Source organism: Roseospira marina, from assembly GCF_014197855.1.
Lineage (GTDB): Bacteria > Pseudomonadota > Alphaproteobacteria > Rhodospirillales > Rhodospirillaceae > Rhodospira > Rhodospira marina.
Window position 1 is genome coordinate 1 of sequence record NZ_JACIGJ010000004.1, and the last position, 55,942, is coordinate 55,942.

Sequence of the window (55,942 nt, forward strand, 5' to 3'; positions counted from 1 at the left end):
CCCGCCCCGGCATCTCCATCCGCCGCAAACGCAAGCGCTGCGGATGGACCAACGAATTCGCCAGAACCATCATCGGCCAAATGCGATAGCCCTGGTGGCGCGGGCCGTCGCGCTTGACGCATCGCGCCGGTGCGGTCTAGGCAGGTGAACGCTTGTGCGTTTTCCTATGTGCGCCCGACCGCTGAAAGATCCGCCCCATGGTCGCCGATTCCGTGCCCCGTTCGTCCGCACCCGTCGCGGCCGCGTCTGAGTCCGACAGTGTTCCGAGCTCCGCTCCGGTGTCGGGTGACGTGGCCATGCCCACGCCGCCGAAGCCCGTGATCGCCTTTCAGGGGCTTCCCGGGGCCTACTCGCATGCCTGCTGTCTGTCGGCGTACCCGGACATGGATCCGTTGCCCCGCGCCGCGTTCGAGGATGTGTTCGCCGCCGTCCGTGACGGGTTGGCCCTGTATGCCATGATCCCGATCGACAATTCGGTCGCCGGCCGGGTCGCGGACATTCACCACCTGCTGCCCCGATCGGGCCTGCACATCGTGGCGGAGCATTTCCTGCGGGTGAACCACCACCTTTTGGTCGTTCCCGGCACGACCCTAAGCGACCTGCGTACGGTCGAAAGCCACGTGCATGCGCTGTCGCAGTGCCGCCGCATCATGCGGGAACTGGGCGTGCGGCCGGTCGTGACGGCGGATACCGCCGGCGCGGCGCGCGACGTGGCGGAGCGCGGCGACAAGTCGGCGGCGGCCATCGGCTCTGCCTTGTCCGCCGAGATCTACGGCCTGGACTCCCTGCGCGCCAACATCGAGGACGAGGAGCACAACACCACGCGCTTCGTCGTCATGGCGCGTGAGCCGGTCAGCCCCCGGACGGATGTTGAGGCCGTAACCTCGTTCATCTTCCGGGTGCGGAACGTGCCGGCGGCGCTGTACAAGGCCATGGGCGGCTTCGCGACCAATGGCGTCAACATGACCAAGCTGGAAAGCTATCAGGTCGGCGGCACCTTCGTCGCCGCGCAGTTCTATGCTGAGGTGGAAGGGCGCCCGGATGACCGCCCGCTTGCCTACGCGCTGGAGGAGCTGCGGTTCTTCTCCCACGAAGTTCGCATCCTGGGTGTCTATCCGGCGCATCCGTACCGGTTCGAAGCCCGGCGCCGCGCGCTGGAGGCCGAAACGCGGGTGTTGCCGTAACGGGTTCGGCCCGCCGCCTCTTCATTCAGGACTGGCGACGATCCGGTAGGTTTCGTGGCAGGCGCGGCAATACCCCGTGACCTCCTGAAGGCGCCCCAAAAGAGACCGCTGGGCGGCCGCGTCGGGCGCTTCGGTGGCATCGCTCATGGTGCGGGCCGCCACCGCGAACCGCTGACCGGCCTCGTGGAACCCCTGGCCCAGGGCGCGAAACGCCTCCGGCATGTAGCGGCCGAAGCCCATCCGGCCGCCCATCATGCCGCCCTGCGCCCCGGCGCCCCCGCCCATGGGGCCGCCCGCCGCCTCCATCGCGGCGCGCATCTCGGCCTTCCGTTGGGCGATCTCTTCGGTGCTGAGGCCCTGGGTTTCGAAGGCTTCCCACATCCGGTGCCCGAAGTCCCAGTGCACGTCCGCCACGTTGGCGGCTTCGGCATAGTCGGCGTCGGTCAGGGCGAAGAGCACATCGTCCAGGGATCGCATGTGGCCGCGCATCTCGGCGCGGAAGCGTTCGGCGACACCGGCGGGCAGAGTGACGACGATGCGGGTGTCGGTGGGTAGGGCGGGCGCCTGGGCCGGGGCGGGACCGGCGGCACTGGAGACGGCCAGCAGCACGAGAGTGGTCCGTGCGGCGCGAAGACACAGGGTCATGGTGGCTCTCCGGGATCAGGACAACAGCGGCGCGCGATCACCCGCGCACCCAGAAGCCTAGCGCGCTCCACACCGTCCGTCGTTGATCGTCGTCAGGGTTCGGGCTGGTCCCCGTTCGCGTATCAGGCGGGATCGGCGTCCTCCGCTCCGGCCCCATACAGCGCGAACACCTCCGCGCCGGTCATGGTTTCGGTCGGATTGGCGAAGGCGTAGCCCGGCGGTTTCTCGTCGATGAAGATTTGCTTCGCCATCGTGAAGCGGCTTTGGTCGTCAAACAGGCCGAGCGACAGGATGATCTCGCCGGTTGCCACCAGATGATAGAACAGGCTGCTGCCGCACCGGGCGCAGAAGCACCGCTCCGCCCAGTCCGACGAGCGATACCGCGTGATGTGCTCCGTGCCCTCCCAGGAGACCGGGCCGCGACAGTGCACGGCTAGCATGGGGCCGCCGGTCCAACGCCGGCACATGGCGCAGTGGCAGGCCGAGAACACACGGACGTCCTCGCTCAGCGTGAAGCGGACGGCGCCGCACAGGCATCCGCCCGTCCGGGCGGATGACGGGGGATGCTCGGCCATCGCTAACGCTCCCTATCCCTTGCGGTTGGTCCAGGCCACGGAATACAGATCGAACCGGCGGTCCCGGAGGTTCTGTACCGTGCCGCTCTGCCGGGCCGCCGCCAGATCCTCCATGCGCAGATCGGCGAAGGCGACCATTTCCACGTTCGGCGTGGTGTCGGCCGCGATGCCGTCGCGCGCGAACGGCATGTCGCAGGGGGTCAGGATACAACTTTGGGCGTACTGGATGTCCATATTCTCGACATTGGGCAGGTTGCCCACGTTGCCGGACATGACGACGTAGCACTGGTTCTCGACCGCGCGGGCCTGGCAGCAGTAGCGCACCCGGAGATAGCTTTGCCGTTCGTCGGTGCAGAACGGCACGAACAGGATTTGGGCCCCCTGGTCCACGAGATGGCGGGACAGCTCGGGGAACTCGCTGTCGTAGCAGATCATCACCCCGATCGGGCCGCAGTCGGTCTGGATGGTGTCGATGCGGCTACCACCCTCGATGTTCCACCAGTAGCGTTCGTTCGGAGTCGGGTGGATCTTCACCTGCTGGTGCACCGAGCCGTCGCGGAGGCAGACGTAGCAGATGTTCAGGATCTCGCCGGTCTCGCTGCGGGTCGGGTGGGAGCCGCCGATGATGTTGATGTTGTAGCTGACCGCGAGCCGGCTCAGCAGGGCCTTCAGTGGTTCCGTGTAGCGGGTCAGGGTGGCGATGGCGTCCGAGGCCGGAATGCGCTGGTTCTCGATCGACAGCAGCTGGAGCGTGAACAGCTCCGGGAACACGACGAAGTCGGAGCGGTAGTCGGCGACGACGTCCACGAAGTACTCGACGTTGTGGCCGAACTCCTCGAACGAGCGCACGCGCCGCTGCTGGTACTGCACGATCGAGACGCGGACGGTGCGCTGCGAGTAGCGCGACCGCGCGGTGCGCCCGCCGGACGGCTCGCTGTTGGCCTTCGGGTTCCGCCAGACGAGGTGGGCGGCATAGCCGAGCGATTCGCGGTCGGAGGGCAGGTAGTCCGCCAGCACCCCGATGGGCTCGAACCCGTTGCGCATCTGGAAGCTCAGCACGGGATCGCGCATCTTGCGGGTGCGCACGGCCTCCACATAGGCCTCTGCGGAGCCGACCTTCTTGATCCGGCGGTGCAGGCCCGGCAGGCGGCCGCCGAACACGATGCCCTTGAGGCCCAGGCGCTGGCACAGAGCCCTGCGGCGGGTGTAGAGGCGCTGGCCGATGCGGTAACCGCGATAGTCCGGATCGACGAAGACCTCCATGCCGTACAGCCAATCGCCGTCCGGGTCATGGCGCGCGGCCAGCCCGCCGCCGGTGATTTCCATCCAGGTGTGCGGTGCGAACGCGAGCGCCTCGGCGATGCGGAAGGTGGCACAGTAGCCGACGACGGTGCCCTCGTAGACGGCCACGAACTGGCCCTCCGCGAAGTGCTGCTGCTGCGCCTTCAGGGTCGTGGGGCTATAGGGCGGCACGTCTGTATAGACGCGGGCGCACAGGTCGCGGATGGCGTCGATGTCGTCCACCGTGGCGGTGCGGACCACCATGCGCGGCGCCTGCTCGTTGACCGGCCTGGGCGGGACCGGCGTGGAGGCGGCCGGCGTGGAGGCGGCCGGCGTGGAGGACGGGGGCGTCGGGGCGTCTTCGGCCATGGGGCGGAGTCCTTCCTTGTCGGTCCGGGGCGGTCAACGAGCCGACGCCGTCGGCAACGTCACGGTCGGGACCGGTGTGGGGGGCGATCGGCTCTCTCAGGGGTGGGCCTCAGGGGGGCGGTTCCCCGTCGCTTGCGGTCGCGTACAGTGGGTCCCGTCAGGGCGTGCGGCGGCGGACCACCGTCCAAGCGAGCGGCAGCACGGCGGCCGCCAGCGCGATTTTCAAAAGCCCCCCGAACACAAAGGGGGCCACGCCCTGCTCGAACGCCGCCGCCGGTCCGATCATGTGCGCCAGATAGGCCCAGCCCAGCCCAAGGATGAGGGCCGTGCCCAGGGTCATGCTCGCCAGGGTGCCGAGGACGGTGCGATCCCATCCGCGCTCCGCCAGCCCGCCCACCAGAAGGGCGGAGACCAGGAAGCCGGCGAGATAGCCGCCGGAGGGGCCGGTCATATAGGCCCAGGCCTCACCCGGCGGGGGGACGGAGGCCAGAACGGGCAGGCCCAGGGCACCGGCGATCAGGTACAGCGCCAGCGTCGCGCCGCCCAACCGCCAGCCGTACATGGCGCCCACCAGCAGCACGGCGAACGTTTGCATGGTCATGGGGACCGGCCACATAGGGACCTGAATCTGGGCCGACACGGCGATCAGCAGGCATCCGCCCAACGCCAGAACCAGGGCGCGCGCGGCCTGTGCTGCGCGCCGGGTCCCGAGGGGGCCGGTGGGCCAGACGGCTTGCGCAAGGGTGGCGGGCAGGGCGGCGGCGGTCATAGCGGGGTCCTTGTGCGGAGGCGTCGGGCCCGGAAGTACCCGCGTCCGGGGCCGTCGGAGAGCCTCGGGCCAGCAAGCCTTGGGGGCCGTCCAGGGTCTGGGGCGGAATCGTAGTCGCGTGGTCCCGTCCCGGCAACCCCGGCCCGGTCCGGGCGGCCGCGTTCTTCCGAGGCACACCAAAGCCGCCAACGAAAACGCCCGGCCGCAGGAACGCGACCGGGCATTTTAACGCAACAGGTTCGGGGCGTCGTGGCGGCGCTGCCGTTGGGGGCCGTTGATCGGCCTCCCCCGGGCTCAGGCGCCGACGGCGGCAACCAGGGCTTCCGCAACGGTCACGGCCTTGGCGGCGCGCGCCTTGGCCCCATCTCCTTCGGCTTCGGCCAGATCATCCCGCGCCGATTGCAGACGAGCCTGCGCCTGTTCGGCGGTCACGCCGTCCAGCGGAAAGGCTTCCTCGGCCAGCACGGTGCAGCGCTCGGCGGTCACCTCGGCGAAGCCGCCGGCGACGAACAGCCGGGTTTCGACCTTGCCGCCCTTGTGGATGTCCACCACACCGGGACGCACCGTCGAGAGCATGGGCGCGTGACGGGGCAGGGCGCCGAAGTCGCCCTCGACGCCGGGGACCACGACCATCTCCACCGGCTCTGACATCACCAGCTTCGCCGGCGAGACCAGTTCAAATTCGGTCGTCTCGGCCATGCCTTCCTCTACTCCTCACACTCATGCCGCACGACGGCCCGCCCCCCGAGGCCGGGGCGTGGGCCGTCGGGATCCAGGGTTTACGCGGCCTCGGCGGCCATCTTCTTGGCCTTTTCGATGGCCTCGTCCATGGTGCCGCACATGTAGAACGCCTGTTCCGGCATGTGGTCGTACTCGCCCTCGATCAGCCCCTTGAAGCCCTTGATCGTGTCCTCGAGCTTCACGTACTTGCCCGGCGAGCCGGTGAACACCTCGGCCACATGGAACGGCTGGGAGAGGAAGCGCTGAATCTTACGGGCGCGCGCCACGACCAGCTTATCTTCCTCGGACAGCTCATCCATGCCCAGGATGGCGATGATGTCCTGAAGCGACTTGTAGGTCTGCAGGATGCGCTGCACCTCACGGGCGACCGTGTAGTGCTCCTGGCCGACCACATTCGGGTCGAGGGCGCGCGACGTGGAGTCGAGCGGGTCGACGGCCGGGTAGATGCCCAGCTCGGCAATCGAGCGGTTCAGCACCGTGGTGGCGTCCAGGTGGGCGAACGAGGTCGCGGGCGCCGGGTCGGTCAGGTCGTCGGCCGGCACATAGATGGCCTGAACCGAGGTGATCGAGCCCTTTTTGGTGGAGGTGATGCGCTCCTGCAGGTTGCCCATGTCGGTCGCCAGGGTCGGCTGATAGCCCACCGCCGACGGGATGCGGCCGAGCAGCGCGGACACTTCCGAGCCGGCCTGCGTGAAGCGGAAGATGTTGTCCACGAAGAACAGAACGTCCTGGCCTTCCTCATCGCGGAAGTATTCCGCCTGAGTCAGACCCGACAGGGCGACACGAGCGCGGGCGCCCGGGGGCTCGTTCATTTGGCCGTAGACAAGGGCGCACTTGGAGTTGCCGCCCTCAAGGTCGATCACGCCCGATTCGATCATCTCGTGGTACAGGTCGTTCCCCTCACGGGTCCGCTCACCCACGCCGGCGAACACGGAGTAACCCCCGTGGCCCTTGGCGATATTGTTGATGAGCTCCATGATGAGCACGGTCTTGCCCACGCCGGCGCCACCGAACAGGCCGACCTTGCCGCCCTTGGTGTACGGGGCCAGCAGGTCCACGACCTTGATGCCCGTCTCCAGGATCTCGGTGTCCGTGGACTGCTCCACGAAGGACGGGGCCTCCCTGTGGATCGGGCTCGTCATCTTGGTTTCGATCGGGCCGCGTTCGTCGACCGGCTGGCCGATGACGTTCATGATGCGGCCGAGCGTCTCGGGACCGACCGGCATGCGGATCGGCTCGCCGGTGGCGCGCACATCCTGGCCGCGCACCAAGCCGTCGGTGCTGTCCATGCCGATGGCGCGGACGGTGGACTGACCCAGATGCTGGGCGACCTCGAGAACCAGCCGGTTGCCGTGGTTGTCCGCTTCCAGCGACGACAGGATGGGGGGCAGTTCGCCCTCGAACCGGACGTCGACGACGGCGCCCATCACCTGGGTGATCGTGCCGACGGCGTTAGTGTTCGCGGTCGCCATGTGACAGTTGCTCCTGCGTTACCGTGTTCAGGGCCGACGCGGCCGGTCGGTCCGGGCGCCTGGCAAGGTTGGTCGTGTCGTTGGCGGGCGACACGGAAGCCCGTTAAAAAAGCGAGTCACCCCGGTTGCGCGAACGCGGGCACGAGGCCGGGTGTGGTCTGCGGTCCCCCGGCCTACAGCGCCTCGGCGCCGGAAATGATCTCGATCAGCTCCTTGGTAATCATCGCCTGACGCGCCCGATTGTATTCGAGGGTCAGGTCGTCGATCATCTCGCCGGCGTTACGCGAGGCGTTGTCCATGGCCGTCATCCGCGCGCCCTGCTCGGAGGCGTAGTTCTCCGTCATCGCCCGGAAGATCTGGGTCTTGACGTTAAGGGGCAACAACTCGTCGAGGATCCCTTCCTCGGACGGCTCGAACTCGTACACCGCGCCGGGATTGCCGTCCTCAGCCGCGAGTTCGTTCTCGTTCGCGGTCTTGGGAACCGGGAATGGGATGAGCTGCTGACGGGTCACGATCTGGCTGATCGCGGAGCGGAACCGGTTGTAGACGACGGTGCAGACGTCGAACTCGCCGGCCTCGAACATGTCGAGAACCTTCTCCGAGACCGCCTCGGCTTCTTCATACGTGACCCCGCGACGCCCAAAGTCCTCAATCGTGTCGAGGATCAGCGCGTTGTGGTCGCGCTTGAGCTGGTCGCGGCCCTTGCGTCCGACGCAGAGGACCTTGACCTCCTTGCCATCCTCCTGCAACTCGCGGATCAGCATGCGCGTGTTGCGGGCGGTGCTGCTGTTCAAGCCACCGCACAGCCCACGGTTGGAGGTCACGACAACAATCAGGTGCACGCGGTTCTGGCCGGTTCCGGCCAGCAGGCGTGGGGCGCCGGGCAGGCCGACAACACTGCCCGCCAGCGTGCCCAGCATACGGTTCATGCGCTCGGCAAAGGGACGGCTGGCCTCCGCCGCATCCTGCGCGCGGCGCAGGCGGGAGGCGGCCACCATCTTCATGGCCGAGGTGATCTTCTTGGTCGATTTGACCGAGGAGATCCGGTTACGGAGATCCTTCAGGCTCGGCATGGGACGCGGCGCCTTTCCTCCTGGGGGGAGTGGTCAGTCACTCAGGCGAACGTCTTGGCGAAACCGTCCAGGAACGCCACGAGCTTTTCCTCGGTCGCCGACGACATGGCCTTTTCGGAGCGGATCGAATCCAGAATCTCCGGGGCCTTGGCCCGCATTTCGCTCAGCATCTCCTGCTCGAACCGGACCACATCGCCCACCTTGATGCCGTCCAGGTAGCCCTTGGTGCCAGCGTAGATGGACACGACCTGCGCTTCCATCGGGAACGGCGAGTACTGGCTCTGCTTCAGCAGCTCCGTCAGGCGCGCGCCCCGGTTCAGAAGCTTCTGCGTCGCCGGGTCGAGGTCGGAGGCGAACTGCGCGAACGATGCCATCTCGCGGTACTGCGCCAGTTCCAGCTTGATGGAGCCGGCGACCTTCTTCATCGCCTTCACCTGGGCGGCCGAACCCACGCGAGACACCGACAGGCCGACGTTCACGGCCGGGCGGATGCCCTTGAAGAACAGGTCCGTCTCCAGGAAGATCTGGCCGTCGGTGATCGAGATGACGTTGGTCGGGATGTAGGCCGAGACGTCGTTGGCCTGCGTCTCGATGACCGGCATCGCGGTGAGAGAGCCCGCACCATGCTCGTCGCTCATCTTCGCCGCGCGCTCCAGCAGGCGCGAGTGCAGATAGAACACGTCGCCCGGGAACGCCTCGCGGCCCGGCGGGCGGCGGAGCAGCAGGGACATCTGACGGTAGGCGACGGCCTGCTTCGACAGATCATCATAGAAGATGGCCGCGTGCTTGCCGTTGTCGCGGAACCATTCGCCCATTGTGCACCCGGCATAGGGGGCCAGGTATTGCAGCGGGGCGGGGTCGGACGCCGTGGCGGCAACCACGATGGTGTAGTCGAGCGCGCCGCGATCGGCGAGAGTCTTGACCACCTGGGCCACGGTCGAGCGCTTCTGACCGATGGCGACGTAGATGCAGAACAGCTTCTCGCTGTCATCCTTCGCCTTGGCGTTCACGTCCTTCTGGTTGAGGATCGTGTCCAGGATGATCGCGGTCTTGCCGGTCTGGCGGTCGCCGATGATCAATTCGCGCTGGCCGCGACCAATCGGGATCAGGGTATCGATGGCCTTGATGCCCGTCTGCACCGGCTCGTGCACGGACTTGCGCGGAATGATGCCCGGCGCCTTCACGTCGGCGCGCTTCATCTCCACGTCGGACAGCGGGCCCAGGCCGTCAATCGGGGTGCCAAGCGCATCGACCACGCGGCCCAGCAGGCCGGCGCCGACGGGCACATCCACGATTTCCTGGGTGCGCTTGACGGTGTCACCCTCGCCGATGCCGACGTCGCTGCCGAAAATCACGGCGCCGACGTTATCGTCCTCGAGGTTCAGGGCCATGCCCTTCACGCCCCCGGGGAACTCCACCATCTCGCCGGCCTGAATGTTGTCGAGGCCATGGATGCGCGCGATCCCATCGCCGACCGACAGCACGGTTCCGATTTCGGCCGCATCCGCTTCGGCGCCGAAGCTGGCGATTTGTTGCTTCAGGATCGCGGAGATTTCCGCGGCGCGGATTTCCATCATCCAACCCCTTTCATGGAGAGACTCAAGCGTTGCAGTTGGGAGCGCAGCGAGCTGTCAACCATGCGCGATCCCAGACGGACCACCATGCCCCCCAGCAGGGACGGATCTACGCGCGCGTCCACGGTCACGTCGTTGCCGACGACTTGCTTCAGGCGCGCGGCGAGGGCGGCGGCCTGCGCGTCGCTGAGCGGTCGGGCACTGACCACTTCGGCGGTCATTTCGCCGCGATGTTTTGCGAGTTGGCGCTGGAACGCCACGATCATGCCGGGCAGCGCGAACAGGCGTCCCTTTTCGGCCACCAAGCCCAAGAAGTTGCGGGTCACCGCACTCAGGCCGGCCGCTTCCGCCAGCGCCAGCATGCCCTTGCCGTGATCGTCCCGCGAAACCAGGGGACTGGCAATGAACCGGCGCAGGTCGTCGCTCTCGTCGAGCATCGACTGGAGGGTCGACAAGTCGCCGGCCACGGTGTCGATGTCCCTGGCGTCGTCGGCGAGCTCATAGAGCGCCAATGCGTAGCGCATGGCGAGCCCGGATACCCGTGTCGAATGCGATGCCACGTTCGCTGTTTCCCGATTGTCGCATGCCACTCAACGCCCACACCGCGAGTCAGCAGGGCATTGAAATCGCATAAGAAAAGTGCAACCCGGAGGGGGTGCCCCCGAAGAACGACGGTTCATTACCATACTCCTTTCGCGGTTTGCAAGTGGCGGCGGCCCATAGAAACGCTCGGTGTGACAGCGCGGGTTGACGCAGAGGCGGTGGCTGCAGCGCGGGAGTCCACGGGTCATAAACCAGCCACAAAACACCGGTAGGGTGTCTTTCGTCGACGAGGCGGGAGGGACCGTCACAGCGTGCCACGGGACCGGACCGGCCAGCCTTGAGGGTTGCACCGGGATCCAGTATAACTCCGGGCCTTCTGAGGTGACCCCTGACCGTCATGGGCGCTGGTCAAGGCGTACACGTTGGGGGACGGCCGGATGCGTGGGGACTGGATGTGACCACCTCCATGGGTCCGCTGAACGTCAGGTTTCGCGAAGAATCAAGAGGAGAACATTCCATGCTGAGGACCCTGATCGCGGCCGCCGGTGTCGCGCTGACCTTGGGTGTCACCGCCAACGCCGCTCTGGCCGAGGGCGATGCCGCCAACGGTGAAAAGTGGGCGAACCGCGTGTGCAAGGCCTGCCACACCTTCGATAAGGGCGGCAAGGACATGGTCGGCCCGAACCTGTGGGGCGTGATCGGCAGCACGCCGGGCTCCAATGAGAGCTTCGACCGCTACCAGGCCGTTCCGCTGTTCCCCGAAAACGGCATCGAGACCTGGACCGAAGAGAACGTGGCTGAGTACATCGCCGATCCGGAAGAGTTCCGCCACAAGTACGCCGACAGCCACGAGAGCGCGATGGTCGTCAGCCTGCCGCCGAAGTTCGCGCCGGACGTCGCCGCCTATCTGGCGACCCTGCACGACTAAGGCGCGTTTGCGCGTTCGGTTGATGCCTACAAGACCGCCGCCCTGGATCCTTGGGGCGGCGGTTTTGTCTTTCGGCCCGGTGAATCGGGCGCGCGGGGCGGCTCTTTGCTTTGAAGGGTTGAGTCGTCTCGCGTAAGGTTGTGCAGTGGTGCGAAAGACCGGATGCCAAGAAAGGGTGCGGGCATGGTCGCGGTTCTGTTCGTGTGCACGGGCAATATCTGTCGGTCGCCGACCGCGGAAGGCCTGTTCCGGCATAAGGTGGCGGACGCCGGTCTGGCCTCGGCCGTGACGGTCGACTCCGCTGGCACCGCAGCTTTCCATGTCGGGGAGCCGCCGGACGAGCGCGCGGCCGAGGCGGCGCGGCGCCGGGGCTATGACCTGGATGGCCAGACAGCGCGCCAGGTAAGTGCGCGGGACTTCCACCGGTTCGATCTGCTGGTGGCGATGGACCGGACCCATTTCCAGCGCCTGCGCGCGCTGGCGCCGGATGAGGCGGCGCGCGACCGCGTCGTCATGATGAGCGCCTTTTCCTCGGGCCCCGATGGGCCGAGCGATGTGCCGGATCCCTATTACGGAGGCGGGGGAGGGTTCGAGCGGGTGCTGGATATGCTTGAGGATGCCACGGATGGCCTGCTTAAGCACCTGCGCGATCACCATCTTAACGCGATATCTTAACGCGACCGCATGCCCGCCGGGCCGGCTCCGGGCCGTTCGAGGGGGGAGTGCAACGCCGCGTGCGCCAGTCAGCGAGGTTCCTCGATGCGTGAGTCCGCCCGGAAGCTTGTCGAACAGGCCACGGGGCACCGTGTTACCGCCAGCCGTCCCTTGTCCGGGGGCTGCGTCGGCGAGGTTTATCATGTCCGGACGGCGGGGGCGCCGGATCTGGTCGCGAAGATCGGTGGCGCGGGCAGCGCCCTGTCGCTTGAGGGGCGGATGCTCCGCTATCTGCGGGACCATGGGGTCCCGACGCCGGAGGTCCTGCACGCGGACGACCATGTGTTGCTGATGACCTGTTTGGAGGGGGGCGATGCGCTGGGACCGCGCGTCCAGGAGCACGCGGCCCATGTGATCGCCGCTCTGCACGATCATACCGGGCCTGCGTTTGGGTTCGAGTACGACACCGTGATCGGGGGCTTGCACCAGCCGAATCCGCAGACTGAGCGGTGGGTGCCGTTCTTCCGCGATCATCGCCTGCTGTTTATGGCGAAGGCGGCGGCCGAGGCCGGGCGTCTGCCGCCGGCGACGCTGGGGCGGGTAGAGTCCCTGGCCGCACGGCTGGACGACTACCTGGAAGAACCGGAGCAGCCGAGCCTGCTGCATGGCGATCTGTGGACCGGAAACGTGCTGGCCCACGGCGGCCGGGTCACCGGCCTGATCGACCCGGCCATCTACTGGGGGCATCCGGAGATCGAACTGGCGTTCTCCACCCTGTTCGGCACCTTCAACGACGTGTTCTTCAACCGCTACCATGACCTGCGGCCGATTCGGCCGGGCTTTTTCGAGGAGCGGCGCGATCTGTACAATCTGTACCCGCTGCTGGTGCATGTCCGGCTGTTCGGCGCCGGCTATCTGGGCGGAGTCGACCGCACCCTGCGCCGCATGGGATTCTGACCGGGCGTTATTGTAGCCAGATGGTGGCGCTGGCGGCCCGGCCGGTGTCATCCACCACCGTGATCCGCGCCTGCCCCCGTCCGGTCGGCTGCCATTGCGCGCCCCGGTGCCACGGGGCCGTGTCGAGCGGCCGCCCGTCCACCAGCCACGCATAGGGCCGGCGCCCGCCGGCGGCTTCCAAAACGAGACCCAGCGCGGCCTGCGACCAGTCGAGGGTTGCGCCGTTGGTGGGAAAGCGCAGGCGCAAGGGCGAGGCGCCCGGCGGCGCCTCCGGGGCGGTCCGTCCGGGACCGTCGGGGCCCTCCAGTCGGCGCAGCGGCGGGGGCAGGTCGGCGGTTCGGGCAACGACGGGCAGATCCGGTGGGCGGGGACCCGGCACGGGGTGGCGCGGGTTCGGCAGCAGGTTGAACAGCGCGCGCATCAGCGGGGCGGCGGTGTCCCGCCCGATGTGCCCGGGCACCGGGGTGCCATCCGCCCGGCCCACCCACACGCCGATGACATGGTCGCCGTCCATACCGATGGCCCAGGCATCCCGGAAGCCGTAGGACGTGCCGGTCTTGAATGCCACCCGCCGCCCGCCGCGCGTGGCGTCGTCGGGGGCGAAGCCGGCCGCCGGCGGGGCCTCGGCCAGGATCGCGCGCACTTGCCACGCCGCCGCTGCCGAGAGCACGCGGGCCTCGGGGGTGGGCGGGGCCTCCGGTGAGACGTGGACCGCGTGCGCCCGACCATCGGTCGCCAACGCCGCGTACAGGCCAACGAGTTCCTCCAGCGTCACGCCCAGCCCGCCCAGGGCGAGGGGCAGGCCCGGCCGTCGGAGACCGCCGCGTCGACGCGGGGTGACACCCGCCGTGGCCAGCCGGCTGGCGAAGCGCAGCGGGCCGACCCGGTCCAGCACCGCCACCGCCGGCACGTTCAGCGACTGGCGCAGCGCATCGGCCGCCGTCACCCGCCCATAGTGCGCGAACCCGAAGTTCCCCGGCGCGTAGCCGTCGCCGAAGATCGTGGGCCGGTCGTCGATCTCCGTCAGCGGGTGCAGGCGGCCGTCCTCGAACGCCATGCCGTAGATGAGAGGTTTGAGGGCGGAGCCGGGGGAGCGCACGGCCCGCACCATGTCGATGGCGCCCAGGCGTTCCGTGTCCAGCAGATCGGGCGAGCCGACCCAGGCGCGGGCGGCGCCGGTCTCGGCTTCCACCACCAGGGCGGCGACGGATAGGCGCGGCCCGAGCCCGGCGGCGTGCGCGGCGACCAGCCTCTCGACCCGGGCCTGAAGGGCGGCGTCCAGCGTCGTCGGATAGGCCGAGTCCCCCGACATGTCCGCCGCCGTCACCACATGGCGCGCCAGATGCGGCGCCAGCCGGGGCATGGGCCGGCGCACGTCGGGCAGCGGCTCTTCGCGGGCGTCGCGCGCCTGGGCGGGCGTCAGCACACCGGCCGTCACCATGCGGGCCAGCACCTTGGCGCGGGCCGCCCGCGCGGCCTCCGGATGGCGGTCCGGGCGCAGGCCGTTCGGGTTCTGGGGCAGGGCGACCAGAAGGGCGGCTTGACCGGGCGTCAGGCGGGCGGGTTCCTTGCCCCACCATGCCAGGGTGGCGGCGCGTACGCCCTCGATATTGCCGCCGAACGGGGCGAGCGTCAGATAGGCGTTCAGCACGCCCTCGCGCCCCAGGTGTGCGGTGAGTTGTAGGGCGCGCGCCATCTCGATGAGCTTCGAGGGCAGGGTGCGCGGGCGCGGCTCCAGGAGGCGGGCGGTCTGCATGGTCAGGGTGGAGGCGCCGGAGACCACCTGCCCGTTCACGACCGCCTGACCGGTGGCGCGCAGCACCGCCAGCGGGTCCACGCCGGGATGCCAGGGAAAGCGGGCGTCCTCGAACGCCATTAGCATCCGAATATACAGCGGATCGACGTCGTCCCGCGTCGTGGGCAAGCGCCAGGTTTCGTCCGGGCTGAGAAAGGCGCGCAGCACCACGCCGGTCCGGTCCGTGACCGTGATCGTGGGCGCCAGCCGCGTCAGATCCGGCGGGGCGGCACGGTCCAACGCCAACGCGCCGAGCGCCACTGCGACGCCGACAAGAAGGCCGATCCGTGCCACAGCCCTTGCGCCACGGCGCGCCCGCGCTAAAAGAGGACCACACCCCGCGATCACGAGAGGACCCCCATGGAGCCGTTCAAGACCCTGACCGGAGTGGCTGCGCCGCTGCCGATCGTCAATGTCGATACCGACATGATCATCCCCAAGCAGTTCCTGAAGACCATCAAGCGCACCGGATTGGGCAAAAGTCTGTTCTTCGAGATGCGCTACGACGACGACGGCGCCGAGGTGCCCGGGTTCGTGCTGAACCAGCCGGCCTATCGCAATGCCTCAATCCTGGTGGCCGGCGACAACTTCGGCTGCGGCTCGTCGCGCGAGCATGCGCCCTGGGCGCTGGCGGACTTCGGCATTCGCTGCGTTATTGCGACCAGTTTCGCCGACATCTTCTACAACAACTGCTTCAAGAACGGCATCCTGCCGATCCGCCTGCCCCAGGAAGACGTCGACAAGCTGATGGACGACGCCCAGCGCGGCGCCAACGCCACCGTGACCGTTGACCTGGAAGCGCAAGAGATTCGCGGGCCGGACGGCGGCGTGGTTCGCTTCGACATCGACCCGTTCCGCAAGCACTGCCTGCTCAACGGGCTCGACGACATCGGCCTGACGCTGGAAAAGCAGGACGCGATCGAGTCGTTCGAGGACCGGCGCACCCAGGAATTCCCTTGGCTGGTGCCGGCGGCGGGGTAGGGGAGAAAGACCCCCGTGGTTGGGTAAGGGGGCGGCAACCGGCCGCCTCCCCCTCCACCGTGTCCTTATGGGCCTCGGCTGAGGCCTCCGCACGGCCTCACCAGGTCGTGAACGCGCCGTCCATGGGGAAGGCCGCGCCGGTGGTCGTGTCGGCGGCCTCGCTGCTCAGGAACACGGCCAGCTCGCCCAGTTGCTCCGGTGTCACGAACCGCTCCGTCGGCTGGCGCTCGCCCAGCAGCGTGCGGGTGGCGTCCTCGACCGACAGGCCTTCCGCCTTGGCCCGGTCCTCGATCTGCTTCACCACCAGCGGGGTCTTCACCCAGCCGGGGCAGATGGCGTTGGCCGTGATGTGCGTCTTGGCGTTTTCCAGCGCCGTGACCTTCGTCAGCCCGACAAGGCCGTGTTTGGCGGCGATGTAGGCGGCCTTGAACGGGCTGCCCACCAGCCCGTGCGCCGAGGCGATGTTGATGATGCGGCCCCAGTTGCGCGCCTGCATGCCGGGTAGCGCCGCCCGCGTGGTGTGGAAGCAGGCCGACAGATTGATCGCGATGACCGCGTCCCACTTCTCGGGCGGGAAGTCCTCGATGCGGTCGGTGTGCTGGATGCCGGCGTTATTGACCAGGATATCCACCGGCGCCAGGTCCTTTTCGACCTTGCGGATCAGGGTGAACGCCTCGTCCGGATTCGATAGATCGGCGTGGACGAAGACCGCCTTTACGCCGTGATCGGCTTCCAGGCCGGCGCGGATGGCTTCGATCTCGTCCGGGTCCCCGAACCCGTTCAGGGCGACGTTGGCGCCCTTCGCGGCCATCGCCCGAGCGATGCCCAGACCGATGCCGCTGGTGGAGCCGGTGACCAGGGCGGTCTTGCCGTTCAACATGGGGTGGTTCCTCCGTGTTCGCGTTGCTTTCAGGATGGGGCCGGAGCCGGATGTTGTCGGGCCGGCGAACGGCGCCGGCCGCCCGAGGCGCGACGTCGGGTCGTTCGCTGGGCGGTATAGACTTGGCGCCAGAGGGGGCGGATCCGCAAGGGGGGTGTGGATGTTCCCGTGCGCGGCGAGCCGCGGCGGGCCCCGTGAGAGGTCGGTGTTCGCCCCGCCCCTTGCTCCTGCGGATGGCGATCAAGGCCCGCCCACGGTCACGCGGGGGACGATTAATGATGGCCGCTGAACCGGTTTGCAGGCGCGAACGTTTGCTCTAGAGTGACGAGCCTTCAGAACTGCCCCGCCGTGGCGGCGCGTTCACGCGCGGGGGCCCGCCTCGGCACCACGACAGACGAAGCCAAAACCCAATGCGGACACGCAAAAAATGCCGACCCGCAATCCGGGCAACCGACCCGGGGAACACGGAGGAACACATCCCATGTCCGAAGCACAGGTCTTTCCCGTCCCGCAAGCCACCGCTGCGGGGGCGCATGTCGACTCGGCCAAGTATCACGAAATGTACGAGCGCTCCGTCAAGGATCCGGAGGGCTTCTGGGGCGAACACGGCAAGCGCGTCGACTGGATCAAGCCCTACAGCCAGGTCAAGGATGTCTCGTTCGACCCGCATGATGTTCACATCCGCTGGTTCCATGACGGCACGCTGAACGTCGCGGCGAACTGCATCGACCGTCACCTGGAGACGCGTGGCGACCAGACCGCCATCATCTGGGAGGGGGACGACCCGTCGAAGGACGCCACGATCACGTATCGCGAGCTGTATGAGCGCGTGGGGCGCCTGGGCAACGCGATGCGCGACATGGGCGTCAAGAAGGGCGATCGCGTCTGCATCTACATGCCGATGATCCCCGAGGCCGCCGTGGCCATGCTGGCCTGCGCGCGCATCGGCGCCGTGCACTCGGTGGTCTTCGGCGGCTTCTCTCCGGACAGCTTGGCGAACCGGATTCAGGACTCCGAGTGCGTCATGGTCATCACGTCCGACGAGGGCGTGCGCGGCGGCCGCTCCGTGCCGCTCAAGGCCAACACCGACAAGGCGTTGGAATCCTGCCCCTCGGTTCAGCATGTGCTGGTCGTGAAGCGCACCGGTGGTGACGTCACCATGAAGGCGGGCCGGGACCACTGGTACGACGCCGTGACCAACGACCAGCCGGTGGACTGCCCGGCCGAGGAAATGAACGCGGAGGATCCGCTGTTCATCCTGTACACGTCGGGCTCCACGGGGAAGCCGAAGGGCGTGTTGCACACCTCGGGTGGCTATCTGGTCTATACGTCGATGACCCATGAACTGGTGTTCGACTACAAGGACGGCGAGATCTACTGGTGCACGGCGGACGTCGGCTGGGTCACGGGCCACAGCTATATCGTGTACGGACCGCTGGCCAACGGCGCCACCACCCTGATGTTCGAGGGGGTGCCGAACTACCCCACGACCTCGCGCTTCTGGGAGGTCGTCGACAAGCACAAGGTCAACATCTTCTACACCGCACCCACGGCCATCCGTGCCCTGATGCGCGACGGCGAGGCGCCGGTGACGAAGACCAGCCGCGAAAGCCTGCGCGTGCTCGGGTCGGTGGGCGAGCCGATCAATCCGGAAGCCTGGCTCTGGTACTACAATGTGGTCGGTGAGAAGCGCTGCCCCATCGTCGATACGTGGTGGCAGACCGAGACCGGTGGCATCCTCATCACCCCGCTGCCCGGCGTGACGGACCTCAAGCCGGGGTCGGCGACCCTGCCGTTCTTCGGCGTCTGCCCGGTCGTGGTGGACAACGAGGGCAAGGAGCTGGAGGGCGCGACCGAGGGCAACTTGTGTATTGCCCAGAGCTGGCCGGGTCAGATGCGCACGGTCTACGGCGACCATGAGCGCTTCGTGCAGACCTATTTCACGACCTACAAGGGCTACTACTTCAGCGGCGACGGCTGCCGTCGTGATGAGGACGGGTACTACTGGATCACCGGCCGCGTCGACGACGTCATCAACGTGTCCGGCCACCGCATGGGCACCGCCGAGGTCGAAAGCGCCCTGGTCGCCCATCCGAAGGTGTCCGAGGCGGCCGTCGTCGGCTTCCCGCACGACATCAAGGGCCAGGGGATCTACGCCTACGTCACCCTGGTGGCGGGCGAGCAGGAGACCGAGGAGCTGCGCAAGGAGCTGGTGAAGTGGGTCCGTCAGGAGATCGGCCCGATCGCCAGCCCGGACATCATCCAGTGGGCGCCGGGCCTGCCCAAGACGCGCTCCGGCAAGATCATGCGCCGCATCCTGCGCAAGATTGCTGAGAACGATTTCGGCAGTCTGGGGGATACCTCCACCCTGGCCGATCCGTCGGTGGTCGATGACCTGATCGAGAACCGGCCGAACTGATCCGGATCGCGGGCCGCCACGTCACCGGGATGGGCGGCGCGGCGCGTGTCTCAAGGCGGCGGGTGCCTCTGGGCATCCGCCGTTCTTGTGTGCGCGGGTCGGGGGACCGGCACCGTTACGCCGTGAGGCGGGCCAGAACGCCGTTCAGCCGTGTCCGACCCTCGGCGGTGGCGCGCAGCCAGGGGCCGTTCCAGCGGACGAAGTCCAGCGCCTCCATCTCCGCCAGCCCGTCGGCGTCGAGGGCGGCCCGCAGCGGCACCCCGCACAGCCGCTCGAACCGGCCGGCGTGAACCCCCTCGGTCAGGCGCAGACCCATCAGCAACTGTTCGACTGCGCGGTCGGCGGGCGCCAGCGGGTCGCGGGCCTGCACACCGTGCCCCAGGCGGTCCACCTGCGCCCGCCAGCCGGCGGGGCTGGCGATGCAGCGGGTGGCGGTGCCGGTTACGCGCCCATGGGCGCCCGGTCCTATGCCCACATAATCGCCGCCGCGCCAGTACACGAGATTGTGCCGGCATTCTGCGCCCGGGCGGGCGTGGTTGGAGATTTCATAGGCCGGCAGGCCGGCGGCCGCCGTGTGGCTTTGGGTCAGGTCGAACAGGTCGGCGGCCGTGTCCTCGTCCGGCAGCGTGAAGGCGCCGTCCCGATGCGCGGCGAAGAACGCCGTGCCCTTTTCGATGGTGAGTTGGTACAGGGACAGGTGATCGGGGCCGAACGACAGCGCGCGGTCGAGTTCGGCGGCCCAGGTCTCGGGCGTCTGGCCGGGCCGGGCGTAGATCAGGTCGTACGACACGCGGGGGAAGGTGGTGCGGGCCAGATCCAGGGCGGCCAGGGCCTCCGTCGCGTCATGCCGCCGGCCGAGAAAGCGCAGCGCGGCGTCGTCGAGCGCCTGCACCCCCAGCGACAGGCGGTTCACACCGGCGGTTCGCAGGTCGCGGAAGCGGTCGCGGTCTACGGCGCCGGGGTTGGCCTCGAGTGTGATCTCAACATCCTCGGCCAGCGGCCACAGCCGGGCGGCGGCCGACAGCACGCGCTCGACCGTCACCGGGCTCATCAGCGATGGCGTGCCGCCGCCGAAAAAGACGCTCGTCAGCGGACGGCGCGGCGCCGTGTCGGCCTGCGTTTCCATCTCGCGCACATAGGCGGCGGCCCAGGCTTCCGGGTCCGGCGCGTCGATCACATGGCTGTTGAAATCGCAGTAGGGGCACTTCGACAGGCACCACGGCCAGTGCACATACAGACCGAAGCCTTCGTCGTGGGGATCCGCGTTGCCACCGGCGCCGACGTGGTCGTCCGGGGTGGCCCGGGGCGCCTGGATCATGCCGGCACCGGAACATGTGGCGGCGCGGCATAGCAACGCTTTCCTTGCGCGGTCCCTTTGCTTACGATGCGGCCCCGGTTATCCAACGAGGGGCGTTCCATGGATCTCAAGGACCACATTCGCGAAATTCCCGATTTTCCGAAGCCGGGCATTCTGTTCTACGACATTTCCACGCTGCTGGCTCACGCCGACGCTTGGCAGGTGACCATGGGGCGGATGGCCAAGGCGGCGCGCGTCTACCAGCCGGACGTGATCGCCGGCGTGGAATCCCGAGGCTTTCTGGTGGCGGCGCCGCTGGCGCTGAAGCTGGGGTGCGGGTTCATCATGGTGCGCAAGCCGGGCAAGCTGCCGGGCGGAACGGTCACGCACACCTATCAGAACGAATACCGCGAGGATACGGTCGAGATCCAGGACAACGCCGTGGAGCCGGGCCAGCGCGTCATCGTGGTCGACGATCTGCTGGCGACGGGGGGTACGATGAGCGCGTCGATCTCGCTGCTGCGCAAGGTGGGCGCCGATGTGTGCGCCGCCGCCTGCATCATCGAACTCGGCTTCCTGAAAGGCCGCGATGCCATTGATGTGCCCGTGCACGCCCTGATGACGTACGACAGCTAGGACCCAGGCGGCGAGACACCAGACTTATCGTCGCCATCGTTTTGGCCGCCGAAAGGCGTCCGTGTCCCGTCGGCGCCGCGCAAACGGGAGGCGAACCGCTCAGGCGGCGCGGATGTCCGCCAGGAACCGGTGGACCATCGTCTGCAAGTCTCCGGCCTGCTGACTCAGCGAGGCGGCGGCGTTGAGCACGCTGTCGGCCGCCGAGCGGGCCGCCTGCGCGGTCTGCGACACGCTTCCGATGGTCTGCGAGACCTCGCTGGTGCCCCGGCTCGCCTGCTGAATGTTGCGGGCGATCTCCTGTGTGGCGGCGTTCTGCTGCTCGACCGCCGAGGCGATGCCGCTTGTGGTCTCGTTGATCTGCTGGATGATGTCCGCGATGGCGCCGATGGCCGCGACGGCGGTCTGGGTCTCGCTCTGCACCGTGCCGACCTGGCGGCCGATGTCCTCGGTGGCGCGGGCGGTCTGACTGGCAAGGCTCTTCACCTCGTTGGCGACGACGGCGAAGCCCTTGCCGGCGTCTCCGGCGCGCGCCGCCTCGATGGTCGCGTTCAGGGCGAGTAGGTTGGTCTGATTGGCGATCCCGGTGATGAGTTCGATGACCTCGCCGATCTTGTGCGAGGCGTCGGCCAGTCCGGCCACGACCTGGGTGGTGCGCTCCGCCTCCGCGGCGGCCTGGTTGGCGATGGCGTTCGACCGCTCCACCTGTCGGCCGATCTCGTGGATCGAGGACGACAGCTCTTCGGCGGCCGTCGCGACCGTCTGGACGCTGGTCGACGCCAGCTCCGAGGCCGTGGCGACGGTGGACGCCTGGCCGCTGGTGTCCTCGGCGATCGAGGCCATGTTCCGCGCCGTGTTCTGTAGGGCCTCGGTCGCCGTGCCGAAGACGGTGAGGATGCTGCCGACACCGGCCTCGAAGGTCGCGTTGAGGGAATCGAGTCGCGCCGCGCGGGCTTCGCGGGCCTGAACGGCCTTGGCCTGTTCCGCCGCCAACGTGGCCGCGCGGTGCATGTGCTCCTTGAACACCTGCACGGCCGTGGCCATGTCGCCGATTTCGTCCCGATCCTTGGTGTGCGGCACCGTCACCGACAGGTCGTTTCCGGCAAGGGCGCGCATGGCCTCCGACAGCCGCGTGGACCGCCCGCTGATGCTGCGTCCCATCCAGAGGGCCAGCCCGATGGCGACGACGAACACCAGGGCGGTCATGGCGATCTGGGACCAGCGCGCCAGCGTGGCGTCGGTCCGGGCCCCCACCAGTGCGCTCGCGATGTCCTCGCGAATGCGCGCCTCGGCCTGCGAGGCGAGGGATCGGAAGGCGTCGAGGGCGGCTTGAAACCGCCGCTCCGCCAAGGCGCTGCTCGTGGCGTTGTCGCGCATCGTCTGAACACGTTGTGCCGCCAGGGCACTGAACGTCTCGATATCCGCGGCCAGCGCCCGAGCCGGGTCGCCCACGGGGGTGTCTGCGAGCGTCAGCAGATCCATCCGCGCGCTGTCGAAGGTGGCCTGGACATCTTCGATGTCTACGGAGTCGTCGCCGGACAGCAGTTCTTCGAGGAACAGATGGCCGTCCGCCAGCCGGTAGCGGGCGCTCCAGGCAATGACGGCGGCGGCGCGGCCGGCATTGTTCACGGTGGCCACGCCGGCCGTGGCCAGATCGCCGAGGCCGCTCTGCAGGGTCTCGTACGTCGCGTCGAAGGCCTGATCCGCATCCCCTCCGGCCGAAGCCGACGACTGACTGATGGTGTAGAGCTGTTCCATCGCCGCGCGATAGTCCGTGAGCTTGGCCTTGACCTCGGTGACCATCGACCGCACGGCCGGGTCGTCGGTTGGCAGGAACGTGCCTTCCTCGTTCGTCCCGCCCTGGGCTATGGCGGTCGCGTACCATTCGGCGTCATCGAGGAACGCCCAGACCTCATCCATCGGCGTTTCGACGCGGCCATGGGTGATGTCCCGGAACAGCGCCCGCGCTCGCGTGGTCGCCAGCCGGATTTCCAGCACGGCGTCACCGAGCGGCGCGAGCCGGGTACCGACCCGCTCCCCATGACCGGCGATAGTGTTCACAAGGAGGACGCCGCCCCACCCCATCAGCAGGGTCAGCCCCGCGAGGGCGAGGAAAGAGCCGAGGAGCTTGGTCCGAATCCGCAACGCTGTTCCCATGTTAACGCCTCCGCGCTTCCGGCTGTCGCTGGTCCGCTGGGACCTGGGCGTCCGGCATCCTTCTTTGGGTTTCGTGATCAGGGGGACTCCTGTCGGCATGCGGGCACGACAGCCCTCCGCGCGGTCGGCGTAGGGGGGCGCGGCGGCGATGGAGCGTCCGACCGGGGTCAGGGAGCGTGGCGGGTTGGCGGACACGCCGTCCTCTGGATTGCGGGCCGGCCGCACGCCGATCGTCTCTCCAGGCATCCAGCATCACAGGGTGTGGTCTCCGACCACCCCTCCCTCGGACCGGGGTGGATCGTGCGTCGGGATGTCCGCCCGTCTTTAGGCGTTACAACGAGGCGGCGACTCTTTCAAGTGATCGTGCGCAGCACTTGCCTGTATTGGTAGATAGTGTGTTTGGGGAGAGGGGGCTGGGCCGAACGCACCGCGCCCCATGTCGCAAGGCCGGAGGGAGCGGGACACCGGCCCCTGGTGGCCGCGTTCGGCGATGCTGTAGGATGCGCTGCCGATGCGGACCGGTACCCAACAAAAAACGAGAGGGAGCGCGCATGACAATGACCTGGATGACCCCGATCTGGATGACCCGGATCTGGAAGACCACCTGGGCCGCCTTGGGATTCATGACCGCCAGCGGCTTGCTCGGAGGTGACGGGTCGGCGCGCGCCCAAGAGGTCACGCTGACGGTGCATCACTTCCTTAGCGCCAAGGCGGTCAATCAAGCCAAGATGATCGAGCCGTGGGCGGAGAGCATCACGGAGGCGTCGGGGGGACGCATCGCCTTTGAGATCTTTCCGTCCATGACCATGGGCGGCTCCCCACCGGAGCTGTACCAGCAGGTGCGCGACGGTGTTGCCGATATCGTCTGGACCGTTCTGGGTTACACGCCGGGTGTGTTCCCGCACGCCGAGGTGTTCAACCTGCCCAGCGTCCACAGTGGCAGCGCCTTGGTGACCAATCTGGCCATTCAGGATCTGATGGACGGCCCGCTCGCCGTGGACTTCGAGCAGGTGCACCCGCTTCTGGTCCATGTCCATTCGGGGCAGGCGCTGCACACGGTGGGCACCTCTGTCCGGTCCATCGAGGACGCACGCGGCCTGAAGCTGCGCGTGCCCTCCCGCTCCGGCACCTGGATGATCGAGGCCATGGGGGCGGAGCCGGTCGGCATGCCGGTGCCCGACGTGCCGCAGGCCATGTCGCAGGGCGTTCTGGATGGTGCGTTCCTTCCGTTCGAGGTTGCGCTGCCCCTGCGTTTGATCGATATCGCCAAGTACCACACGGAACTGGCGGGGGGGCACCGGTTCGGCACCACGACCTTCCTGCTCGCGATGAATCAAGAGCGGTATGAAAGCCTTCCGGACGACCTGCGCGCCATCATCGACGACCACTCCGGCGAGGCGCTGGCCCGCATGGCTGGCGAGGCCTGGGATGCCGTCGAGCCGCGCGTGATGGCCCTGGCCGAGGCGCGGGGGAACGAGATCATGCACCTTGATGCCGAGCAGTCGGCGCCGTTCCTGGACGCCTTCCGGGTGACGGAGGAGCGCTGGCTGGCCGAGATGGCCGAGAAAGGCATCGACGGGGCCGCCCTGCTGGCCGCCGCCAAGGAGGCCGTGGCGCGTCATGCGCCCGAGGCGCCCGGCGGGGTGATCGGAGCGTCGGAGTGAGGGCATCGGTGGTCCTCCGCGACCGCGTGCTGACGCCGCTGGCGGTCGGGTTCGCGCTGTACGGCGGCGTGGTGCTGTTGGTGATCACCGCCGTGACGATGCTCAACGTCGCCGGCTTCGCGCTGGATGCGGTGGCGCGGCCGTTCGGTGGCCGGGTGCCGGGCGTGTCGGGCTACGAGGAGGTGGTGGCCCTGCTGGTCGGCGGGGCGACGTTGAGCTTCCTGCCGTGGTGCCAACTGCGCTGGGGGCATGTGACCGTGGACCTGTTCACGCGCCGCGCGCCGCGTCGTCTGGTGGCGGCGGTCGATCGGCTGGCCCTGGTCCTGACGGCTGCGCTGGCGTTCGGGTTGGCGCTGTCCATGGCGGTGGGCATGGCCCAGATGCGAACGGACGGGGTGGTCACGGGGGTCCGGGCGTGGCCGGAGTGGCCGTTCTGGGGCCCCGGGGTGGCCGGGCTTGCGCTGTGGGGGGCGGTGGCCGCCGTCATGGCGCTGGCGCCGCCCGCGTCCCCGACCACGGCCGGCGGGGGCGAGGGCCGACCGCATGGATGAACGCGCGCTGATCGGTGCCCTCGGCCTCGTCGTGCTGTTCGGGCTGATTGCGATCCGTCTGCCGGTGGCGCTGGCCATGGTTCTGGTGGGCGTGGGCGGGAACTACGCTCTGTCCATCGTGGCGCCCTTCCTGCGCTTCGAGCCCTATTTGGCCCAGTTCAAGACGCTGACGTGGTCGGTGGTGTCGAATTACGCGCTGTCCGTGGTGCCCCTGTTCATTTTCATGGGGTTCCTGGCGGCGCACGCGAACCTGAGCCGCGACCTGTTCCAGGGCCTCAACGTGCTCGTTGGGCGCTGGCGCGGCGGGGTCGCGATGGCGGCTGTGCTGGCCTGCGCCGGGTTCGGGGCGGTGTGCGGCTCGTCGCTGGCCACGGCGAGCACCATGGGCCGGGTTGCGCTGCCGGAGCTGAAGCGTCTGAACTACGCCGACGGGCTGGCGACCGGGGCCCTGGCGGCGGGGGGCACGCTGGGGATTTTGATTCCGCCGTCGGTGGCTCTGGTGGTCTATGCGATCGTGGTCGAGGCCTCGGTGGTGGCGATGTTCCAGGCCGCCATTCTGCCTGGGGTGATCGCCGTGGCCCTGTTCGTCGCCGTCATTGCGGTGCGGGTGCGGTTGAATCCCGCGCTGGCGGCGTCGGCGCCTCCGCTGGATGCGTCGGCGCGGCGCGCGGCGTTGCGGCGCCTGATCCCGGTGGTGACGATCTTCAGCGCCGTGATCGTTGGGCTGGGGTTGGGCCTGTTCACGCCCACACCGGCCGGCGCCGTGGGCGTGTTCGCCGTTCTGGTCTATGGGGTGATCCTGAAGCGCTGCACCGGCACCGGACTCGGCCTGTCGGAACTGGTCGACGCGGTCCGCGACACCGCCGTGACCGCCGGCATGATCGGCTTCATCCTGTTCGGCGCCGAGGTGCTGAAGGGCTTCTTCGCGCGCAGCGGCCTGCCGGCGGTGATGGCCGACTGGGCGGCGAGCGGCGCGGTCGAGCCTTGGACCGTTCTGGTTCTGATGCTGCTGGGGCTGATCGTGCTGGGCTGCTTCATGGACTCGCTGTCCATGATCCTGGTCGTGGTGCCGTTCCTGTTTCCGGTTCTGATGGAGCTGAACGGCGGCGACTGGGCGCTGGCGGCCGACGCGGCCTACGGCATGGGAGCCGAGGACCTCAAGATCTGGTTCGGGATCCTGGCCCTGGTCGTGGTCGAACTGGGCCTGATCACGCCGCCGGTCGGCCTGAATGTGTTCATCATTCGCGCCGTCAGCCCGGGCGTGTCGATGGGCACGATCTTCCGCGGTGTGCTGCCGTTTTTCGGGGTGGAACTGGGCCGGGTCGCGCTCATTCTCGCGGTGCCCGGCCTCGCCCTGTGGCTGCCTCGCCTGCTGCTGTAGGCCCCCCGATAGGCCAAGCCGCGCGACGCTGGGCCGGACCCAGGGCCGCGCGGAATCGCTCAGTGCACGCTCAACGGTTCCATGTCGTGCTGGCGCGTGGCCGCCAATGCCAGATCGTGCGACGGCGCCAAGCCGATGCGCTGGCCGTTGGCGGCGTGAATGGCCCACCCGGTATCGTCCTCGTCGTCGCCGTGCACCGCGCGGATGTAGGCGATGTGGTTCAGGCCGAGCTGGGCGAAGTCGCGCGGGCTCATGTCGCCGATGGTGGTGGTGGCCTGGACGTCGTGATGGGTTTCGTCGTCCGTGGGCGGGGTGGGGATGTCACTCCGAGTCATGACCGGTCTCCTTCAACGTCAAACGCGAACGGGAGGGTGCCGTGGTCCGGCACGCGGGGGAACGAGCGTGTGCGGGCTCGTCCGTCGCATCCTCGGCCACGTCGATGGTGCGCGGCGTGCGTCCGGTCTCTGCCCCGGCTCGTGCCGACTCGGCCCGGATCGGAACGCGGCGGACCTTGGGTTCCGGCATTGGCCGGTCGAGGTCGACGTGCAGCAGTCCCGTTTCCAGGCTTGCGCCCAAAATTTCCATGCCTTCCGCGAGAACGAACGCCCGCTGGAACTGGCGCGCCGCGATCCCCCGATGGAGGAAGGCGCGGGACCCGTCGTCCGTGGCCTGTCTGCCCCGGATGACAAGCTGGTTGTCCTCAACCGAGACCGCCAGATCGTCCTCGGTAAAGCCGGCCACCGCGAGTGTGATTCTCAGGCGTGTCTCGCCGATCTGCTCGATGTTGTAGGGCGGGTAGCCTTCGGGCTGGGATTTCTGCACCCGGTCCAGAAGCCGCTCAAAATGATCGAAGCCCACCAACAGGGGGCTGTTGAACCCGGTCACGCGGGTCATGGGTGCTCCTCCTCCCCGGATTCGAGCGAGTGGATCGACGGACCCGTCCGGTGGGCGTCCGTCCCGTTCCCGATCCGAGGTCGCTGGCCCATGGCGGCGCCGGCGCGCGGATCGACCCCTATTATCTCGGGTCCGGGGCGGGGCACGTCAAGCGTCGACCGCGTCCGTGCGCCGACGGCATGGTGCACCGCCGTTCGGCAGTCGCCCCGTCGCGTGCGGCGGGGGCGGCCGTCGGCGTTGACGATCCGGGGGGCATGTGGTGTCGTACACTCCACATTAACGGCGCCGGGCTTTCTTACACAGGTTGTGGACCCGTCGGACTATCCGACGTTCCGGCAGGGTTTCTACCGCGCTTGGTGTGCGGCCGTCCGGTTCGGCGTGAACCCGCCTGGGGCCGCCGCTGCCGCAGGAAACCGAGGCCTTGGGTCGCCAAGGTTTGGAGACGACGCGCTGACGGACGATGCGCCATCCGGTTCGGTTGTTTCTGCCTCGCATCAACCATGCGTTTTACGCATGTCGGGCATGACGGCTTGACTTGACCGGAGGCGTTGACTACACCACTGCGGTTTTCCGGGACGGGCACCATGGTGTGCCGCCCTCCCTTCGGGTTCGTGGAGCCACGCGGCATGGACGAACTGCTCCGAGACTATCTTCCCATCCTGGTGTTCCTCGGCATCGCCGTGGTGGTCGCTGTCGGGGCCGTCGCCGGCTCCCTCTTCGTGGCGCCGCAGCGGCCGGACCCGGAAAAGGATTCGGCCTACGAATGTGGGTTCGAGGCGTTCGACGACGCCCGGGCGAAGTTCCAGGTGCGGTTCTATCTGGTCGCCATCCTGTTCATCATCTTTGACCTTGAGGTCGCCTTCCTGTTCCCCTGGGCGCTGTCCCTGGGCACGATCGGGGTGTTCGGGTTCTGGTCCATGATGGTGTTCCTTGCGGTCCTGACCATCGGGTTCGTTTACGAATGGAAGAAAGGGGCTCTGGAATGGGAATGAGCGAAGGCACCTCGCGCGCACCGCTGCCGTCCGCCGGGCAGAGCCAACCGTTGCCTCCTGGGCAGGAGCAGGACGCGCTGCTCAAGGCGCTCGGTCAGGAGATCGACGACAAGGGCTTCGTCTTGGCCAGCGTCGACAAGCTGGTGAATTGGGCCCGCACCGGCTCGCTGTGGCCGATGACGTTCGGTCTGGCCTGCTGTGCGCTGGAGATGATCCACGCCTACAACGCGCGCTATGACCTGGACCGCTTCGGCGTGGTGCCGCGCCCGTCGCCGCGCCAGTCCGACCTGATGATTGTGGCCGGCACGCTGTGCAACAAGATGGCGCCCGCGTTGCGTAAGGTGTACGACCAGATGGCGGAGCCGCGTTGGGTGATCTCGATGGGGTCCTGCGCCAACGGGGGCGGTTACTACCACTACTCCTATTCGGTGGTGCGCGGCTGTGACCGGATCATTCCGGTCGACGTCTATGTGCCGGGGTGTCCGCCCACGGCGGAGGCGCTGCTGTACGGTGTGCTCCAGCTCCAGAAGAAGATCAACCGGACCGGATCGCTGTTGCGGTGACGGGGCGGGGGACGGTCGGAGCGGCGTGATCGCGGGCCTCCGGCTCGCTCCGCCGGTCGGCTCTGCGAAGACCGCACGGCGGCGACCCCGGGGCTGTACCAGGGGCCGTCGCCGCGTCGAGACGGGATGACGAGCATGTCTTTTTTGTCCACGGAACAGATCGAGGCGCTGGAAGACCTGGGCCAGCACATCGCGTCGGCCCTGGCCGACGAGGTGCGTGAGACGCGCGTGGCGTTCGAGGAGTTGATGGTCACGGTCAACCGCCACGACATCGTGCGCGTGCTGACCTTCCTGCGCGACGATCCGAACTGCATGTTCGTGCAGCTCGTCGATGTCTGCGGCGTGGATTGGCCGGAGCGCGACGACCGCTTCGAGGTCGTCTACAACCTCCTCAGCCTGAAGCACAATCAGCGCGTTCGCGTGAAGCTGTTCGCCAGCGAGGACACGCCGGTGCCCTCCGTGGTCGAGGTGTTCAAGGCCGCGAACTGGTTCGAGCGCGAGGTCTGGGACATGTACGGGGTGTTCTTTTCCGGCCATCCCGATCTGCGGCGCATCCTCACCGACTACGGGTTCGAGGGGCATCCGCTGCGCAAGGACTTCCCGCTGACGGGGACGATGGAGCTGCGCTACGACGACGCGCAGGCCCGCTGCGTGTACGAGCCGGTGCGGCTGACGCAGGACTTCCGGAACTTCGATTTCATGAGCCCGTGGGAGGGCGCGCTCGACCCCGGGGTCGCGGCGGCGTCCCAGGCCTTGCCGGGCGACGAGAAGGCAACCGGTTGATGGGCGGTTGACGGGCGGCTGACGGGATATTCGGCGGAACGGCACCGCGACGGCATAGGGCAGGCAGGCAGCACGATGGCGCAGACCGAGATCAAGAGCTACAACCTCAATTTCGGACCCCAGCACCCGGCGGCGCATGGCGTTCTCCGTCTGATTCTGGAGCTGTCCGGCGAGGTGGTGGACCGCGCCGATCCGCATATCGGCCTGCTGCATCGCGGTACCGAAAAGCTGATCGAGTATAAGACCTATGTGCAGGCGCTGCCGTACTTCGACCGCCTGGATTACGCCTGCCCGCTGAACATGGAGCACGCCTATGTGCTCGCGGTCGAGAAGCTGCTGGGCATCGAGGTGCCCCGGCGCGGCAAGTACATCCGCACGCTCTATTCCGAGATCACGCGCATCATCAACCACATCATGAACACGACGTCGTTCGCGCTCGATGTGGGCGCCATGACGCCGATGCTGTGGGGGTGGGAAGAGCGCGAGCATCTGCTGGAGTTCTGCGAGCGGGTCTCCGGCGCGCGCATGCACATGGCCTACTACCGGCCGGGCGGCGTGGCCAAGGACATGCCGGTCGGTCTGGCCGAGGACATCTATGCGTGGTGTGACCGGTTCGAAAAGTTCCTGGTCGACATGGAAACCCTGCTCGACGAGAACCGCATTTTCCGTCAGCGCACCGTCGATATCGGCATCGTCACCCAGGAAGACGCGCTGAACTGGGGCTTCACCGGCCCGGTGCTGCGGGCCTCCGGCCTGGCGTGGGACCTGCGCAAGAGCCAGCCCTACGATGCGTTCGAGGAGATGGACTTCGACATCCCCATCGGCAAAACCTGCGATGTCTATGCCCGCTACCTCGTGCGCATGGAGGAGATGCGGCAGTCCATGCGCATCATGCGCCAGTGCATTGAGAAGATGCCGGACGGCCCGGTGAAGGTGGAGGACAATAAGGTCGTGCCGCCGTCCCGGCCGGAGATGAAGCGCTCCATGGAGGCGCTGATCCATCACTTCAAGCTCTACACCGAGGGCTTCAAGGTGCCGCCGGGCGAGACCTACACGGCTGTCGAAGCGGCGACGGGCGAATTCGGCGTGTATCTGGTGTCCGACGGCACCAACCGGCCGTACCGGTGCAAGATCCGCTCGCCCGGCTTTGCCCATCTGCAGGGCCTGGATCTGCTGTCCAAGGGGCATATGCTCGCCGACATTCCCGCGAATATCGGCTCCATCGATGTTGTTTTTGGTGAGATTGACCGATGAGCGCCGAGACGACCCCGACCGCGCCCGCCCGCGACGAGACCCCGTTCGCATTCAGTGAGGCTTCGCTTGAGGAGGCGCGCCGCATCCTGGCGAAGTATCCGGAGGGCCGGGCGCGCAGCGGTATCCTGCCGTTGCTCGATCTGGCGCAGCGCCAGCACGGCTGGGTCTCCCAGAGCGTGGTGGAGGCCGTGGCCGAGATGACCGGGGCGCCGCCGATCCGCGTGTGGGAGGTCGCGACCTTCTACACGATGTACAACAAGGCGCCGATCGGCCGCGCCCATGTCGAAATCTGCACCAACCTGCCGTGTTGGCTGCGCGGATCCGACGAGATCATGCGCGCCGCCCGGGATGTGTTCGGCGTCGGCTTCGGCGAGACCAGCGCGGACGGGGCGGCGACCGTGTCGTCGGCGGAGTGCCTGGGCGCCTGCGTGAACGCGCCGATGGTGCAGATCGGCGATGACTACTACGAGGATCTCGACTACGACAGCGCGGTCGCGCTGTTCACGGCGATCAAGGAAGGCCGGCCGGTCAAGGCGGGCTCGCAGATCGATCGGCAGTGCTCGGCCCCGCAGGGCACGCCGACCAGTCTGACCACGGATCCCACGACGGACGAGGGCGGGCGCTGGATCGCCCCGGAAAGCCCGGCCGCGTCCTCCGGGACGGCCTAGGAAAGAGCGCGCCATGCTGCTGAGCGACAAGGACCGCATCTTCACCAACCTGTACGGCCAGCACGACTGGACCCTGAAAGGGGCGCAGGCGCGTGGGGACTGGGATGGGACCAAGGCCATCCTGGCGCAGGGTCAGGACTGGATCATCGAGCAGGTCAAGGCGTCCGGGCTGCGCGGGCGCGGCGGCGCCGGCTTCCCGACCGGCCTGAAATGGTCGTTCATGCCCAAGACGGTGGGCGAGCGCCCGCATTACCTCGTCGTCAACGCCGACGAGGGCGAGCCCGGGACCTGCAAGGACCGGGACATGATGCGCAACGATCCGCACAAGCTGATCGAGGGCTGCTTGATCGCCGGTTTCGCCATGCGCGCGCATGTGGCCTACATCTACATTCGCGGTGAGTTCTACCGCGAGGCCGAGCGCCTGGAGGCGGCGATCGCCCAGGCCGAGGAGGCCGGGCTGCTGGGCGACGACGCCTGTGGCTCGGGCTGGCCGTTCCGGGTGTACGTGCACCGGGGCGCCGGGGCCTACATCTGCGGCGAGGAAACCGCGCTCATCCAGTCGCTGGAGGGCAAGAAGGGCCAGCCGCGCCTGAAGCCGCCGTTCCCGGCCGGCGTTGGCCTGTACGGCTGCCCGACCACGGTGAACAACGTGGAGAGCATCGCGGTCGTGCCGACCATCCTGCGGCGCGGCGCCTCCTGGTTCACCGGCATCGGGCGCGAGAACAACACCGGCACCAAGGTGTTCTGCATCTCCGGCCACGTGAACACCCCGTGCAACGTGGAAGAGGCCATGAGCATTCCGCTGCGCACGCTGATCGAGAAGCACGCCGGCGGTGTGCGCGGCGGCTGGGACAATCTGCTCGCGGTCATCCCGGGCGGGGCCTCGGTGCCGTTGCTGCCGAAGGACATTTGCGACGACGTGCTGATGGACTTCGACAGCCTGAAGGCGGCCAAGTCCGGCCTCGGCACGGCCGCCGTGATGGTCATGGACAAGTCGGCGGATGTCGTGGCGGCCATCGCCCGCCTGTCGCAGTTCTACAAGCACGAAAGCTGTGGCCAGTGCACGCCGTGCCGCGAGGGCGCGGGCTGGATGTCGCGGGTCATGGACCGTATGGTCGCCGGCGACGCCAAGCTGGAGGAGATCGACATCCTCGAGCAGGTGACACGACAGGTCGAGGGCCATACGATCTGCGCGCTTGGCGATGCGGCCGCATGGCCGATCCAGGGGTTGATCCGCCATTTCCGGCCCGAGATGGAGCGCCGCATCACGGCGCGCCGGGGCGCCGTGGCGGCGGAATAGCGCGAACCGGCGGGTTGAGAGGACAGAAAGGGTGCAAGCATGCCCAAGTTGACCATTGACGGCATCGAGGTCGACGCCGAGCCGGGGATGACCATCCTCCAGGCGGCCGATCTGGTGGGCATCGAGATTCCCCGCTTCTGTTATCACGAGCGGCTGTCCATCGCGGGCAATTGCCGGATGTGCCTCGTCGAGGTCAAGCCCGGCCCGCCGAAGCCGGCCGCCTCCTGCGCCATGCCGGTGGCCGAGGGCATGCAGGTCTGGACCCAGTCCGACCTTGCCGTGAAGGCCCGCAAGGGTGTGATGGAATTTCTGCTCATCAACCACCCGCTGGACTGCCCGATCTGCGACCAGGGCGGCGAGTGCGACCTTCAGGACCAGGCGATGGCCTTCGGTGGCGACCGCTCGCGCTTCCTGGAGCACAAGCGGGCGGTGACCGAGAAGTACCTGGGCCCGCTGGTCAAGACCGCGATGACCCGGTGCATCCACTGCACCCGCTGCGTCCGCTTCATCACCGAGATTGCCGGTATTCCGGAACTCGGCATGGTCGGGCGCGGCGAACACGCGGAGATCACGTCGTACGTCGAGAAGGCGCTGAGCAGTGAGCTGTCCGGCAACATCGTCGACCTCTGCCCTGTGGGCGCTTTGACGAGCGCGCCCTACGCCTTCCACGCCCGGCCGTGGGAGCTGCGCAAGGTCGAATCCGTCGATGTGTTCGATGCCGTCGGCTCCAACATCCGGATCGACGTGCGCGGCAACGCGGTCATGCGTGTGCTGCCGCGCCTGAACGAGGACATCAACGAGGAGTGGCTGGCCGACAAGTCCCGCCACGCCATCGACGGCCTGCGCTATCAGCGGCTCGACCAGCCCTATGTGCGCGAGGACGGCACGCTGCGCCCGGCCTCGTGGGAGGAGGCGCTGCGCGCCGTCGCGGGCCGCCTGCTGGCGGCAGACGCGGACAAGGTTGCGGCCCTGGCCGGCGACATGGTCGACGCCGAGGCCATGATGGTTCTGAAGGACCTGATGGGTGTCATCGGCAGCCCGCACATGGATTGCCGCCAGGACGGGGCGGCGCTCGATCCCGAGGATCGCGGCAGCTATCTGTTCAACCCGACCATCGCCGGAATCGAGAGCGCGGACGCGCTGCTGATCGTGGGCTCGGACCCGCGCTGGGAGGCGCCGATCCTGAACGCCCGCATCCGCAAGCGGCACCTGATGGGCGGCTTCCCCATCGCGGTGATCGGTCCGCGCACCGACCTGACCTATCCGGTCGAGGATCTGGGTAACGATCCCGACGTGCTCGACGACATGGCGCGCGGCCGGCATCCGTTCTGGCGCGTGCTGGACGACGCCGAGCGGCCCATGATCCTGGTGGGCATGGGGGCGCTGACCCGTCCGGACGGTGCGAACATCCTGGCCAGCGCCCGCCATCTGGCGGACCGGGTCGGCGCGTTCAAGGACGATTGGAACGGCCTGGCCATTTTGCACACGGCGGCGGCCCGGGTCGGTGGCCTGGAGCTGGGCTTCGTGCCCGGTCCGCGCGGGCGCGACACGGCGGAGATCGTGGCGGGCGCCGGGCGCGGCGAGATCGACGTGGTCTACCTGCTGGGCGCGGACGAGATCGATACGGCGGCGCTGGGTGAGGCCTTCGTCATCTATCAGGGTCACCACGGCGACGCCGGCGCCAACCGCGCCGACGCGATCCTGCCGGGGGCGGCCTACACCGAGAAGAACGCGACCTACGTCAACACCGAGGGCCGGATGCAGCGCACCTGGCTGGCCGTGCATCCCCCGGGCGAGGCGCGCGAGGACTGGAAGATTCTGCGTGCCCTGTCCTCGGCGATGGGCAAGCCCCTGTCGCTGAACACCCTGGAGGACGTGCGCGCGCGCCTGGCCGAGGTCTCGCCGACGTTCGCGGCTGGGAATGAGGGCGGCATCGTGGCAGCCCCGCCGGTGCGCGGCGCCCTGGGCGGCTCCGGCGGCCGGCTGGAGCGCACGCCGTTCACCACGCCGATCGGGAACTACTACAGGACCGATCCCATCAGCCGGGCCTCGCGCACCATGGCCGAGTGCACGGACGTCTACATCAACGCCACCGGTGACGGTGACAGCAAGCGGACGGGGACCGATGGCTGAGTTCTGGAGCGGCACGCTGTGGCCGCTGATCATCATCGTCGCGCAGATCCTGCTGATCGTGCTGCCCCTTCTGGGCGCCGTGGCCTATCTGACCTTTGCCGAGCGCAAGGTCATTGGCGCGATCCAGTTGCGCAAGGGGCCGAATGTGGTCGGTCCCTTCGGGCTGCTGCAGCCGATCGCCGACGGGGCCAAGCTGTTCCTGAAGGAAACCATCATCCCGACCGGCGCCGACCGCGCGGTGTTCGTGCTGGCGCCGATGCTGACGTTCATCCTGGCGCTGATCGGTTGGGCGGTGATCCCGTTCGACGAGGGCTGGGTGCTGGCGGACATCAACGTCGGTGTGCTGTACCTGCTCGCCATCTCCGGGCTGGGCGTGTACGGCATCATCATGGCCGGCTGGGCGTCGAACTCGCGCTACGCGCTGTTGGGCGGGCTGCGCTCGGCGGCACAGATGGTCTCCTACGAGATCAGCATGGGCCTCATCATCATCTCGGTGCTGGTGACGGCCGGAACGCTGAACCTGTCGGAGATCGTGCAGGCCCAGGGCGAGGGGATGTGGTACTTCATTCCCCACTTCCCGATGTTCGTGATCTTCGTGGTGTCGATCCTGGCCGAGACCAACCGCGCGCCGTTCGACCTGCCTGAGGCCGAGGCGGAGCTGGTGTCGGGGTACAACGTCGAGTACTCGGCGATGACCTTCGCCCTGTTCTTCCTGGGCGAGTACGCGAACATGATCCTGATGTCGGCCATCTGCGTCGTGCTGTTCCTGGGCGGCTGGCTGCCGCCGGTGGACATAGCGCCCTTCACCTGGGTGCCGGGGATCATCTGGTTCGCGCTGAAGATCTGTCTGATTCTGTTTGTCTTCCTGTGGGCGCGGGCGACTTTCCCGCGGTATCGCTATGACCAGCTCATGCGCCTGGGGTGGAAGGTGTTCCTGCCGGTATCGCTGGTGTGGGTCGTCGCGACCGCCGGCGTTCTGCTGGCCTTCGATGCCCTGCCGGCGTAAGGGGGAGCCCGGGATGCGACCGATGAGTTCGAGACAGGAGCGAGACCATGTCGTTCATTGACCGCACCGCCCGCAGTTTTTTGTTGGCCGAATTGGTGCAGGGTCTTGTGCTGACCTTGAAGTACATGCTCAAGCCCAAGTACACGATCAACTACCCGTACGAGAAGGGCTATCTCAGTCCGCGCTTCCGCGGGGAGCACGCGCTGCGCCGCTACCCCAACGGGGAAGAACGCTGCATCGCCTGCAAGCTGTGCGAGGCGATCTGCCCGGCGCAGGCCATCACGATCGAGGCCGAGGAGCGCACGGACGGCAGTCGCCGCACCACGCGCTACGACATCGATATGACCAAGTGTATCTACTGCGGCTTCTGCGAGGAGGCCTGTCCGGTCGATGCCATCGTCGAGGGGCCGAACTATGAGTTCGCGGCCGAGACGCGCGAGGAGCTGCTGTACGATAAGGACAAGCTCTTGGCGAACGGCGACCGCTGGGAGCCGGAGTTGGGCAAGCGGCTGGAGCTGGATGCGCCGTATCGATGAAGGCGGCGCGGTTTGCGCGGGTTCAGTGCTGGACCCGTCGGACGGTACGGATTAGACAGGAACGCTCCCCGAAGGGGGCGGAGTTGCGAACCGCCGGGCGCGCCCGGCGCGCGATGCCCGGGATCGGGTGAGGGACGGGGACGGCGGAATGACGACGCCACAGGCGAACGCACAATCGGCGAACGCAAGACGGGCGAACGCACACCAGGGCCATGACCGGCCCCAAACCTGGGGGCACGCATGATCCACGCCCTGACGTTCTATCTTTTCGCGGCGATCGCGGTGCTTTCGGCGCTGATGGTCGTCACCAGCCGTAATCCCGTGCACAGCGTGCTGTGGCTGATCCTGGCCTTCTTCAACGGGGCCGGCCTGTTCGTGCTGATGGGTGCCGAGTTCGTCGCCATGCTGGTCGTGGTGGTCTATGTCGGCGCGGTCGCGGTGCTGTTCCTGTTCGTCGTCATGATGCTGGACATCAACTTCCTGAGCCTGCGCGAGGGCCTGCTGCGCTATCTGCCGATCGGCGCGGCCATCGCGATCGTGCTGACCGCCGAGGTGGTGGCGCTGTTCCTGGACTGGAGCATCGCGCCCGACGCCATGACGCTGCGCGCCGCGCCGACGCCGGACATTGCCCAGGTGACCAACACGAAGGCGTTGGGGGACCTGATCTACACCCATTACGTCTTCCTCTTCCAGGTGGCCGGCCTGATCCTGTTCGTCGCCATGATCGGGGCCATCGTCCTGACCCTGCGCGTCAATCCGAACGTCCGCCGCCAGACCATCGGCGCCCAGGTGTCCCGCCCGAAGAGCGAGATCCTGGCGGTCGAGAAGGTGCGCAGCCGGGGGGGTATCTGACATGTGGGAGATCGGACTGGCGCATTACCTCACGGTGGCGGCGATCCTGTTCGCCACGGGGGTGTTCGGCATCTTCGCCAACAAGAAGAATGTCGTCGTCATCATGATGTCGATCGAACTGATGCTGCTCGCGGTGACCATCAACATGGTCGCGTTTTCCACCGCCCTGCAGGACCTCGTCGGGCAGATCTTCACCCTGTTCATCCTGACCGTCGCCGCCGCCGAGGCCGGCATCGGTCTGGCCATCGTGGTGGTGTTCTTCCGAAATCGCGGCTCGATCGAGGTCGAGGACATCAACAGCCTGAAGGGGTAAGGGCGGACCATGTACGTTGCAGCCATCTTCCTGCCGCTTCTGGCCGCGATTGGCGTCGGCCTGTTCGGACGCCGTCTGGGCGACCGCCTGTCGCAGGCGCTGACCTGCCTGGGCATCGGCCTCAGCGCCGTGCTGGCGGTGCCGATCTTCATTGAGGTCGCCCTGAACGGGAACGCCGTGACGGTGCCGTTGCTCAGCTTCATCGCCTCCGGCGATCTGGTGGTGGACTGGGCGCTGAAGTTCGACACGCTGTCGGCCGTGATGGTGCTGACAGTGTCCTGGGTGTCGTTTCTGGTGCATGTCTATTCCATCGGGTACATGCACCATGACAGCTCGATCCCGCGCTTCATGGCGTACCTGTCGCTGTTCACCTTCTTCATGTTCATGCTGGTGACGGCCGACAATCTGGTGCAGATGTTCTTCGGCTGGGAGGGCGTGGGCCTCGCGTCCTACCTCCTGATTGGGTTCTGGTACGACCGGCCGAGCGCCAGCGCCGCCGCCATCAAGGCCTTCGTGGTTAACCGGGTGGGTGACTTCGGCTTCTCCCTCGGCATCTTCGCCTGCTTCCTGCTGTTCGGCACCATCAACCTGGACCAGATCTTCGCGGCCGCCCCGGGCATGGCGGACGCCACGCTGCATCTGTTCGGGGTGGACTGGCACGCGCTGACCATCATCAGCCTGCTGCTGTTCGTGGGCGCCATGGGCAAGTCGGCGCAGCTTGGCCTGCACACGTGGCTGCCGGACGCCATGGAGGGCCCGACCCCGGTGTCCGCCCTGATCCACGCGGCGACCATGGTCACGGCCGGTGTGTTCATGGTGGCGCGCATGTCGCCGGTGTTCGAATACGCGCCGATCGCCCTGGGCGTCGTCGTGGTGATCGGCGCGTCGACCGCCTTCTTCGCTGCGACCGTGGGCTGCACGCAGACCGATATCAAGCGGGTGATCGCCTATTCGACGTGCTCGCAGCTCGGCTACATGTTCTTTGCGCTGGGGGTTGGGGCCTATCAGGCGGCCATCTTCCACCTGATGACCCATGCCTTCTTCAAGGCGCTGCTGTTCCTCTCCGCCGGCTCCGTCATCCACGCCATGTCCGACGAGCAGGACATGCGCAACATGGGCGGCCTGTGGAAGCACATTCCGTTTACCTACGCGATGATGTGGATCGGCTCGCTGGCCCTGGCCGGGGTGCCGGTGTTCGCCGGCTACTACTCCAAGGACATGATTCTGGAGTCCGCGTACGCCGCAGGAACCGGGTTGGGCACGTTTGCCTTTGTTCTGGGGATCCTGGCCGCCGCGATGACCGCGTTCTACTCCTGGCGTTTGCTATTCCTGACGTTCCATGGTCAGCCGCGCGCCAATGAGACCGTGATGGCGCACGTGCACGAAAGCCCGGCGTCAATGACGGTGCCGCTGGCGGCGCTGGCTGTCGGCGCGGTGTTCGCCGGCATGGTGGCCTACAATCACTTCGTGGGCGAGGAGCACCCGGCGTTCTGGGGTGATTCGATTGCCTACAACGTCCAGGGCTCCGCCGTCGCCGGGGAGGCCCAGGGGGCGGCCGCGCCGGCCGCCGAGCCCGAGCATGCCGCCCCGGCGGTGGAGCACGAGGCCGAGGCGTCCGATGACGGTCACGGAGCGGCGGCCGAGGGGCATGACGCGGCCGGGCAGGGCGTTCTGGAGCGCGCGCACCATGTGCCGTTCCTGGTCAAGATTCTGCCACTGCTGGTGACGGCGGGCGGGATCGCGCTGGCCTGGGTGTTCTACATCCGCAGCCCCGCCTATCCGGTGGCGCTGGCCGAGAAGTATCCGGGCCTGTACCGGTTCGTGCTCAACAAGTGGTACTTCGATGAGCTGTATGACCGTATCTTCGTGCGGCCCATGTTCCGGGTTGGGCGGGTGCTGTGGCGCGGCGGCGACATGGCCGTGATCGACGGCCTGGGGCCGGACGGCATCGCGGCCGTGGCGCGCGACATCGCGGCGCGGCTGCGGCGGTTCCAGAGCGGCTATGTCTACCACTACGCCTTCCTGATGATCATCGGGGTGGTGGTGTTCGTGTCCTGGCGGCTGGTGGAAGCCTGACGCCCCGGCGTCCCCGGGGTCCGGGCGGCGCTGTTCTGTTGTTCTCCTCCGCGGGGCGGGCCGGCGTTGGCTCCCCCGCCCAGCACAAGGGTCCGGTCGGACCGGGAAAGGTCTAGGCGGCGATGATCGAAGACATCTCCCTGCTCAGCATCATCACCTTCCTGCCGCTGTTCGGCGCCGGCTGCATCCTGCTGCTGGTGCGTGGAACAGAGACGGAGGTGGCCGCCAACAGCCGCTGGGTGGCTCTGTGGACGTCGGGCGTCACGTTCGTGCTGTCCCTGGGCGTCTGGATCGGCTTCGACCCGACGCGGGCGGACTTCCAGTTCGTCGAGATGGTGGAGTGGCTGCCGGGCCAGGGCATCGGCTACCACATGGGCGTGGACGGCATTTCGCTGTTCTTCGTCCTGCTCGCCACCTTCCTGACGCCGCTGTGCGTGCTGGCGAGCTGGGAGTCGATCAAGACCCGCGTGCGCGAGTATATGGTCGCCTTCCTGGTCCTTGAGACCATGATGGTCGGTATGTTCTGCGCCCTCGACTACGTGCTGTTCTACGTGTTCTTCGAGGGCGTGCTGATCCCGATGTTCCTGATCATCGGGATCTGGGGCGGACCGCGCCGGATCTATGCCGCCTTCAAGTTCTTCCTCTACACTCTGCTCGGGTCCGTGCTGATGCTGGTGGCGCTGCTGGCGATGTACCTGCACGCCGGTACCACCGATATCCCGACGCTGATGACCACCCACTTCCCGGCCGCCATGCAGACGTGGCTGTTCCTGGCGCTGCTGGCGAGTTTCGCGGTCAAGGTGCCGATGTGGCCGGTGCACACCTGGCTGCCCGACGCGCATGTGGAGGCGCCCACCGCCGGCTCCGTCATTCTGGCCGGCGTGCTGTTGAAGATGGGCGCGTACGGCTTCCTGCGCTTCTCCGTGCCGATGCTGCCGGAGGCGACGGCGGAGTTCGCCGGGCTGATCTTCGGGCTGTCGATCATCGCGGTGATCTACACGTCGTTGGTCGCGCTGGCGCAGGAGGACATGAAGAAGCTGATCGCCTACTCTTCGGTCGCGCACATGGGCTTCGTCACCGCCGGCATCTTCGCGATGACCCAGCAGTCCGTCGAGGGCGCCATTTATCAGATGCTGAGCCACGGCATCGTATCGGGGGCGCTATTCCTCTGCGTCGGCGTGATCTATGACCGCCTGCACACGCGCGAGATCGCGCGCTACGGCGGGTTGGCCCACAACATGCCGAAGTACGCTCTGGTGTTCATGCTGTTCATGATGGCCTCGGTGGGCCTGCCGGGCACCAGCGGGTTTGTCGGCGAGTTCCTCGTCATGCTGGGTGTGTTCCAGGTCAGCAGCGTGGTGGCGTTGTTCGTGGCCACGGGCGTGATCCTGGGCGCCGTGTACATGCTGTATCTGTACCGCCGGGTGGTCTTCGGCAAGCTGGAGAAGGCCGACGTCAAGGCCATGCTGGACCTGAGCCCGCGCGAGATGGCGATTTTCGCCCCGCTGGTGGTGCTGGTGCTGTGGATGGGCATCTATCCCTCGTCCTTCCTCGGCCCGATGCACGTCAGTGTCGAGAACCTGATTTCGACCTATGAGGCCGCTCTTCAGGCGGCGGGCGGGGTCTCGGTCGCGGTGCAATGACGCCCGCCTCGACCGAAACCCGACGCCTCCTCACCGAGTGCCCCACACGGCCGGACGACGTTCCGGCGGGAGACCCGACGCGATGACCGACCTGCCCTCGATGCTGCCGGCCCTGCCGGAAATCGTCCTGGCCCTGGTGGCCATGGGGCTGCTGATGTACGGCGTGTTCTCCAAGACGGACCGCGCCGACCTGTGCACCCACGGGGCCGTGGCGGCCATGGTTGCCGCCGCCGTGCTGGAGGTGCTGGGGATCGGCACGGCCGCCGAAGGCTTCTTCGGGCAGTTCGTGGTCAACGACTTCACCCGGTTTGCCAAGCTGCTGATCCTGGTGGCGGCGGCGGTGACGCTGGTGATGGGCCGGCGCTGGCTGGCGACGGAGGGCGTGCAGCGGTTCGAGTTTCCGGTGCTGATGACCCTGTCCGTCGTCGGCATGATGCTGATGGTGTCCGCCAACGACCTGATCGGCATGTACCTGGGTCTCGAATTGCAGTCGCTGGCGCTGTACGTGCTGGCGACCATCCAGCGCGACAACGTGCGCGCGACGGAGGCGGGCCTGAAGTATTTCGTGCTGGGCGCGTTGGCGTCCGGCCTGTTGCTGTACGGCGCGTCGCTGGTGTACGGCTTCGCGGGCACGACCAGCTTTCCCGGCATTCAGGAGGCCATCGCCTCGGGCAACGCGCATCTCGGCGTTGTGGTCGGACTGGTGTTCGTGATGGCCGGTTTGTCGTTCAAGGTCTCCGCCGCGCCGTTCCACATGTGGACCCCGGACGTGTACGAGGGCGCGCCGACGCCCGTGACCGCGCTGTTCGCGGTCGCGCCGAAGGTGGCGGCCCTATGCCTGTTCCTGCGCCTGTTGATGGACCCGTTCGTGGGCCTGGTGGCGGACTGGCAGCAGGTGGTTTCGGTGATCGCGCTGCTGTCGATGATCGTGGGCTCGTTCGGCGCCATCGCACAGGACAATATCAAGCGCCTGATGGCCTACAGCTCCATCGGCCACATGGGCTTCGCGCTGGTCGGGCTCGCGGCGGGAACCGCCGACGGCGTGCGCGGCGTGCTGGTCTATCTGGTGATCTACTTGTTCATGAACGTCGGCACCTTCGCCATCATTCTGGCGATGCGCCAGCAAGGCCGCCCGGTCGAGGGCATCAAGGATCTGGCCGGCCTGGGGCGCACGCGGCCGCTGGTGGCGGTGGCCATGGGGATCTTCATGTTCTCGATGGCCGGCATTCCCCCGCTGGCCGGGTTTTTCGCCAAGTTCTACGTCTTCATGGCGGCGGTGGAGGTTGGCTTGATCTGGCTGGCCATCCTGGGCGTGCTGGCGAGCGTGGTGTCTGCGTTCTATTACTTGCGCATCGTCAAGGTTATGTACTTCGACGAGCCTTTGGAGGGGTTGGATCCGGTGTGCTCACCGGCTCTGCGCATCACCATGGGCGTGGCCGCGGCCGTGGTGTTGTTCTTCTGTGTGGCGCCCGGTTGGGTGGTCGGTACCGCTGAGACCGCCGCTGCCGCCCTGGTGGCCGGATGACCGCTGGTCCGGCCCCGGCGACCGTCGCCGCGCCGGCGGACACGGTCCCGGAGGGCTGGCGCCGGATCGCCCGGGAGTGGGTCGACAGCACGCAGATCGAGGCCCGGGAAGCCCTGGCGGCACCCGACGGCGGGACCGGGGTTCCGGTCGCGGATGTGCTGTGGCCGGCCGGGGCGCTGGCCGTGCAGGCGGGCGAACAGACCGGCGGCCGGGGCCGGCATGGCCGGGTCTGGTTGAGCCCACCCGGCAATCTCTACCTGACCGTTGCGATTCCCTGCCCGGGCGGCCCGCGTCGCGGGGTGGAGATCGGATTCGTCGGGGGTGTGGCGGTGGTCCGGGCTCTGGCCGATCTGGGCTGCGACCGGGCGCGTCTGAAGTGGCCGAACGACGTGCTGGTCGACGGCGCCAAGATCGCCGGGCTGTTGCCCGAGTCCCATACGGACTTCCGTGGCCGGACCTGGATCGTGCTGGGGATGGGGGCCAACGTCGCGCATGCGCCGGACGTCGGCACGACCCTATATCCCACGACTACGCTGAGCCGCGTGGGCGGCGCGGCCGGTCCCGGCGTGGTGGCGGCGCTGGGGGGGGCCGTGCTGACGTATGTGGCGGCGGGCCTTGTCCGTTGGCGGGCCGAGGGCTTCGCGCCCGTGCGCGCGGCGTGGCTGCGCGTTGGCCACGGTCTGGGTGAGCCGGTGCGGGTCCGGCTTGGCGACGACACCGTGCGTGGGATCTTTCTCGGTCTCACGCCGGAGGGGGCGCTGCGCATGCGGGAGGATGGGACCGGACGGGACCGGACCATCCTGGCCGGCGACGTCTTTTTCCCCGCCGGTGGGGAGAGGGAGGAGTAGGCCATGCTGCTGGCCATTGATTGCGGCAACACCAACACGGTGTTCGCGGTCTACGACGGTGATGACAAGCGCTGTGAATGGCGCGCCGCTAGCAAGTCCGGGCGCACCGCCGACGAAATGGGTGTGTGGCTGACCCAACTCATGCAGATGAAGGGGTTCGGTCCGGAGGCGATTACCGACGCGATCATCGCCTCGGTGGTGCCGGCGGCGGTGTTCGAACTGCGCCTGCTCTGCCACCGGTATTTTTCCGCGCCGCCGCTGGTCGTGGGGGAGCCGGACGTCGATCTCGGCCTGGACGTGCTGATGGATCGGCCCGAGGAGGTCGGCGCGGACCGGCTCGTCAACGCCGTGGCGGCGTATAAGTCGTACGGGGGCCCCCTCATCGTCCTGGACTTCGGCACGGCCACGACCTTCGACGTGGTGGACGCGGCCGGAAACTACTGCGGTGGTGTCATCGCCCCCGGCGTGAATCTGTCGTTGGAGGCGCTGCACATGGCGGCGGCACAGCTTCCCCGGGTCGCCATCGGGCGGCCCAAGTCGGTGATCGGCAAGGCCACGGTGCCGGCCATGCGCTCGGGCATCTATTTGGGATACGTCGCGATGATCGAGGGGTTGAGCGCCCGCATATGCGAAGAGTTCGGGTCCCCTATGACCGTGGTGGCGACCGGCGGGCTTGCATCCCTCTTTACCGAGGCCACCGATGTCATCCATCATCTGGACAACGATCTGACCCTGAGGGGTCTTCTGGAGATTCATCGCCGCAACGCGGCCGCGCACGCACACACCTGAGGATCGAAACACGAGAGGAGACAACATGACACATACGCCCGGCACTGGCGTGCCGGACGGGCTGGTTTTCGTGCCCCTTGGCGGGACCGGAGAAATCGGCATGAACCTGAACCTGTACGGGTTTCAGGGCCGATGGCTCATGGTTGATCTGGGGATTACGTTCGGCAACGAGACCACGCCTGGAATTGATGTGATGATGCCGGATCCGGCGTTCATCGAAGACCGGCTGGACGCTCTGGACGGTATCGTCATCACGCACGCCCACGAGGATCACCTGGGGGCCGTCACGTATCTGTGGCCCTGGATCCGCAAACCCGTTTACGCCTCGCCGTTCGCGGCCGCGTTCCTGCGCGTGAAGCTGGAAGAGGAAGGGCTCCAAAACGAGGTGCCGCTGCACGAGATCCCCTTGGGCTCGCGCTTTTCCGTCGGCCCCTTCGACATCGAGATGATCGGGACCACGCATTCGATCCCTGAGCCGAACGCGCTGGCGATCCGGACCGCGGCGGGCAATGTCCTGCACACGGCGGACTGGAAGTTCGATCCCGCGCCGCAGATCGGCGCGGCGGCGGATAAGGAGGCGCTGCGCCGTCTGGGTGACGAGGGCGTGCTGGCCATGGTCGGCGACAGCACGAACATCTTCGCCCAGGAGCATTCCGGGTCGGAGGGGGACGTGCGCGCCGCCTTGATCGAGGTGGTGGGGCGCAACACGACCGGACAGGTCGCCGTCGCCTGCTTCGCGTCCAACGTCGCACGAATGGAAAGCGTGGCGGTGGCCGCGCGCGAGAACGGCCGGCATGCGGTGCTGGTCGGGCGCTCGCTGTATCGCATGAACGACACCGCGCGCCGCTGCGGCTATCTGGGCGATCTTCCGGCGTTCCTGTCGGAGGAGGAGGCGGCCGAACTGCCCGCCGACAAGGTCCTGTACGTCTGCACCGGCAGCCAGGGTGAGCCGCGCGCCGCTTTGCCGCGCATCGCGGGCGGCAGCCATCGCTCGGTCCGCCTGGGTGAGGGCGACACCGTGATCTTCTCGTCCCGGATCATACCGGGCAACGAGCGGTCCATCTTCACCATGCAGAACCGCTTGGCGGAGGCCGGAGTCGAGATCATCACGGCGCGCGATGCCCCCATCCATGTCTCGGGCCACCCGTCGCGGCCGGAGGTGGAGGAAATGTACCGGCTGGTGCGGCCCCGCGTGGCCGTTCCGGTCCACGGTGAATCTCTTCATCTGCGCGAGCACGCCCGCGTGGCGCAAGGCTGCGGCGTGGAGCATACGATCCTGATCGGGGATGGCGACGTGCTGCGCCTGGATGCCGATCCGCCGCGCGTGGTGGATCAGGCCCAGACCGGCCTGCTGGGTCTGGACGGCGAGCGTCTGGTGCCCATGTCGAGTCAGATCCTTCGCGACCGCCGCCGTATGATGAACAACGGCGCGGCCACGGTGACGCTGGTTCTGAATGGCAAGGGCGGTCTGGTGTCCGAGCCCATCGTGACCGCGCGCGGCCTGCTGGACCCGGACGAGGACCGCGAGGACCTGGATACGCTCATCCGTCAGATTCGGACGGCGGTGAACCAGTTGGACCGGCGCGCGCTGGACGACGACGACACCGTGGTGGACCGCACCCGGCGCGCTGTCGGGCGGTTTTTCCGGGGCAGCCAGAACCGGCGGCCCGTCACCGACATTCATGTGGTGCGCGTCGCGTGATGCGCATGGCGTCTCACCGGACCTCATCGTCCGGTGAGACGCAAAAAGGAAAGGACCAAGGGACATGATTGGACAGTTGAATCACGTGGCCATCGCCGTTCCCGACCTGGAGGCCGCCGCCGCGGACTACCGCGAGACGCTCGGGGCCAAGGTGTCCGACCCAGTGCCGCAGCCGGATCACGGGGTGACGGTCGTGTTCGTCGAACTGCCGAACACCAAGATCGAACTGCTTCACCCGCTGGGGGAAAAGTCGCCGATCCAGGCGTTCCTCGACAAGAACCCGTCCGGCGGCATCCACCACGTTTGCTATGAGGTGGAGGATATCCTGAGCGCTCGCGATGTGCTGAAGGGGCAGGGCAAGCGGGTGCTCGGTGACGGCAACCCGAAGATCGGGGCGCACGGCAAGCCGGTGCTGTTCCTGCATCCGAAGGACTTTACCGGCACGTTGGTGGAGCTGGAGCAGGCGTAAGATCGGCGCGGCGCCTCCCCCGCGGTTTCCGGTCCCCCGCGATGCACGGCGGGGCGCGGTGATCGCGGGGGAGGGCGGCTGCGTGCGGCGTGTATGGACCAGGGAGCCGCGGGGATGAGCTGGTATTGCGACGTGGCGCCCGGCCATCCGTTCCATGGACCGTACCACGACACCGAGTATGGCGTGCCGGCGTCGGACGAGACGGTGCTGTTCGAACGCTTGTGTCTGGAGATTTTCCAGGCCGGGTTGTCGTGGCTGTTGGTGCTGAAGAAGCGCGAGGCCCTCAACGCGGCGTTCGCCGGGTTCAATGTGGACCGCGTGGCGGCGTTTGACGCCGAGGACCGGGCCCGTCTGCTGGCCGACTCGGGAATCATCCGGAATCGCCTAAAGATTGACGCTGTGATCGAGAACGCACGCCGGGTTCAGGCGTTGCGGGAGTCACACGGGGGCTTCGCGGCCTGGATCGACGCCCACCATCCCCGCGATTTGGATGCCTGGATCAAACTATTCCGGAAGAGTTTTAAATTTACGGGACCAGAAGTGGTCAACGAGTTCCTGATGAGTTTGGGATACCTGCCGGGCGCTCATCGGGAGGATTGCCCCGCGTATTCCCGCATTCTGGCGATGAATCCGGCCTGGGCTCGGCGGCTGTAATCCAGACCGACGCCGTGAGATATTGCGAAGGTTACGGAAATTAAGGTTCACCCGTTTGCAATCGTGTATTTTATTTAAGATTGCGGAAATTGCAGCGGGTTCTGGTTTTGCAAGCCGGTCGCATGATATCGTCTGGGCAATGATCACCTGACCGCCCTGCTGGCCCGAAGCATGCCGCTACGTCGTATCGGGCCGCCTTCGGGACATATCTATGGATACACAGAGGTCCGGCGCGGCCGTTTTGGATCCATCGGAGCCGATCGAGATCGCCGATCGGGTCTGGTGGGTCGGGCATTATCTGGAGGGGGATCCGTTCCAGTGCCATGTCTACCTGATCGAGCGGGGCGACCAGTCGGTGCTGTTCGATCCGGGCTCGGTGCTCACGTTTCGGCACACCCTGCGCAAGATCGAGGCCGTCACCCGGTTCTCGAACATCCGGTACTTCGTGTGCCATCACCAGGATCCCGACATCACCGGGGCCCTGCCGCTGATCGATCAGCTCGTCAGCCGGCCCGATGCCGTGCTGGTCTGTCATTGGCGCGCCCGAACGTTGGTGCGGCACTATGGTCTGACCCTGCCGTTTTGGCTGATCGAGGACAACGCGTGGCAGCTGGATCTGGGGGGGCGGCTCCTGCGCTTTATTTTTACGCCCTACGCGCACTTCCCCGGGGCATTCGTCACATTCGACACGCACACGCGGGTGCTGTTTTCCAGTGACCTGTTCGGCGGATTTACCGAGGGCTTCCAGCTCTTCGCCCAGGACCGCGGCTATTTCGAGAACCTCCGTCCCTTCCACGAGCACTATATCCCCAGCCGGGATGTCCTTCAGTTCGCCCTGAACAACATCGAGGCGGAGCCGATCGGCATGATCGCGCCGCAGCACGGCTCGATCATTCCAGAGCCGCTGGTTCCGTACATGATCGAGCGGCTGCGGCAGTTGGACTGTGGGCTGTTCCTGCTGTCGAAGGACAACGCCGACATAAAGCGTCTGATGACCCTGAATCAGGCGATGAAGAGCATCCGGGAGACGATGATCCTACACCGGGACTTTCAGGACATTGCCCACAATCTGCTGGGGATCGCTCAAGAGCTGTTGCCCGCGCTCAGTCTGGAGTTCTTCGCGCGGACGGGGGAGGGGGCGATCCTGCACCTGTCGCCGGACAATCGGTTTCGCGGGCGCCTGATCGAGGACCTGCCGGCACCGCTGGCCCACATCGTGCGTGCGGCGGAACGCGGCGCGGTGTGCACGTACTGTGCGCTGGAGGACCCGCACCGGGGCCGCCCGGCGATCGCCGTTCCGCTGGTCACGCCGGGGGCTGGCTGCATCGAGGCCGTGGCCGTGATCGATCTGGCGGTTCCGGTGCAGGCGAGCGAGGAGACGGAAAGCATCATCATGCAGATGGTGCCGCCGCTGCAGGTCGCGGTCGAGCGCGAGACGGTCTACCGCATGCTCGATATGGAACGGCAGCGGTTCTACGAAACCTCCATCCGGGATCCCCTGACGAACCTGTTTACGCGATTCTACATGCAGGAGACGGTCACCCGCCTGATGGGCATTCATGACCGCGATGGCCACGCGGCCATCGCCCTGATGATGATCGACGTCGACCACTTCAAGGACGTCAACGACACCTTTGGTCACAGCCAGGGCGATAGTGTGCTCCAGGCGGTGGCAGAGTGCCTGCAATACGCGGTGCGGCCGGGCGATCTGCCCGTGCGTCTGGGCGGCGAGGAGTTCGCGGTGTTCCTCGTCGGCGCGACCCTGGAACGGGCTACGGAAGTCGCGGAGCGGCTGCGCCGGCGTATGGCCGCCATGGTCTTCACGGGGCCCATGGAGGGCCACACCATCACCGCAAGCTTCGGCGTGGCGCTAAGGTGCCAGGGGGAAACGCTCGATCAGTTCTTGGACCGGTGCGACGCCGCCTTGTACGCCGCGAAGAAGGCGGGACGGGATCGGGTGCGCGTCGCGCCGTGATTCGGCGGGCGGCCGCCGCAGGCCGCCTGGCCTCGACCAACAGACGGCGACGATCAGACGGCGACGATACGGGGTTCGGTGTCCCGCCGGGCCTTGACAAGGTGTTCCAGCCACGCCGTCAGGTCGTCCGTGATGTGGTGGCAGTGCGAGACGTCGGCGGTGGCGTCGAAGCCCCAATGCGTCGGATCGCGCACGAAAATCGTGGTCATGCCGAGCGCATGGGCCGGCACGAGGTTCTTCAGGCTGTCCTCGACCATGGCGGCGCCGCGTGGGTCCAGATTGCAGCGCGTCAGCATCGCGTCGTAGGTCTCGGGGTTCGGCTTGGGCACGAACAGCCCGGCCTCGATATCGAACACCGCCTCGAAATGTCGCGTGATGCCCAGCCGGTCCAGCACCTGCATGGCATGCGTCAGTGATCCATTGGTGAAGACGATCTTGCGTCCCTCCAGCGCCGAAAGGGCCGCGTCCAGTCGGGGCGCGGGTGGGATGACCGAGTGGTCCAGGTCATGGACGTAGTCCATGAAGGCATGCGGGTCCATGCCGTGCTCAAGCATCAGGCCCCGCATCGAGGTGCCGTACTTATGGAAGTACTGCTTCTGGACCACGAAGGCCTGATCTTCCGGCAGGTCCAGGAAGTCGGCAATGAACCGTTTCATGCGCCGGTCCATCTGGGCAAAGATATCCGTACTGGCCGGGTAGAGGGTGTTGTCCAGATCAAACACCCAGTGGTCCACATGACGCAGGCCGCAGGTGGGAAGCTGGGTTTCGAGCGGGGTCATCAGGCGTGGGCTCTCTTGATATCCGGGCGGGTCCTTGGGGCGGCGGACATGGTAGCACCGTCGGACCCGAACCGGGACCGCCGTGGGTCCTGCCTCGTCATATGGGGGCGGATCGCGCGGCTGCCATCCGTCGCAGGGGCTTGCCACAGGGAGGGCCGCAACGGAAAGGCCCCCCGGCGATGGGCGCGCCGAGGGGCCGGACCGTTGCGTCTGAACGTCAATCAAGAGGACGGGGGGTGGCTCAACTCGTCTTGCAGGTCTTGATGCCGAAGGGCAGGTACGCCGGGCACCAGCCGATCAGCGCCGTGGCGATCGGAACGATGCCGATGAAGCCCCAGGGATTGAGGACATCAGTCAGAAAGGCGCCGGCAATGAGCGCCACGCCCACGATCAGGCGTAAGGCGCGGTCAACGCTCCCCATGTTCTTGGTCATGATCCAAATCTCCCGTGTCAAAACAGTCCGTTGTCACGTGGAATCGCGACACCGGTCCCGCTGAAGCGACGGGGCGCCGGACATCCGGCACCACCGTTGCCGTCGGGGGTACTCCCAAAACGGGATCGAGATCCGTAACTAAGTCACACTTGGGCGCATTGGATGTGCGGTGCGGGCATTTTATGCCAAACAGAGAATGAACGGACGTCAAGCGCCGAGCGGTACTACAGGGCGGGATTGACCAGCGCCTCGGTCGAGGGCGCGCCGTCGCGGATGTGGCAGGCCTCGCCCGACACCCGGACCCGCTCCTCCGCCATCAGCCGCAGCGCCAGCGGATAGATGCGGTGTTCCTGCGCCAGTACGCGGGCCGCCAGCGACTCCGCGCTGTCGTCCGGCAGCACGGGCACGGCGGCCTGCACCAAGATGGGGCCCGAGTCCATCTCGGGCCGCACCAGGTGGACGGTGCAGCCGTGCAGTTTCATCCCGGCGTCCAGCACGCGCTCGTGGGTGTGCAGGCCCTTGAACGCGGGCAGCAGCGACGGGTGGATGTTCAGCAGGCGGTCGGTCCAGCGTTCGACGAAGCCGGCCGTCAGCAGCCGCATGAACCCGGCCAGACAGATCAGCCGCACCCCGGCGTCGCGCAGGTGGGCGTGTACGGCGTTCTCGAACGCCTCCCGGTCCTCGTAGTCCCGGTGTGGCACCACGGCGGTGGGCAGGCCCCTCTCGGCGGCCCAGGTGAGGCCGGCGGCGGCGGGGTCGTTGCTGAGCACAAGGGCGATGCGCGCGGGAAAGGCGGGGTCCGCGCAGGCCTCCGCCAGCGCCATCATATTGCTGCCGCGTCCCGAGATCAGGATTCCGACCGGAACCCGGGTGTCCGGCCGCTCCGGCGTGACGGTCATGCCCAGGCCTCGTCCAGGCCGTCCAGGCGGACCGCCGGCCCGTCCTCGCGCGCGGTGATCGCGCCGATGATCCGGGCGGTCTCCCCGTGGGTGGCGAGCCGGGCCACCGTTTCGTCGACCCGGTCGGCGGCCACGGCGGCCACCATGCCGGTGCCACAGTTGAAGGTGCGCGCCATTTCCAGCGGCGCGATCCCGCCGGCCGTCTGGAGCCAGCGGAACACCGGCGGCAAGGGCAGGGCGGCGGCGTCCAGGCGGGCGGCCAGGCCATCGGGCAGGACGCGCGGAATGTTCTCGATGAACCCGCCGCCGGTGATGTGCGCCAAGGCGTGCACGGCGCCGGAGCGCACCGCCTCTAGGCACGAGCGGACATAAATGCGCGTCGGCGTCAGCAGCGCAGCGCCCAGGCTTTGCTCCGGCGCGAACGGGGCCGGGGCATCCCACGCCAGACCCTGGTCGGCCACGACGCGCCGGACGAGCGAGTAGCCGTTGGAGTGCAGCCCGGTGGAGGCGAGGCCGAGCAGCACGTCGCCCTCGGCCACGGCGCCCCCGGTCAAAAGCTGGTCGCGCTCCACGGCGCCGACCGCGAAGCCGGCGAGGTCATAGTCGCCGCCGCCGTACAGGCCCGGCATTTCGGCGGTCTCGCCGCCCACAAGGGCGCAGCCGGCCTGCCGGCATCCCTCGGCGATCCCCGATACCACGGCGCGCGCGGTCTCGACATCCAACCGCCCCGTGGCGTAGTAATCCAGGAAGAACAAGGGCTCGGCGCCTTGGACGACCAGATCGTTGACGCACATGGCGACGAGGTCGATGCCAACGCCATCATGATGCCCGGAGTCGATCGCAATCTTCAGCTTGGTGCCGACCCCATCGGTCGCGGCGACCAGCAGGGGATCGCGAAACCCGGCACCGGCCAGATCGAAGATCGCGCCGAAGCCGCCGAGCGCGGCGTCCGCGCCGGGGCGCACGGTGCTGCGGGCCAACGGTTTGATGGCCTGCACGAGCGCATCGCCGGCCGCGATATCGACGCCGGCGGCCTTATACGTCAGGCCCCCCTCACGGGGGCCGTCGCTGGGGAAGGGAGTGGAAATGGCGGCCTCGCGAACGCTCAGGGGGTGGCTGGGAAGGCTGCCGGGAACCATAGCCAAACCGGAGGCCGATGCAACAGCGGCGCCGGGTGTCGTGGGCACCGTTGTGCGCCTGTGGCTGGCGGTGGCCCTGGTTACGGTGCTTGGTGTGGTGCCGGGTGCGGTCTCGGCTTTGGCGCAATCGGCTGGGGAGGACGGGGCCTACACCGCCCGTGATGTTCCGATCGAGGCCACCGCCGGCGATCCGGCGCAGGCCCGTCAGCAGGCGGTGGCCGCTGGTCAGGTGACGGCGTTTCAGGCCATGCTCCGCCGCATCACCGATCCCGCCGACCAGGGCCGCCTGCCGCAGCCGTCGGCGGATGACGTCCGGCGCATGGTGGAGACCTACAGTCTCGCCGACGAGCGCACCACCAACACCAGCTATCGGGCGCGCATCACCGTCCGCTACGACGGCGATGCCGTGCGGGATCTCCTGCAACGGAACGGTATCGGCTATGCCGCCAGCGCATCCCAGCCGGTGGTGGTCCTGCCCGTGTATCAGGCCGGCCCGGACCGCGCGCCGGTGCTGTGGGAGGACACCAACCCGTGGCTCTCGGCATGGCGGGCGCGGGACAGCGAAAACGTGCTGATGCCGATCGATGTGCCGACCGGGGACCTGCGCGACGTCACCAGCGTGACCGCCGAGGAGGCGCTGGAGCCGGACAGCGAGGCGCTGGCCCGCGTTCTGGACCGCTACGGGCGCGCCCAGGCGCTGATCGCGCAGGCGGTGCGGACCGGTCCCGACACGCTGGCGCTGTCGATCAACTATGGCTCGCCCCGCGCGATGGCGCGCACGGCCACCACCACGCTCGACCGGGCGGCTGGCGAGTCCGACGCGGCATTCCTGATTCGGGCCGCCGATGCCATCGCCAGCCGGATGGAGTCGGACTGGCGCGGCGCCACCATGATTTCGACCGGCACCGCGCGCGAGGTGACCGCGCTGGCGACTCTGGAGGGCTTTGGCGACTGGGTGGCGATTCGACAGGCCCTGGAGCGCTCGCCCATGATCCGCGACCATGCGGTGCGGGCAATGACTCGAGATCGGGCGCAGTTGTCCCTGACCGTGCTGGGCGATGCCGCGCGGGTGAACGCTGCCCTAGAGGCGGAAGGTCTGACGGTGCGGGAGCACGGCGCCTACTGGATCATCAGCCGGATCGGCGGGCCGTCGGTGCCCGCTGATCCCGCCGCCCAACCGTATCCGTCGTCGGGTCCGGCGCCGTCGGGTGTGTTCGGGGGAGGCCCGGTTTCGCAGTGAAGCGCGCCTGGATTCCGAACCTTTTGACGCTGAGCCGGCTGGTCATGGTGGCGCCGATGCTCTGGTGCGTGGCGCACGGGGTGTACGGGCCGGCCGTGGCGCTGTTCGTCCTGGCCGGGGTGACCGACGCGCTCGATGGGGCGCTCGCGCGGCGCCTGAACGCGCGCAGTGCTCTGGGGGCCGCCCTGGATCCGGTGGCGGACAAAGCGCTGGTGTCCGGGGCGTTCATCGTCCTCGGGTCGCAGGCGGTTCTGCCCCTTGCCTTGGCGATTCTGGTGGTGGGCCGCGATCTCGCGATCCTGGCTGGCGCGGTGATCGTGCGCCTGCGGTGGGGCGCCTTCGCCCCGCGGCCCTCGCGCCTGTCCAAGCTCAACACGGCCGCGCAAATCCTGCTGGTCGCCGTGGCCATGCTGGAGGCGTGGCGTCTGCCCTGGCTCGGCGATGCCATCACGCCGGCCCTGGCCCTGGTCGTGGCGATCACCACGACGGGATCGGGTCTCGGTTACGCCTGGACCGCATGGCATCGGCTGCGGGAGCGTCGGAACCGGCGTCCCGGCGGGGTCGCGCCGCCGGACGGGGGGCGGGCATGACGGGGGACGACGAGGCGGCGCCGGTGACCCGCGCCACGCCGGACGGTGAGGGGGCGTGGGATCCCGAGGCTGGGCCGCAAATGGTGTTCGATTTCCCGACCCGGCCGGCGCTCGGGCGGGAGGACTTCCTGGTGGCGCCTTGCAATGCCGAGGCGGTGGCCTGGATCGACCGTTGGCCCGACTGGTCGGGGCCGGCCCTGGCGCTGGTCGGGCCTGTGGGCGGGGGCAAGACGCATCTCGCTCATGTCCTGGCGGCGCGTACGGGGGCCTTGATCCTGGAGCCGAGCGCGGTGGAGGCGGTCGACGCCGCCCTGATCGCCGGTCTGTTCACCGACGAGGGGCAGCGTGTGGCGGTGGTCGAACTTCCGGTCGGTGCCCTGCGGTTCGATCCGGCGTTGGAGAAAGCCCTGTTCCACCTGCTGAACATGGCGCGGGAGAACGGCGGCCATGTCCTGCTGACGGCCGAGGTGGCGCCGGCCCGCTGGCCCGTGTCGCTGCCCGATCTGCGGTCCCGTCTGGCCGCGATTCCGGTGGCGCAGATCACGCCGCCCGACCAGACGTTGCTGGAAATGGTGCTCGTGAAGCTGTTCGCGGACCGTCAGGTGGTGGTGGCGCCCGAGGTGGTGCGCTATCTGGCGCGCCGCATGGAGCGGTCGTTCGCCGCCGCGCGGGCCGTGGTGGCGCGTCTCGACACGCTGGCCTGGACGCGCGGGCGACCGATTACCCTGCCGCTGGCACGGGCCATGCTGCAACGGGACTCCACCGTTCTCTCCGGGGGGCGGTCAGGGGACCGGTGACGCGGACGGGCCCTGGGGGCCGTCCGCCGGTTCGGCGACGCCCGCGAGCGAAAAACTGAACACCGACCCCGAACGTCCGTCCGAGCGAAGTGTCACCCGGCTGCCGTGGTTTTCAGCGATCCGTTTGACCAGCGCGAGCCCGATTCCCGTGCCTTCGAAGGTGTCCGGGCCATGCAGCCTTTGAAACACGCCGAAGACGCGGTCGTGGAATTCCTGCGGGATGCCGATCCCGTTGTCGGCGACGTCGATCCGCCACCGTGTTCCTTCCGGTACCGCGTTGATGCGGATGTCCGGTGATCGATCGGGATGGTGATACTTGATGGCGTTGCCGATCAGATTCTGCATCAGAAGGGCAAGCTGGCCCCGGTCGACCAGCACCGTCGGTCCCGGATCCGGAAGCAGGATGTGCGCGCCTGTTTCCTCGATCGTCCCGCGTAGATTGGCCATCGCGTCGGCCAGGATGTCGGCCAGGGCCACCGGCCTCTGCGCTTGTCGTTTGGTCGATGTCCGGGAATAATCCAGCAAGCCGCTGATCTGGCGGCTGAGGCGCTTGGCGCCGTCTTCTGA

At 67.7% G+C, this 55,942-nt stretch carries 53 protein-coding genes (1 of these 53 cut by a window edge); 33 read left to right on the forward strand and 20 right to left on the reverse strand.

Annotated elements, in window-relative coordinates; genetic code table 11:
* Positions 1–296 precede the first annotated feature (296 nt).
* Positions 297–1,184 (forward strand): prephenate dehydratase, encoded by an 888-nt coding sequence (locus GGD82_RS06370; protein ID WP_150063152.1) that lies wholly within the window; start codon positions 297–299, stop codon positions 1,182–1,184.
* Positions 1,185–1,205: 21 nt separating this feature from the next.
* Here the strand turns inward: GGD82_RS06370 and GGD82_RS06375 are convergent, their stop codons facing one another.
* From GGD82_RS06375 to GGD82_RS06415, 9 genes are all read right to left on the reverse strand, one after another.
* On the reverse strand, positions 1,206–1,829 hold the full coding sequence (locus tag GGD82_RS06375) for a cytochrome c (protein WP_150063070.1): 624 nt from the start codon (positions 1,827–1,829) through the stop codon (positions 1,206–1,208).
* A gap of 122 nt (positions 1,830–1,951) precedes the next feature.
* Positions 1,952–2,404 carry a GFA family protein gene (locus GGD82_RS06380; protein ID WP_150063071.1) on the reverse strand — a complete coding sequence of 151 codons (453 nt, stop codon included), beginning with the start codon at positions 2,402–2,404 and terminating at the stop codon, positions 1,952–1,954.
* A gap of 12 nt (positions 2,405–2,416) precedes the next feature.
* Positions 2,417–4,054 carry a bifunctional GNAT family N-acetyltransferase/carbon-nitrogen hydrolase family protein gene (locus GGD82_RS06385; RefSeq protein WP_170284356.1) on the reverse strand — a complete coding sequence of 546 codons (1,638 nt, stop codon included), beginning with the start codon at positions 4,052–4,054 and terminating at the stop codon, positions 2,417–2,419.
* Between the two features lie 157 nt (positions 4,055–4,211).
* On the reverse strand, positions 4,212–4,823 hold the full coding sequence (locus GGD82_RS06390; RefSeq protein ID WP_150063072.1) for a biotin transporter BioY: 612 nt from the start codon (positions 4,821–4,823) through the stop codon (positions 4,212–4,214).
* A 294-nt stretch (positions 4,824–5,117) separates the two neighbouring features.
* A complete protein-coding gene (locus tag GGD82_RS06395) occupies positions 5,118–5,522 on the reverse strand; it encodes a F0F1 ATP synthase subunit epsilon (protein ID WP_150063073.1) in 405 nt (134 codons plus the stop codon).
* Positions 5,523–5,602: 80 nt separating this feature from the next.
* Positions 5,603–7,036 (reverse strand): F0F1 ATP synthase subunit beta, encoded by a 1,434-nt coding sequence (gene atpD, locus GGD82_RS06400; protein WP_150063074.1) that lies wholly within the window; start codon positions 7,034–7,036, stop codon positions 5,603–5,605.
* 173 nt (positions 7,037–7,209) lie between these two features.
* Positions 7,210–8,109 (reverse strand): F0F1 ATP synthase subunit gamma, encoded by a 900-nt coding sequence (locus tag GGD82_RS06405; protein ID WP_150063075.1) that lies wholly within the window; start codon positions 8,107–8,109, stop codon positions 7,210–7,212.
* Positions 8,110–8,150: 41 nt separating this feature from the next.
* Positions 8,151–9,683 carry a F0F1 ATP synthase subunit alpha gene (gene atpA, locus GGD82_RS06410; protein WP_150063154.1) on the reverse strand — a complete coding sequence of 511 codons (1,533 nt, stop codon included), beginning with the start codon at positions 9,681–9,683 and terminating at the stop codon, positions 8,151–8,153.
* Complete coding sequence (locus GGD82_RS06415; protein WP_150063076.1) at positions 9,683–10,243, reverse strand: F0F1 ATP synthase subunit delta; 561 nt, start codon at positions 10,241–10,243, stop codon at positions 9,683–9,685. Before GGD82_RS06415 ends, atpA begins: the two co-directional genes overlap by 1 nt.
* 500 nt (positions 10,244–10,743) lie before the next feature.
* On the opposite strand from GGD82_RS06415, the gene GGD82_RS06420 reads away from it, so the two are divergent.
* From GGD82_RS06420 to GGD82_RS06430, 3 genes are all read left to right on the forward strand, one after another.
* The gene (locus GGD82_RS06420; RefSeq protein WP_150063077.1) at positions 10,744–11,154 is read left to right on the forward strand and encodes a c-type cytochrome; all 411 of its coding nucleotides are present in this window, start codon (positions 10,744–10,746) and stop codon (positions 11,152–11,154) included.
* 183 nt (positions 11,155–11,337) lie between these two features.
* Entirely contained in the window at positions 11,338–11,829 is a 492-nt protein-coding gene (locus GGD82_RS06425; protein WP_150063078.1) for a low molecular weight protein-tyrosine-phosphatase, read from the forward strand.
* Between the two features lie 84 nt (positions 11,830–11,913).
* Complete coding sequence (locus GGD82_RS06430; protein ID WP_150063079.1) at positions 11,914–12,765, forward strand: fructosamine kinase family protein; 852 nt, start codon at positions 11,914–11,916, stop codon at positions 12,763–12,765.
* Positions 12,766–12,772: 7 nt separating this feature from the next.
* Here the strand turns inward: GGD82_RS06430 and pbpC are convergent, their stop codons facing one another.
* Positions 12,773–14,854, reverse strand: a complete 2,082-nt coding sequence (pbpC, locus tag GGD82_RS06435) for a penicillin-binding protein 1C (RefSeq protein ID WP_246163945.1) — start codon at positions 14,852–14,854, stop codon at positions 12,773–12,775.
* A 66-nt stretch (positions 14,855–14,920) separates the two neighbouring features.
* Here pbpC and leuD point away from each other — a divergent pair, with 66 nt between their 5' ends.
* Entirely contained in the window at positions 14,921–15,541 is a 621-nt protein-coding gene (leuD, locus tag GGD82_RS06440; protein WP_150063080.1) for a 3-isopropylmalate dehydratase small subunit, read from the forward strand.
* Positions 15,542–15,638: 97 nt separating this feature from the next.
* Here leuD and GGD82_RS06445 read toward each other — a convergent pair whose 3' ends face one another.
* Positions 15,639–16,421 carry a 3-hydroxybutyrate dehydrogenase gene (locus tag GGD82_RS06445; RefSeq protein WP_150063081.1) on the reverse strand — a complete coding sequence of 261 codons (783 nt, stop codon included), beginning with the start codon at positions 16,419–16,421 and terminating at the stop codon, positions 15,639–15,641.
* Between the two features lie 481 nt (positions 16,422–16,902).
* Between GGD82_RS06445 and acs the strand changes: the two genes are divergently transcribed.
* Positions 16,903–18,840, forward strand: a complete 1,938-nt coding sequence (acs, locus tag GGD82_RS06450; protein WP_150063082.1) for an acetate--CoA ligase — start codon at positions 16,903–16,905, stop codon at positions 18,838–18,840.
* A gap of 115 nt (positions 18,841–18,955) precedes the next feature.
* Here acs and hemW read toward each other — a convergent pair whose 3' ends face one another.
* Positions 18,956–20,158 (reverse strand): radical SAM family heme chaperone HemW, encoded by a 1,203-nt coding sequence (gene hemW, locus GGD82_RS06455; protein WP_150063083.1) that lies wholly within the window; start codon positions 20,156–20,158, stop codon positions 18,956–18,958.
* A 99-nt stretch (positions 20,159–20,257) separates the two neighbouring features.
* Between hemW and GGD82_RS06460 the strand changes: the two genes are divergently transcribed.
* Positions 20,258–20,773 carry an adenine phosphoribosyltransferase gene (locus tag GGD82_RS06460; RefSeq protein ID WP_150063084.1) on the forward strand — a complete coding sequence of 172 codons (516 nt, stop codon included), beginning with the start codon at positions 20,258–20,260 and terminating at the stop codon, positions 20,771–20,773.
* A gap of 99 nt (positions 20,774–20,872) precedes the next feature.
* Here the strand turns inward: GGD82_RS06460 and GGD82_RS06465 are convergent, their stop codons facing one another.
* Positions 20,873–22,927, reverse strand: a complete 2,055-nt coding sequence (locus GGD82_RS06465; RefSeq protein WP_170284357.1) for a HAMP domain-containing methyl-accepting chemotaxis protein — start codon at positions 22,925–22,927, stop codon at positions 20,873–20,875.
* A 551-nt stretch (positions 22,928–23,478) separates the two neighbouring features.
* On the opposite strand from GGD82_RS06465, the gene GGD82_RS06470 reads away from it, so the two are divergent.
* Genes GGD82_RS06470 through GGD82_RS06480 form a run of 3 tightly spaced genes read left to right on the forward strand, consistent with a single transcriptional unit; the run spans position 23,479 to position 26,523 of the window.
* The gene (locus GGD82_RS06470; RefSeq protein ID WP_246163946.1) at positions 23,479–24,591 is read left to right on the forward strand and encodes a TRAP transporter substrate-binding protein; all 1,113 of its coding nucleotides are present in this window, start codon (positions 23,479–23,481) and stop codon (positions 24,589–24,591) included.
* Complete coding sequence (locus GGD82_RS06475; protein WP_150063086.1) at positions 24,588–25,142, forward strand: TRAP transporter small permease; 555 nt, start codon at positions 24,588–24,590, stop codon at positions 25,140–25,142. The genes GGD82_RS06470 and GGD82_RS06475 overlap by 4 nt, the downstream gene beginning before the upstream one ends.
* Positions 25,135–26,523 carry a TRAP transporter large permease gene (locus tag GGD82_RS06480; protein WP_150063087.1) on the forward strand — a complete coding sequence of 463 codons (1,389 nt, stop codon included), beginning with the start codon at positions 25,135–25,137 and terminating at the stop codon, positions 26,521–26,523. The genes GGD82_RS06475 and GGD82_RS06480 overlap by 8 nt, the downstream gene beginning before the upstream one ends.
* 59 nt (positions 26,524–26,582) lie before the next feature.
* Here the strand turns inward: GGD82_RS06480 and GGD82_RS06485 are convergent, their stop codons facing one another.
* Complete coding sequence (locus GGD82_RS06485; RefSeq protein WP_246163947.1) at positions 26,583–26,858, reverse strand: DUF1150 family protein; 276 nt, start codon at positions 26,856–26,858, stop codon at positions 26,583–26,585.
* A complete protein-coding gene (locus GGD82_RS06490) occupies positions 26,845–27,417 on the reverse strand; it encodes an Hsp20 family protein (RefSeq protein WP_150063088.1) in 573 nt (190 codons plus the stop codon). Before GGD82_RS06490 ends, GGD82_RS06485 begins: the two co-directional genes overlap by 14 nt.
* A gap of 626 nt (positions 27,418–28,043) precedes the next feature.
* On the opposite strand from GGD82_RS06490, the gene GGD82_RS06495 reads away from it, so the two are divergent.
* From GGD82_RS06495 to GGD82_RS06590, 20 genes are all read left to right on the forward strand, one after another.
* Complete coding sequence (locus GGD82_RS06495) at positions 28,044–28,409, forward strand: NADH-quinone oxidoreductase subunit A (RefSeq protein WP_150063158.1); 366 nt, start codon at positions 28,044–28,046, stop codon at positions 28,407–28,409.
* Positions 28,406–28,972, forward strand: a complete 567-nt coding sequence (locus GGD82_RS06500) for a NuoB/complex I 20 kDa subunit family protein (protein WP_150063089.1) — start codon at positions 28,406–28,408, stop codon at positions 28,970–28,972. Before GGD82_RS06495 ends, GGD82_RS06500 begins: the two co-directional genes overlap by 4 nt.
* A 135-nt stretch (positions 28,973–29,107) precedes the next feature.
* Complete coding sequence (locus GGD82_RS06505) at positions 29,108–29,755, forward strand: NADH-quinone oxidoreductase subunit C (protein ID WP_150063090.1); 648 nt, start codon at positions 29,108–29,110, stop codon at positions 29,753–29,755.
* Positions 29,756–29,830: 75 nt separating this feature from the next.
* The gene (locus GGD82_RS06510; protein WP_150063091.1) at positions 29,831–31,009 is read left to right on the forward strand and encodes an NADH-quinone oxidoreductase subunit D; all 1,179 of its coding nucleotides are present in this window, start codon (positions 29,831–29,833) and stop codon (positions 31,007–31,009) included.
* On the forward strand, positions 31,006–31,677 hold the full coding sequence (locus GGD82_RS06515) for a complex I 24 kDa subunit family protein (protein ID WP_150063092.1): 672 nt from the start codon (positions 31,006–31,008) through the stop codon (positions 31,675–31,677). Before GGD82_RS06510 ends, GGD82_RS06515 begins: the two co-directional genes overlap by 4 nt.
* A 16-nt stretch (positions 31,678–31,693) precedes the next feature.
* The gene (gene nuoF / locus GGD82_RS06520; protein ID WP_150063159.1) at positions 31,694–32,977 is read left to right on the forward strand and encodes an NADH-quinone oxidoreductase subunit NuoF; all 1,284 of its coding nucleotides are present in this window, start codon (positions 31,694–31,696) and stop codon (positions 32,975–32,977) included.
* Between the two features lie 39 nt (positions 32,978–33,016).
* The gene (gene nuoG / locus GGD82_RS06525; protein WP_150063093.1) at positions 33,017–35,110 is read left to right on the forward strand and encodes an NADH-quinone oxidoreductase subunit NuoG; all 2,094 of its coding nucleotides are present in this window, start codon (positions 33,017–33,019) and stop codon (positions 35,108–35,110) included.
* Positions 35,103–36,116: an NADH-quinone oxidoreductase subunit NuoH gene (nuoH, locus tag GGD82_RS06530; RefSeq protein ID WP_150063094.1), complete on the forward strand. Its 1,014-nt coding sequence runs from the start codon at positions 35,103–35,105 to the stop codon at positions 36,114–36,116. The genes nuoG and nuoH overlap by 8 nt, the downstream gene beginning before the upstream one ends.
* Before the next feature lie 47 nt (positions 36,117–36,163).
* Positions 36,164–36,652, forward strand: coding sequence for an NADH-quinone oxidoreductase subunit NuoI (gene nuoI, locus GGD82_RS06535; protein ID WP_150063095.1), 489 nt, complete (start codon positions 36,164–36,166; stop codon positions 36,650–36,652).
* Between the two features lie 240 nt (positions 36,653–36,892).
* Entirely contained in the window at positions 36,893–37,504 is a 612-nt protein-coding gene (locus tag GGD82_RS06540; protein ID WP_150063096.1) for an NADH-quinone oxidoreductase subunit J, read from the forward strand.
* Position 37,505: 1 nt separating this feature from the next.
* Entirely contained in the window at positions 37,506–37,817 is a 312-nt protein-coding gene (gene nuoK / locus GGD82_RS06545; protein ID WP_150063097.1) for an NADH-quinone oxidoreductase subunit NuoK, read from the forward strand.
* A gap of 9 nt (positions 37,818–37,826) precedes the next feature.
* Entirely contained in the window at positions 37,827–39,893 is a 2,067-nt protein-coding gene (nuoL, locus tag GGD82_RS06550; RefSeq protein ID WP_150063098.1) for an NADH-quinone oxidoreductase subunit L, read from the forward strand.
* A 122-nt stretch (positions 39,894–40,015) separates the two neighbouring features.
* Complete coding sequence (locus tag GGD82_RS06555; RefSeq protein WP_221240726.1) at positions 40,016–41,536, forward strand: NADH-quinone oxidoreductase subunit M; 1,521 nt, start codon at positions 40,016–40,018, stop codon at positions 41,534–41,536.
* 82 nt (positions 41,537–41,618) lie between these two features.
* Complete coding sequence (gene nuoN / locus GGD82_RS06560; RefSeq protein ID WP_150063099.1) at positions 41,619–43,061, forward strand: NADH-quinone oxidoreductase subunit NuoN; 1,443 nt, start codon at positions 41,619–41,621, stop codon at positions 43,059–43,061.
* A complete protein-coding gene (locus GGD82_RS06565; RefSeq protein WP_150063100.1) occupies positions 43,058–43,909 on the forward strand; it encodes a biotin--[acetyl-CoA-carboxylase] ligase in 852 nt (283 codons plus the stop codon). The genes nuoN and GGD82_RS06565 overlap by 4 nt, the downstream gene beginning before the upstream one ends.
* A 3-nt stretch (positions 43,910–43,912) precedes the next feature.
* Positions 43,913–44,698 (forward strand): type III pantothenate kinase, encoded by a 786-nt coding sequence (locus tag GGD82_RS06570; RefSeq protein WP_150063101.1) that lies wholly within the window; start codon positions 43,913–43,915, stop codon positions 44,696–44,698.
* 25 nt (positions 44,699–44,723) lie between these two features.
* Positions 44,724–46,400: a ribonuclease J gene (locus GGD82_RS06575; protein ID WP_150063102.1), complete on the forward strand. Its 1,677-nt coding sequence runs from the start codon at positions 44,724–44,726 to the stop codon at positions 46,398–46,400.
* A gap of 64 nt (positions 46,401–46,464) precedes the next feature.
* Entirely contained in the window at positions 46,465–46,869 is a 405-nt protein-coding gene (gene mce / locus GGD82_RS06580; protein ID WP_150063103.1) for a methylmalonyl-CoA epimerase, read from the forward strand.
* Between the two features lie 114 nt (positions 46,870–46,983).
* The gene (locus tag GGD82_RS06585; RefSeq protein WP_150063104.1) at positions 46,984–47,523 is read left to right on the forward strand and encodes a DNA-3-methyladenine glycosylase I; all 540 of its coding nucleotides are present in this window, start codon (positions 46,984–46,986) and stop codon (positions 47,521–47,523) included.
* 211 nt (positions 47,524–47,734) lie between these two features.
* Positions 47,735–49,498 (forward strand): oxygen-binding di-iron domain-containing protein, encoded by a 1,764-nt coding sequence (locus tag GGD82_RS06590; RefSeq protein WP_150063105.1) that lies wholly within the window; start codon positions 47,735–47,737, stop codon positions 49,496–49,498.
* 53 nt (positions 49,499–49,551) lie between these two features.
* Here GGD82_RS06590 and GGD82_RS06595 read toward each other — a convergent pair whose 3' ends face one another.
* From GGD82_RS06595 to purM, 4 genes are all read right to left on the reverse strand, one after another.
* Entirely contained in the window at positions 49,552–50,277 is a 726-nt protein-coding gene (locus GGD82_RS06595; protein WP_150063106.1) for a pyrimidine 5'-nucleotidase, read from the reverse strand.
* A 241-nt stretch (positions 50,278–50,518) separates the two neighbouring features.
* Positions 50,519–50,710 (reverse strand): YgaP family membrane protein, encoded by a 192-nt coding sequence (locus GGD82_RS06600; protein ID WP_150063107.1) that lies wholly within the window; start codon positions 50,708–50,710, stop codon positions 50,519–50,521.
* A gap of 224 nt (positions 50,711–50,934) precedes the next feature.
* The gene (gene purN, locus GGD82_RS06605) at positions 50,935–51,609 is read right to left on the reverse strand and encodes a phosphoribosylglycinamide formyltransferase (protein ID WP_150063108.1); all 675 of its coding nucleotides are present in this window, start codon (positions 51,607–51,609) and stop codon (positions 50,935–50,937) included.
* On the reverse strand, positions 51,606–52,748 hold the full coding sequence (gene purM, locus GGD82_RS06610; protein WP_150063109.1) for a phosphoribosylformylglycinamidine cyclo-ligase: 1,143 nt from the start codon (positions 52,746–52,748) through the stop codon (positions 51,606–51,608). Before purM ends, purN begins: the two co-directional genes overlap by 4 nt.
* Before the next feature lie 40 nt (positions 52,749–52,788).
* Here purM and GGD82_RS06615 point away from each other — a divergent pair, with 40 nt between their 5' ends.
* Genes GGD82_RS06615 through GGD82_RS06625 form a run of 3 tightly spaced genes read left to right on the forward strand, consistent with a single transcriptional unit; the run spans position 52,789 to position 55,375 of the window.
* Positions 52,789–53,988: a DUF2066 domain-containing protein gene (locus GGD82_RS06615; protein ID WP_170284358.1), complete on the forward strand. Its 1,200-nt coding sequence runs from the start codon at positions 52,789–52,791 to the stop codon at positions 53,986–53,988.
* Positions 53,985–54,578, forward strand: coding sequence for a CDP-alcohol phosphatidyltransferase family protein (locus tag GGD82_RS06620; protein ID WP_246163949.1), 594 nt, complete (start codon positions 53,985–53,987; stop codon positions 54,576–54,578). The genes GGD82_RS06615 and GGD82_RS06620 overlap by 4 nt, the downstream gene beginning before the upstream one ends.
* Positions 54,575–55,375: an HdaA/DnaA family protein gene (locus GGD82_RS06625; protein WP_246163950.1), complete on the forward strand. Its 801-nt coding sequence runs from the start codon at positions 54,575–54,577 to the stop codon at positions 55,373–55,375. Before GGD82_RS06620 ends, GGD82_RS06625 begins: the two co-directional genes overlap by 4 nt.
* Here GGD82_RS06625 and GGD82_RS06630 read toward each other — a convergent pair.
* Positions 55,361–55,942, reverse strand: partial view of a sensor histidine kinase gene (locus GGD82_RS06630; protein WP_150063111.1) — the final stretch only. The gene runs 954 nt beyond the window's last position; only the last 582 of its 1,536 coding nucleotides appear in the window; the start codon falls outside the window, past its right edge; the stop codon is at positions 55,361–55,363. The genes GGD82_RS06625 and GGD82_RS06630 overlap by 15 nt on opposite strands.

What these genes read in the sequence shown, in the direction of transcription:
- GGD82_RS06370 (WP_150063152.1), top strand. Translation starts at nt 297, where the DNA reads ATGCCCACGCCGCCGAAGCCCGTGATCGCCTTTCAGGGGCTTCCCGGG.
- GGD82_RS06375 (WP_150063070.1), bottom strand. Translation starts at nt 1,829, where the DNA reads ATGACCCTGTGTCTTCGCGCCGCACGGACCACTCTCGTGCTGCTGGCC.
- GGD82_RS06380 (WP_150063071.1), bottom strand. Translation starts at nt 2,404, where the DNA reads ATGGCCGAGCATCCCCCGTCATCCGCCCGGACGGGCGGATGCCTGTGC.
- GGD82_RS06385 (WP_170284356.1), bottom strand. Translation starts at nt 4,054, where the DNA reads ATGGCCGAAGACGCCCCGACGCCCCCGTCCTCCACGCCGGCCGCCTCC.
- GGD82_RS06390 (WP_150063072.1), bottom strand. Translation starts at nt 4,823, where the DNA reads ATGACCGCCGCCGCCCTGCCCGCCACCCTTGCGCAAGCCGTCTGGCCC.
- GGD82_RS06395 (WP_150063073.1), bottom strand. Translation starts at nt 5,522, where the DNA reads ATGGCCGAGACGACCGAATTTGAACTGGTCTCGCCGGCGAAGCTGGTG.
- atpD (WP_150063074.1), bottom strand. Translation starts at nt 7,036, where the DNA reads ATGGCGACCGCGAACACTAACGCCGTCGGCACGATCACCCAGGTGATG.
- GGD82_RS06405 (WP_150063075.1), bottom strand. Translation starts at nt 8,109, where the DNA reads ATGCCGAGCCTGAAGGATCTCCGTAACCGGATCTCCTCGGTCAAATCG.
- atpA (WP_150063154.1), bottom strand. Translation starts at nt 9,683, where the DNA reads ATGGAAATCCGCGCCGCGGAAATCTCCGCGATCCTGAAGCAACAAATC.
- GGD82_RS06420 (WP_150063077.1), top strand. Translation starts at nt 10,744, where the DNA reads ATGCTGAGGACCCTGATCGCGGCCGCCGGTGTCGCGCTGACCTTGGGT.
- GGD82_RS06425 (WP_150063078.1), top strand. Translation starts at nt 11,338, where the DNA reads ATGGTCGCGGTTCTGTTCGTGTGCACGGGCAATATCTGTCGGTCGCCG.
- GGD82_RS06430 (WP_150063079.1), top strand. Translation starts at nt 11,914, where the DNA reads ATGCGTGAGTCCGCCCGGAAGCTTGTCGAACAGGCCACGGGGCACCGT.
- leuD (WP_150063080.1), top strand. Translation starts at nt 14,921, where the DNA reads ATGGAGCCGTTCAAGACCCTGACCGGAGTGGCTGCGCCGCTGCCGATC.
- GGD82_RS06445 (WP_150063081.1), bottom strand. Translation starts at nt 16,421, where the DNA reads ATGTTGAACGGCAAGACCGCCCTGGTCACCGGCTCCACCAGCGGCATC.
- acs (WP_150063082.1), top strand. Translation starts at nt 16,903, where the DNA reads ATGTCCGAAGCACAGGTCTTTCCCGTCCCGCAAGCCACCGCTGCGGGG.
- hemW (WP_150063083.1), bottom strand. Translation starts at nt 20,158, where the DNA reads ATGATCCAGGCGCCCCGGGCCACCCCGGACGACCACGTCGGCGCCGGT.
- GGD82_RS06460 (WP_150063084.1), top strand. Translation starts at nt 20,258, where the DNA reads ATGGATCTCAAGGACCACATTCGCGAAATTCCCGATTTTCCGAAGCCG.
- GGD82_RS06465 (WP_170284357.1), bottom strand. Translation starts at nt 22,927, where the DNA reads ATGGGAACAGCGTTGCGGATTCGGACCAAGCTCCTCGGCTCTTTCCTC.
- GGD82_RS06470 (WP_246163946.1), top strand. Translation starts at nt 23,479, where the DNA reads ATGACAATGACCTGGATGACCCCGATCTGGATGACCCGGATCTGGAAG.
- GGD82_RS06480 (WP_150063087.1), top strand. Translation starts at nt 25,135, where the DNA reads ATGGATGAACGCGCGCTGATCGGTGCCCTCGGCCTCGTCGTGCTGTTC.
- GGD82_RS06485 (WP_246163947.1), bottom strand. Translation starts at nt 26,858, where the DNA reads ATGACTCGGAGTGACATCCCCACCCCGCCCACGGACGACGAAACCCAT.
- GGD82_RS06490 (WP_150063088.1), bottom strand. Translation starts at nt 27,417, where the DNA reads ATGACCCGCGTGACCGGGTTCAACAGCCCCCTGTTGGTGGGCTTCGAT.
- GGD82_RS06495 (WP_150063158.1), top strand. Translation starts at nt 28,044, where the DNA reads ATGGACGAACTGCTCCGAGACTATCTTCCCATCCTGGTGTTCCTCGGC.
- GGD82_RS06500 (WP_150063089.1), top strand. Translation starts at nt 28,406, where the DNA reads ATGAGCGAAGGCACCTCGCGCGCACCGCTGCCGTCCGCCGGGCAGAGC.
- GGD82_RS06505 (WP_150063090.1), top strand. Translation starts at nt 29,108, where the DNA reads ATGTCTTTTTTGTCCACGGAACAGATCGAGGCGCTGGAAGACCTGGGC.
- GGD82_RS06510 (WP_150063091.1), top strand. Translation starts at nt 29,831, where the DNA reads ATGGCGCAGACCGAGATCAAGAGCTACAACCTCAATTTCGGACCCCAG.
- GGD82_RS06515 (WP_150063092.1), top strand. Translation starts at nt 31,006, where the DNA reads ATGAGCGCCGAGACGACCCCGACCGCGCCCGCCCGCGACGAGACCCCG.
- nuoG (WP_150063093.1), top strand. Translation starts at nt 33,017, where the DNA reads ATGCCCAAGTTGACCATTGACGGCATCGAGGTCGACGCCGAGCCGGGG.
- nuoH (WP_150063094.1), top strand. Translation starts at nt 35,103, where the DNA reads ATGGCTGAGTTCTGGAGCGGCACGCTGTGGCCGCTGATCATCATCGTC.
- nuoI (WP_150063095.1), top strand. Translation starts at nt 36,164, where the DNA reads ATGTCGTTCATTGACCGCACCGCCCGCAGTTTTTTGTTGGCCGAATTG.
- GGD82_RS06540 (WP_150063096.1), top strand. Translation starts at nt 36,893, where the DNA reads ATGATCCACGCCCTGACGTTCTATCTTTTCGCGGCGATCGCGGTGCTT.
- nuoK (WP_150063097.1), top strand. Translation starts at nt 37,506, where the DNA reads ATGTGGGAGATCGGACTGGCGCATTACCTCACGGTGGCGGCGATCCTG.
- nuoL (WP_150063098.1), top strand. Translation starts at nt 37,827, where the DNA reads ATGTACGTTGCAGCCATCTTCCTGCCGCTTCTGGCCGCGATTGGCGTC.
- GGD82_RS06555 (WP_221240726.1), top strand. Translation starts at nt 40,016, where the DNA reads ATGATCGAAGACATCTCCCTGCTCAGCATCATCACCTTCCTGCCGCTG.
- nuoN (WP_150063099.1), top strand. Translation starts at nt 41,619, where the DNA reads ATGACCGACCTGCCCTCGATGCTGCCGGCCCTGCCGGAAATCGTCCTG.
- GGD82_RS06565 (WP_150063100.1), top strand. Translation starts at nt 43,058, where the DNA reads ATGACCGCTGGTCCGGCCCCGGCGACCGTCGCCGCGCCGGCGGACACG.
- GGD82_RS06570 (WP_150063101.1), top strand. Translation starts at nt 43,913, where the DNA reads ATGCTGCTGGCCATTGATTGCGGCAACACCAACACGGTGTTCGCGGTC.
- GGD82_RS06575 (WP_150063102.1), top strand. Translation starts at nt 44,724, where the DNA reads ATGACACATACGCCCGGCACTGGCGTGCCGGACGGGCTGGTTTTCGTG.
- mce (WP_150063103.1), top strand. Translation starts at nt 46,465, where the DNA reads ATGATTGGACAGTTGAATCACGTGGCCATCGCCGTTCCCGACCTGGAG.
- GGD82_RS06585 (WP_150063104.1), top strand. Translation starts at nt 46,984, where the DNA reads ATGAGCTGGTATTGCGACGTGGCGCCCGGCCATCCGTTCCATGGACCG.
- GGD82_RS06590 (WP_150063105.1), top strand. Translation starts at nt 47,735, where the DNA reads ATGGATACACAGAGGTCCGGCGCGGCCGTTTTGGATCCATCGGAGCCG.
- GGD82_RS06595 (WP_150063106.1), bottom strand. Translation starts at nt 50,277, where the DNA reads ATGACCCCGCTCGAAACCCAGCTTCCCACCTGCGGCCTGCGTCATGTG.
- GGD82_RS06600 (WP_150063107.1), bottom strand. Translation starts at nt 50,710, where the DNA reads ATGACCAAGAACATGGGGAGCGTTGACCGCGCCTTACGCCTGATCGTG.
- purN (WP_150063108.1), bottom strand. Translation starts at nt 51,609, where the DNA reads ATGACCGTCACGCCGGAGCGGCCGGACACCCGGGTTCCGGTCGGAATC.
- purM (WP_150063109.1), bottom strand. Translation starts at nt 52,748, where the DNA reads ATGGTTCCCGGCAGCCTTCCCAGCCACCCCCTGAGCGTTCGCGAGGCC.
- GGD82_RS06625 (WP_246163950.1), top strand. Translation starts at nt 54,575, where the DNA reads ATGACGGGGGACGACGAGGCGGCGCCGGTGACCCGCGCCACGCCGGAC.